Here is a 57671-nt window from a genome sequence, read left to right on the forward strand (position 1 = left end):
ATCGCGGTCGCCGTCCTCCCCCTGGCCGGCGTCATCGCCTCCCCCACCACCGCGCAGAACCAACTCCGGACCGAGAACTAGAAACCCAGCTCGCTCAGCCCCGGGTGGTCGTCGGGACGACGGCCGAGGGGCCAGTGGTACTCGCGTTCCTCCTCCTTGATCGGGAGGTCGTTGATACATGCCAGGCGGACCCGCATCAGGCCCTGCTCGTCGAATTCCCAGTTCTCGTTCCCGTACGAGCGGAACCAGTTGCCCGAGTCGTCGTGGCACTCGTAGGCGAAGCGTACGGCGATGCGGTTCCCCTCGAAGGCCCACAGTTCCTTGATGAGCCGGTACTCCTGCTCCCTGGTCCACTTCCTGGTGAGGAAGGCGACGATCTCCTCGCGCCCGTTGACGAATTCGGCACGGTTGCGCCAGCGACTGTCGACCGTGTAGGCGAGGGCCACGCGCTCGGGGTCCCGGGTGTTCCATGCGTCCTCGGCGAGGCGAACCTTCTCGATCGCACTCTCCCGGGTGAACGGGGGAACAGGGGGCTTCGAGGCCATGAACTCTCCCAGAGCGTCACGGTTTGAAGATCCGGCGCCCGCCTCCGGCTGTGCACCGGCCGGGCAGGCCAAGCAGTCGCAGGCAAGCAGGCGTTCGGCGATTCATTCCATACCGATCACCCGCGTGATCGCAACAGTGGCTCTGATGCGGCCGGGCTGCGCATCCAGGTCATTCGGCGGCCATTCTTGTGCTCTCAGCCGACGAGTTGCCCGTCCGGAGACAGGGGGTGGAGGGCCAGGCGCCACGAGAATGCGGCGTAACGCCCTCACCGCCATGCCGCCCACTCCTTCACCGCGAAACGGTCGCCGACACGTCGCACTTCGGCTGCGCCCGGCCCGGGGAAATGCGCGGGGAACAGCAGGGCGTCCCGGTCCGCGGCCTCCCCCAGCACCCGGCGTCGGCTGATCCGTGCGCGGTGTTCATCCTCGTCGAAGCTGGGGCAGTCGTCCGGCTCCGCGATCTGCAGTGGGCTGTGCAGCAGGTCCCCGGCGAACACCGCACGTTCCGTGCCCGACCGCAGCCATACGACGGAGGAGCCGGGCGTATGGCCGGGGGCGGGCTCGATACGGAGCTGAGTTTCGACGTCGTGGTGGTCGCCCTCCCACAGCACGGTCTGTCCCGCCTGGTGCACCGGAGCGACGCTGTCCTCGAAGACGTTGGCCATCTGGCGGCCGGAGCGGGTCCGGTGTCCGTTGACCGGGTTCCAGTAGTCGAAGTCGGCGCGCGAGATGACGTACTGGGCGTTGGGGAAGGTCGGTCGCCACTCTCCGTCGTCGGTCAGGCAGGTGTTCCAGCCGACGTGGTCGCTGTGGACATGGGTGCAGATCACCGTGTCCACGCCCTGCGGGCGGACGCCCGCTGCGGCCAGCTCTCCGAGGTAGTTGGTGTGCAGATGGTGGAAGGACGGCATGGCCGGGCGCTCCCGGTCGTTGCCGATACCGGTGTCGATCAGGATCGTCCGGCCCTCGCTGCGGATGAGCCAGGTCTGGATCGTCATGTGGACCTCGTCGGCGGCCGGGTCCAGGAAGGTGGGGGTGAGCCACCTCTCGTGCGCCTGCCAGTGCTCGACGGGCACGTCGGGGAAGACGTAGTCGCGGGAGCGGCCCCTGGCGGGCAGCTCCACCACACGGGTGATCTCCACGTGTCCGAGCGCGATGGTGTCCATGTCCCCAGCCTGCGTGCCGCCTGGCGCGGGCGCCATCGGTCACATGACCGCGCGTCGCAGGCCCCTGGTCACAGCCTCGGTCACTCACTCGGGCTCACGAGTAGTCACGGGATATCCGGCTACGGACGGTAATCCGTGACGTACCTTCCACGACGGTTCGGGAAGCGGAAGACGGTGTACGAGCGGCAGCGCGGGTCGTCGGCGGACGGCACATGGGAGAGCGGCCTGCGGTACGTCCAGGCAGACGCTGACGCTCAGGGCGTGGTCGACTGGAGCATGGCGCTCAAGGGCCCGCGGTGGCTGTGTGGGCGATCCACTGAACAGCCTCAGGGGGACCGTCCCGAGCGGATCGGGCGCCCCGGTCCGGAAGGCAGGAGGCGATTGCCGTGCACGTCCAACCCATTCTTGTCACTGGCGTTGGTGGCGGCGTCGGCGGAGTCGGGCGAACGGTCCTCGACCGCTTGCATGCGGAGGGCGTGCCCGTCCGGGCACTCGTGCACCACGACGACGAACGGGCCACGGCTCTGCGGGCCATGGCCGGCGTGGACGTGGTGGTCGGCGACCTCACCCGTGGCGCCGACGTGGTGGAGGCACTGGCGGGCTGCCACAGGGCCTATTTCGGGATGAGCGTGTCGCCCTCGTACCTGGAGGCCGCGACGACGGTCGCTGCCGCCGCTCGGGAGGACGACCGCCTGGACCTGCTGGTGAGCATCTCGCAGATGACGGTCTCGCAGATGGACCTCACCAGCGATACCGAGTCCCACCAGCAGCGGCTGCACTGGCTGAGCGAGCACGTCCTCAACTGGTCGGGGGTGCCGGTCGTCCACGTCCGGCCCACGGTGTTCATGGAGAATCCGCTCTTCGCCCAGGTCGCCGTCGCCTCGATCCTGCGGGACGGCACGATCCGCCTCCCGTTCGGCTCCGCCCGGACCTCCCCGGTCGCTTCAGCCGATGTGGCGGAGGTCATCGCACACCTCCTGCTCGACCCGGCTCCGCCGTCCCACCGGGTCTACGAGCTGACCGGGGCACGCTCCCGGGACATGGCCGCGATCGCGGCCGAGTTCTCCACTGCCCTGGGCCGTACCGTGACCTATGTCGACGTGCCGTACGAGGAGTGGCTGGAACACGACCTCAAGAAGCTGGACCTGCCACCCCACGTCTTCGAGCACGTCGCCACGATGGCTCGGCTGCACGGCGAGGGCCGGTACGACCGGGCCACGAACGACGTCACCGAACTCCTCGGACGCCCCCCGCTCGGGTTCGACAGCCTCATCAGGAACATCCCCGCGCTGCGGTCGTAGCCAGATTCGTCCTGGAAAGCCTGGTCAGGGCTGTGGTGCCGCGGTCCTCGCTGCACGCTTGTCCGTGTTCGAGGAGGCCGCGCGCGATGTGTGGGCGGAGACAGCGGCCACGGCGGCTTGGAGGACGAGGTCGGTGACCGCGTCGGGATGGGAGATCATGGCCACGTGGGAGGAGTCGATCTCCACCGTGTGAGAACCGGCGCGCCTCGCCTCGAAGCGTTCCAGATCCGGGTTGATGCTCTTGTCCTGCTTCGCGACGAGGGCCCAGGACGGAATGGACCGCCACGCTGCCACCTTGGCTTTCTCGGAGAACGCGGTTGCCGCGGCAGGCCGTTGGGTGGCTGCCATCAACTTCGTCATGCTTTGCGGCAGGTCGGCGGCGAAGACCTCGTGGAGCTTGTCCGGCCGGATGTACAGGTCGGTTCCGCTGACGCCGCCGGCTCGGTAGGGGACCGATCTGGTGGCGGTGGCGAGTGGAGAGGCGAATCGGGCGGACAGTGCGTCGCCACTCTCGCCCTTGTCGGGCATCAGCGCTGACACATACACCAGGGACTTGACCCTTGGGTTGCCGGCTGCCGCCGAGCTGATGACGGCGCCGCCGTACGAGTGACCCACCAGCACGATGGGGCCCTTTATGCTGTCGAGTACCGAGGCGATGTAGGTGGAGTCGTTGGACAGACTCCGCAGTGGGTTGGCGGGCGCCACGACCGTATAGCCGCGGCGTTCGAGTCGCGCGATGACACCGTTCCAACTGGAGGCGTCCGCGAACGCCCCGTGCACCAGGACCACGGTGGGTTTGCCGCCGCTCGTGTCGCCGCCGACAGCCGTCGGGGCTGCCGCGGACGTGCACAGAACCATCGCGCACCCAGCGACCATGAAGGGTGTCCGACTTGTGCGACGTATGAGGCCGAGCACCACAGATGCCGTCATGCAGGCCTTCCTTTCCATGAGGTCCCCCGCCTCCCGAGCATTGCTCCATCCGCGGCGTGAGGCCCGGCGGCAGGGGCCGCCAGGGTGAGACGGGCGGAGCATTCGGGTGAGAGAACGGGCCGCAGGTTTTCGAGGGGTCTCGCACGTCCACTTCATCAACAACCCGGCGTGGTCCGGCTCGTGGCCACGACGCTTCCCTGCTCGGACAGCCTGTCCGCGGCGGAAATGCGGTCACCAAGGCGCTGGCGATCGAGTACGCGGCCCGCGGCATCCGGGTCAACACCGTCGCGCTCGGCGTCATCAGCACCCCGATGCACCCGCCCGAGACGCACGAAGCCCTCGCCAAGCTCCACCCGCTTGGCCGGATGGGTGAGATTGGCGATGTCGTCCAAGCGGTCGTCTACCTCCAGAACGCTGCGTTCGTCATCGGGGAGATCCTGCACGTCGACGGCGGTCAGAGCGCTGGGCACTGAGCATGGGGCCGTTGCCGGCAGTCGACCACGGGGTGAGCGCCCCCTGTCATCCCCAAAGTGCGGCCGGCACCAAACCGCCGGCGGCTGACAGAGGCGTCATCATCTCCGCCGGAACCCGGTAGCGGCGTCCCAGCTAGTCACATCTCGGCGAGGCCGAGTTGACGCAGCATGCCGAGTTCGTCGCTGCTGCCCCAGCGTTCGACGAGCTTGCCGTCGCTGTCGAAGCGGCTGATCTGCATGCCTCGGTAGCGCACCTTCTTGCCGGTCGCCGGTTGCCCCATCAGCGGTCCCAGGTGCGTCCCGGTGATGGTGTAGGCGAAGGCCAACTCGTCGTCGGTAGCCACCAGATGCTCCACTTCGACGTGCAAGTCGGGAAAGGCCGCTCGCAACTCGCCGAACATGGCCTTGTACCCTTCGGGCCCCGGCACCTGTCCTGGGGTGGGATCATGGTCGACCGAGTCGGGTGCGACGATCTCGTCGAGGGCGTCGAGGTTGCCGGTGACGACGGCCTCTCCGAAGGCAGTCTGTGCGGCGATGTTTGTCTGCTGGGACATACGCGCTCCTCAGACGCGGCCGGCGACCAGCCTGTCCGTAGGCTGCGAAGTCCACGCACCTACGCCGTATGGGGACCGTACACCAGCCGTACGCCCCCAGCATGTCTACTCGACAGCACTGCGCACCGCCGGGCTTCTCGCCGCCCCACCGGTCACCCGACATGGTGCGGGCGGCATGCGCGGCGCTCGGCGCCGTAGCAACCTGGAGGCATGGCCGTGATCCGCACGCGATCACGCGCCCGTGGTTGGCGGCGTGGGTCGGGTCACTGTGCAGGTGACGTCCCGCGCCGGCGCGCGACGAAAGGTGACCCATGAGGTGCGCAGTGATCGGCGGTACCGGCCTGATCGGGTCGCAGGTCGTGAAGAAGCTCAACGCGGCGGGACATGAAGCCGTGCCTCTCTCACTCTCCACGGGCGTGGACGTGATCACCGGCCAGGGCCTGGAGGAGGCGGTGGCCGGCGCCGACGTCGTCGTCAACCTGACGAACTCCCCGACCTTCGACGAGGCTTCCCTGGCGTTCTTCCAGACCTCCATGGACAACATCCTGGCCGCCAGTCACAAGGGCGGGGTCGGGCACGTCGTCATCCTTTCGATCGTCGGCACCGACCAGGTGCCCGACCTCGTCTACTACCGGGCCAAGACCCTGCAGGAGAACATCCTCAAGGCCGGGCCGATCCCCTACTCGATCGTCCGCGCCACCCAGTTCATGGAGTTCATCGACGCCATCCTGTCCTCGACCACCGAGGGAGACACCGTCCGCCTGCCCAGCACACCGATCCAGCCGATCGCCGCCCAGGACGTCTCCGACACCGTCGCCGAGGTCGCCGTCGGCTCCCCTTTGAACAGCACCCGCAACATCGCCGGGCCCGACGTCTTCTCTCTCGACGAACTCGGCCGGATCACTCTGAACGCCCACCCCGACGGCCGTACGGTCGTCACCGATGACACCGCGGGCATGTTCGCCGCCGTCCCCGGTGACGCCATCATCGCCAAGGGCGACGCCCGTATCACCGGCACCCACTACAGCGACTGGCTCTCCTGAACCACCCCGGCCGGTGAGGGGCGGACCGATGTCCGGGGGCGGTTCACCTCGGCTCGCGCGGAGAGAACTGGGCGCTCGGAACGCTGTACGGTTGCTGTGTCCGCGCTTGATCAGGAACTGAGGACCACCGAGGAGGTGAGGTTGATGACCGCGCTCAAGGCCACCGTGCGCAGTGCCCGGGTCTCCCTCACGTCCCGGGCCGTGGCCTGACCTTCCTCTGCCCGCCCTTGCTGGGAGCGTGAGCTCGCGGGGCAACCACACGAACATCTCCTGAAACGGATCTTCCATCGTCATGGGCAACACCTGGATCACACGAGCCGAAACCAGCGCCGACATCGCCGCCATCCGCGACATCAACCTCGCCGCCTTCCCCACGCCCGCGGAGGCCGACCTCGTCGACGCTCTGCGCGCCGACCCGACCGCCTGGATCGAAGGCCTCTCCGTCATCGCAGCGGACGAGGCCGACCGCCCAGTGGGCCACGCTCTGCTGACCCGCTGCCACATCGACACCGCACCGGCCCTGTGCCTGGCCCCGTGCGCCGTCCACCCAGAGCAGCAGCGGACCGGTGCGGGCACCGCGGCCATCAGCGCGGCCCTGGCCGCAGCGAGGTCACTGGGTGAACACCATGTGGTCGTCCTCGGGCACCCGGCCTACTATCCCCGGTTCGGGTTCACCCGTGGCTCTGACCACGGCATCGGCCTGACCTCGACGTTCCGGACGACGCGCTGATGGCACTCAGCCTCGACGCCGACCACCCGCTACCCAGCGGAACCGTCCACTACAGGGCTCCTGACAGTGCGCCTGACCTGCGGTTTCCTTCCGACCTGCACGAATAGCCACCGGTTCGGTCCGTGTCGCCTCGTCCTGGCCCGCCTCAGGCCAGCTCCGCGCTACGCCGTCCGAGGATGCGCTGGCAGAAGCGGTGCGGACGCTGGGTCATCGAATGGGCGGGAGGTGCTCACGGTCGCAGCAGGGTTGATCGGTGTGGGTAACGGCGCCGTCCCCGCCTCTGACGATCGGCCAGATCATTCAGGGCACGGACCTGCAACGGCAGGCCGAGGAGGAAGCGCACAGTGACGACAGCACAGCAGGAGACGACCAGCAGCAGTGAGCGCCCGGCCGCCGTGTACCGACTGTGGGCCGCGGACGGCACGCTGCTCTACATCGGGTCGTCGTACACCCCGGAGGAGCGAGCCAAGGCGCACAGCCACACGGCCTGGGGGCACCTGGTCGCCCGGCGTACCGACGAGTGGCACCCGTCCCGGTGGCGCGCCTACGACGAGGAGGCCCGGGCCATCGCTGCGGAGGACCCGACACACAACGTGGTCGGGACGCCCCGGCACACCGGCCCGGCCGAGCGGGGCCACGTCCAGCGCGAGGCGAGTGAGGCCCGCTGGAGTGTCGCCCTCGCCGCCATCCGGGCTGGCGCGTCCGAGGGCGAAGCGCGCAACGCTGGCGGGTGGGCAGAGGTGGAGTACCTGGAGGCGTCCGGGCTCATGCCGGGGCTGGCCGCGAAGTGGCGGCACGCCATGGAACACGGGGGCACCTACAACTCACGGAACATGAGCCTGCCCAGGGCAGTGAACGGTCGGCTGACGTGGGAGATGAGCATGGGTGAATCCTCGCGGCGAGGAGGGCCGGACACCTCACTGACTGGGGCGGCTCGTTGCCGAACCCGGACCGTACGGAACGGCTGGGCCTGCGGTAGCCGAGCCCCTGGACGGCCCCCTCACCGCGCGACGAGGGGGCCGTCGCTTGTCCGGGCGCTGTCCGGGTGCGTGTCCGGGCGGGGCGGCGGACGCTGGGGGCATGTCCGAGATGCGCCTTGTGGTGGTGTCCGCTCCGTTGCCGAGCGGCGGCCGGCGAGTGCGCGCGGGCGGGGAGATCCTGGGCCTGGCTTTCGGGGCGCGTGACGTCGAGGAGTTCTTGCGGCGGGCGGGCCTGGAGGACGTGGACGTCGAGACGTCGGAGCTGATCGAGTGGCAGGGCGGCGGCCCGGACGTGTGGGCGCCAGGGCCCTGAGCGCACCGCGGCCCCCACGCGACGGAGTCCCCTGCCGCTGTGGACTTCGGCAGGGGACTCCGCGCTGCACGGCACCGTTGACTTCTTGCTCAGTTACCGGATGTGCGCTTCCCGAAGGCCGCCCACACCGAGAGTAGCAGCGTGCTCGCTCTGTGCGTTTATGGCTGGGTCGCGTCCCCTGAAGCGGTGTAGCCGATCACGGCGGCAAAGGCCCAGTTCACGACCGGAATTCGGGTCCCGCAGCCGCCCTCGGACTGACCGCGCGTCAGTCTACGGCTTCAGTGCAAGCACGCCAGCCAACTGGATGGCAGCCGAGCGACGGTGAAGATCACCGGCAAGATCGGCTACACCACATGGCGGCAACACCGTTGCTTTTAGCTGGTCGACCGTTGTCAAGTCCGTCGTCTTTGCGGACTTGCGATAGCGGGCTTTGACACGGCAGCGGTGGCATTCGGGCAGCAAGTTGCCCAGTGCTGCACGTCCGATGACCCCGATCAGAGACACGGGCTCTCCCCCGCGGAAGGCGTGTGCGGCGATGATCTGGTCGGCGGCGGCCTGGAAGAGCGCAACGAATCTCAGCCGCTCTGCGGGCAGGCCCGGGCGGGCAGTCGTGACATCTCCCGGCCATCCGGATCAGAGCTTGATATACCGTCAGCAGAGCGAAGATCTCCTGCTCGAGCCCCGGAACACTGCGCGAGCGCAGCACACGGCCATCCAGGATCGTCGATTTCAACGAGAAATAGCAGCTCTCCGCCTGCCACCGCCGATGATAGATCTCCAAGAGCTGCTCGGCCGGGTAGCGCTGGGCATCGAGCAGGTTGGTCAACAGCCGCCACAACTCGGTGCGCTGCGTCCCGTCGGCGAGGGTGACGGTGATCCATGCCTCGACCAGACGTACCTCCATCCGCCTGTAGCCCAGCAGACTGCGGGCGTAGGCGAGTTCGCCGACGTGATCGGGGCCGAAGGCCGCATCCAGCAGGGCCCGCGTCCCGCACTCCACGATGGCCACCAGCCGCACGAGTGGGTAGCCGAAGGAGCGGAGCGTGCCGATGTGCTTGCGGTAGTGCCAGGTCACCGTCTCCTCGTCCGGAGCGGACAAGGTGGTGCCGTCGATGGCCACCAGGCGTAACCCCTGGTAGAAGGTGCCGCACTGGCCCCGGTCGGCCACCGGCCCGGCCAGGACCGTGAACAAGCGGCGCAACGGGGCGCTGCCCAGGCGACGCCGGGCCCGCGCCAGTGAAGAGGCAGACGGACGCGCCACGGCGAGCGGGCCGAGCCCTGCCGTGAGCTTCTCCCACACCGCCAGGTAGGACGAACGCTCGAAGAAGGCGAGGGCAAGGACGAAATACACCACAACGCGCGTCGGCAGCAGGCGCCTTCTGCGTTCCCGTGCGCCGGTGTCCTCCACGTCCGCATCAACCAGCTCAGAGTCGATGATCTGCGTCAACTCACCAAGATGACCGGGCGCGTACACGTCCGGGACTACCGCACTGAACCGGACGCTGACAGACTTCCACGACAACGGGACCTCCGGTTGCTCGTCCCTGGCTCGACACCATGGGAACTACCAGAAGTCCCGCGCTCTTGACAGGGCGCACGGCCGGCAAACGCAACGGTGTTGCACCTGGCGGGACGCCATCCGCGTCCTTGGCGAAGACCGGCAGCCGCCGCTTCAGGGTGCGGTAGGCCGGTGGGTTGATGCCGGCTTCTTCCAGCACCCGCATCGAATCCAGCTTGCTGGTCGGCTCGATGATCCGTGCGAGCACCAACTGCCGGAACACGTCATCTCCGCGTGCGGCGTCGCGCAGGCCCAGTACGTCGTAGGCATCCGTCAAGGCGCCCCACAGTGATTCATCCTGGACGACATGATCGGCAGCGGCCCGCCAGCGGCGTCGCCGGCGGGCGCCAGATCGAGGTCCAGCTCACCCTGCCCGGCAGCCAGGCGCTGCCGGGCGACTGCCTTGAGCACCCCCAGTTCAGCGTCGTCGCGCCCCGAACCGATGTGCTCGATATCGCGCGAGCCGCGCCGCGACGAGTGCACGATCTGCACCGCCCGCGCGCCCGAGGCGGTCTTCGCTATGCGCAGGTACGGAGACACCGACTCACGCTACGGGCCCCGGATTTAGTGCGCAGATTTCGCACGTCTCGGACGCAGAACCGCAGGTCAACGCTACCCGCAACCTCCAAGATCCACGATCACGGCCCAAGTCGGGTCATACCCAAGCTGCTTCGCGGCCACGTGCTGCAGACCTCTATCGAGCACTACAACACCGGCCGAAGCCATCAAGACCATGGGATCGGTCTGCGAGCTCCGACCGACGACCGCAACGTCCCACTCCCCACCCCAACCGACCGCATACATCGCCGCAGACGCCTCGGAGGACTCCCCAACGAGCACCAACCAAGCCACCACATGAAACCCCAGCTCAACACCGACCGAGTTTCGACCAGGACCGTCACTCATCCGGCCCCGCAACGAGCCCATGGCCCGGTCCATCGCAGTTATGTGCATCCATGTTGACGGTCACTCAAACCGCTTCTGGTGGACAGATGTTGCCCTCTTGACGAGGGACTTCTGTCGCAGTCTAATTTGGTGACAATATGGGGAGGCCCACTCGTGGGAGAGTTCCGGTCCGCCGTTCTGACGTGGCAGGGTTTCCTTCTGATCGCGGCTGCCGCCGCAAAGGTGCGCGCACCGCGTCGGTTCGCAATGGCCGTTGCCGGTTACCGGCTTGCGCCGTCTGCCTTGGTCGAGCCACTGGCATGGAGCGTTCCCGGCGTCGAAGTCATCCTCGGCGCCGGCCTCATCAGCGGTTGGCACCCGACGATCATGCTTCGGCTCGCGGGTGCGCTCGTAGTCATCCGCCAAGCAACGTACGCGCCCTCGGGGGACTGGAGGTCGGCCAGGCCGCGCCCCTGTTGGGGTTCGCCGCGTCCGATGGGGGCGAACCCGTGCAGCTGAGCCGTTCGGTGATGGTCTTCACGTCTGAGGGTTGCTCCCCGTGCGAGTCTCTTGTCGCTGACCTGATCATCCACCCCTTTGATCCGGGCGAGTGGGGTCGGGTGCTGGTATGGGATGCCAAGGATCAGTCGCCGATTCCGCCTCCGCCTCTACCCGGTTGGGTGGTGGTTGGCGCGACCAGCGCCACCGCGCTCAAGAGCCGATTCCAGGTCCAAGGAACGCCGCATGGCGTCGTGATCGACGGCGATGGCCGAGTCGCCGCAGTCGGGATCCCGAACCAAGCCGTCGACATCCGCCCCCTGGTAGAAGCGGCAGAACGGCACATCATTTTGTCTCGACCAGCGCGTGTAGATCATGGGGCTGGGACGCAACAGGCCGCCCCGGTCCGTTAGAGATATCGACCCATCGGAAGGAGTCGGAGATGAGCAAGAGGTCCGTGAGTCGGCGGCAGTTCCTGCGGCCGCTGGGAGGCACCCTTGCTGCCGGAGTAGGCATCGCGTTGTTTCCGGCCGGGTTCGCCTCGGCATCGTCCAAGACCGGTCCGACATCGACCCCTGGTCATAAGGGCGGCGGGCCGGCGTACCCGAGAGACCCCGGCCAGTATTCGTACCCGGGAGACCCCGGCTTTGTCGCCACGAGTCCGGGGGAACTAGAGGCCGCTAAAGCCAGTTGGGAAACGCCGGAATATGGTTACTTTACCGGCCATAATCCTTCTACTCCCGGCACAGCGGTCGATTCCCCATGGCAGCTCGTCGCGGTAAACGCGTCCACCGCCTACGCCCTAGGGTACTTCGGGCAGGGCGTCACGCTGGGCATAATGGATTCGGGCTACAGGGCTACACACGAAGCATTTCAGACCGAGCTGATCAGTTCGGTGAGTGCGGAGGGTGTCTACGCCACGTCCGGCTTCTCGTATCGCACCTCGGCAACCCCGTCGAACCCGTTTACTGCGGGCGATCCGTTCACTGTGGCCGGTGATCAGGCGAGAACAAGTGACTACTCGCACGGGACCGGTATGCTTGGGGTTATCTCTGGCAAGCGCGATGGTATAGAACAGCACGGCATCGCCTTTAGATCGAAGATCTATGCTGCCAAGACCGGCGGCTCCGACAACATGTCCCACGGCCCCTTCCACGATTACGTGTACTTTCATACAGGCCATAAGGCCCTGGTCGACGCAGGCGCCCAGGTCATCAACGAAAGTTGGGGCCAATATGTCTACACTCTTGACAGAACCCGTTTTGATGGTCTCGGAAACGATCTTGGAGTCAACGGCAACCTCGCCAACGCTTATCAAGTGCGTGGCAAAGACAGCGCCAGCGCCACGGCAAACGCGGCTGCGATTCCCAACGAGTCCCTGAAGGATCTGGAGTACCAGTTCTTCATCTTCAAGAAATTCTATTCGATAGGCGGCGAACAATACAATCCGAAGCACCCCGGGCTTTCCTTTATGGACGCCATCTGGGACGCCATCAAGGACAGCGGTACCGTCGACGTAAGGTCGGCCGGCAACAACGACTGGAGCAACCCGTATTATCGCCCGGCGTATCCATTCTTCAATCCTTGGGCGGAAAATCAGTGGGTAGCCGTCGGCGGGGTGCAACCGCCCACTGCGGCCAATCCCGAATACGCAAAGCAGTTCGGGTTTAACGAGGCGGGGCTCGCAAAATGGTGGGTCGTGTCTACCCCTTCAAACAACGTTCGTACCACGAGCAGCGCTGGTGATACTAGCTATTCAAACTCAAGCGGCACGTCACCGGCAACGCCCGTTGCGACAGCTGTGATGGGGGTTCTGCTCTCCCGCTATCCGAACATGGACGCCAGGCAGGTGCGTCAGGTGATGTTTACCACGGCAAACAATAAGATGTCGGACGGCGTGAGATTCCTCGGCACCGGGCAAACCTCCCCCTCCGGGGCATCCATCGCCTGGACCGCTCCCGATGGTCTTCCGGACGATCGCTGGGGCTGGGGGATTCCCGATCTGGCCAAGGGCATGTACGGCCCCGGCCAGTTCCTGAGCCCGATGACCTACAACATGGATAAAGCGCCCCTTGACGTCTGGTCGAACGACATCAGCCAGATCGCGATCAAGGAAAGGGAAAAGGAAGATCTGCAGTGGCTGGCCGGCTACAAGCAGCAAGGCATTGCCTACGCCGGTGAATTCGGCCCCAACGTGCTGAATCCGGACGGCGCGCTTAACGAACACGCCTTCATACTTCAGGGCATTTTGGATGATCCTTACATCCAAGCTATTACTGACGGCCATCCCGAGGTGTACGACAAGATCACCTATGCGGACGCCGTCAAGTGGCGCAAGGAATGGATGGATGCGCGCGCGGCCCACATTCAGCACAAGATCGACAACGGCCTCTACACGGCTTCTCTGGTCAAGCAGGGCTCCGGGACGCTGTTCATGACGGGGAACAACACCTACGAGGGCGGCACGACGGTTGAAGGCGGTAAGCTTTCGATCACCGGCTCGCACGCAAGCTCGATCCACGTCAAGGGCGGCACGCTCGGCGGCAGCGGTTTCGTGGCAGGCAGCATCGACGCAGGCAGCGGCGTGCTGCAGCCCGGTCTGTCGTCCAGGGAAGCGGCGTCCGCGTTGTCCGTCACCCTCGTCGATGTTCCGCCCGGCGACGTCCTGAACGTCGGCGGCGACGTGACCGTCGGCCGAGCGGGTCGCGTCGCCATCACCATCTCCGGCGACCACGACTACACGAGCGTGCGGGCCGCGGGTGACCTGGTGCTGGACGGCGAACTCGACCTGGACATTCGCGCGACCCTCACTCCGGGCACGGTGTTGACGATCATGAGCGGCGACTCGATCAAGGGCAACTTCCGTTCCCTGCCGGAACGGCGGGTCCTGAACGCGGGCCACCACATGTTCAGGGTGTCCTACCAGGACGGCGATGTGACGCTGACCGTCGTGCGGACGCTGCCCTAGGCAGGGTCCGGCGGCGTCTAGTGCTGCGACCGGAAAGGTTCACCGGCTCGCGACGCCCGGCACGGCACTCCCCCAGCCTTCGGCCGGGGGTACCCCCACGCCGCGTTGTCGCATCACCCGAGTACATCCAGTACGAGGGCGATGCTCCGCCTTGCGATGCTCCCCCACAGCCTGAACGGCGTGGGAGGTACCCCCAGCACCGGACGCCGCGAGCTTCCCGGCAAACCTTTCCGGTCACAGCCCTAGCCGCACGTGGCCTGGCCAGCCAGGCTCAGGTTCGCCTGAGCCTGGCTGGCCAGGCCTTCGCCCAGGTTCAGTCGCCCTGACCGCCACGGTCGACAAACCTGCCGAACCAGCCCAGAACCCGGTCGTAGGCCTGCGCCGCGGCGTTGGCGTTGTGGTTCGGGCCGGTGTCGTTGAAGAACGCGTGGTTCACACCGGGGAATACGACGATCTCGTGTTCCAACCCGGCGGCCTCGACGTCCAGATGGCGACCGCACATCAGCCTCGCGTACGCCAACACCGACGGTGCCCCGGTCGGTTTGGCACGCCCCCCTTCAACGTTCCGCTGCGGCGCGGCGGCCCGAAGGGCCTCACGGCCCCGGCCCCAGAAGGAATTTCTCTTGGCTGCAACAGGCACCTCCCGCCGTCGCCTTCTCGGCGCGGCGGCTCTCGCCGGGTTCGCGGCGCTGCCCGCACTGCCCGGTACCGCAAACGCCTCACCGCCCACTGTAGACAAGCTCTCGGAGTCGACCCGCACGTACCTCGACGCGCAGCGCGAGGCCGGCTTGGCCGCGGTCAAGCGCGGCATGGACCTGCCGTTCCTGACCGGTACCCAGCTGGCCGCGATGCTGCTCGCCGGCGATGTCACGAGCGTGCAGGTCACCCAGCGGTTCCTGGCTCGCATCGAGGAGCTCAACGGCGACGGCATGTTCTCGGTACCGTCCAGGAATCCCGACATTCCCGTGTACGGCGACAACGGCAAGTTGAACGCGTACGTACGCGTCACCGCCGACCTCGCACTGTCCATCGCGCGCGACGCCGACAAGGCACTCGACGCCGCGGCCCGCGGCGGCACCCCTGTACCGTTCGGCTGCGGCGTACCGGTGGCGCTCAAGGACATCTACGCCGTCGAGGGCGTGGAGCTCACCATCGGCTGCCCGTTAGCGGTCGGCAACATCGCCAGCGGCGACTCGGCGGTGGCCGAGCGGGTACGCCAGGCACACATGCCGATCCTCGGCCTGACGCACACCGGTCCGTGGACGAATGACGACACCTGCCCGCAGACCGCGAACCCGTGGAACCGCACGCTGTGCGTCGGCGGCTCCTCGGGCGGCTCGGCGGCGGCCATCTCGGCGCGGCTCGCGGTACTGGCGACCGGTTCGGACACCGGCAACTCACTGCGAAACCCGGCGCAGAACGTCGGCGTCGGCTCGATCAAACCCAGTTACGGCCTGGTACCGAAGTTCGGCGTCACGGTCTCCAGCACCAGCCTGGACACCTGCGGCCCGATGGGCCGCTCGATGGCGGACGTGGCCATGCTGCTGGGCATCATCGCGGGCCCCGATCCGCGGGACCCACGCTCGGAGCAGGCGCCGGTGTTCCCCCACGGGTTCCCGCTCGCGCCGCGCCCGGGAAACAAGCCGTTCGCCGGGCTGCGCATCGGGTCCACTGTCGAGACCGAGACCTCGCCGGCACGAGACCGTTGGACACCCGGGATCCTGGCCCGGCTGCGCGCCGCAATGCAGCAGTTCGCCGACCTGGGCGCCGAGATCGTGCAGATCACGCCGCCCGCGTCGAACCTGGGCAACACGGCGTACTGGTCGGCCAGCAAGCCCGACCCAGTCAACGGCAGCGCGGTGTCGGCGAGCTCCGTGTACCAGAACGCCGAGAACGCGTGGACGCTCGGCGACACGTACGCGGTGACCGCCGAAGAGGACGCGGCGATCGAGGGGGCGGTACGCACCCGGTTCCGCACCTCGCTGGCCACGATAGAGGCACAGAAGCAGCAGCTGCAGCAGCGGGCCGCGGCCATCACTCCAGCCGACCTGCTCGGCGCGCACCGGGTACGCCGCGAGTACTCCGAGGCGTGGGCGCGGGTGTTCGCCGACAACGGCATCGTGGCGTGCCTGTGGCCGCAGAAGGTGCAGACCCAGCCGGTACGCGACAACGACAGCACCGGCGGCTTCTCCGGCGTCGAGTCCAGCCGGCCGAACACCACCGGGTGGCCGTGCGTCGCCGGTGTCGGTCTCGAAGTACAAGGTGGTCACGTCGTAGAGGACCAGTGTCGCCGGACCCAGCTGCGTGTGGCGGGCGCACGCCTTGGCCAACCTCTGGCGCCACGCGTCCTTGGCGAAGACCGGCAGCCGCCGCTTCAGGGTGCGGTAGGCCGGTGGGTTGATCTCAGGACGAGGAGTTCGGTCGTATCGCGGCCACGATGCGGGCCGGCATGGGGGCGCCTTCCGGCGTCCACAGCACGCCGGGGACCTGGTCGAGGGTGAAGAACTGTTCCGTGACGCCATCCGAGGCCGTCTCAAGCAGGGAGCCCCGATTCGTCACAGTGCTGATCGGTCTCACCTCCTCGTATGTGCAGTGGTGTACGGCGGCGCCGAAGCTCTCACTGGGGGCGCGGCCGGTGCAGCCGGCTCGGGGGTTCGGACCTCACTCCCGCGTCCGCGTCCCCGCGCCGGTGAGGCTTCCTTGGAAGATCCGGTCCAGGTGATGGTTCAGGACTGTGGCGGCCGACTCCGGGCTGCGCTGGCCGACGAGGATGCTGGTGCCGAGCCCTGCGGACATGGCGAGCAGGCTGACGGCTTCCAACTGCGCTTCGACACCGGGCTGAACGAGGTCACTCGCCTCTGCCTGCCGGAGGAGTTCGGCCAGGGCGCTCTCGGCGGCATCAGGGTTCTTGATGAAGGGCTGGTCGGCGAGTGCTCGGTCCGTGACGGACAGCACGGCGTATGAGGTGTAGACGAGGTGGAAGGTGCGACTCTCCTCGTCGGTCGGCAATGCTGCCATCAGCATCGCCTCGATCAGCGCGCGCGGTCCCGGATCGCGGCCGGCGGCCCGGACCCGGGTGGTGACCCGTTCCCCGAACCTCTCGGCCAGATGCTGCAGCCCGTAGAGCAGCAGCTTCTCCTTGGTCTCGAAGTAGTACTGCACCAGCCGCAGTGACACGCCCGCTTCCGCTGCCACATCCCGCATGCCCACGGCATGCAGCCCGCGTCGCACCGCCACCCGAAGGAGCGCCTCCGCGATCTCGGTACGCCGCAATGCGTGGTCCACGCGCTTGGGCATCGACCGCTCCTCCGCTTGTTGTCTCCAATGGTCGGCTCTCAGCCTTGATGATACAGGCGTACCAGCAACGTGATACATTCGTACCACAAAGATTCCGCACCCGGAGGTGGCCGCCGTGTCCCAGACCGCGACCCATACCCAGGCCGATGTCGGCCGCTTCGTAAGCGATGCCTGGCGAGACAGGTACTTCGCGGCCTGCGACGCGGTCTACGCACTGGGGGCGCCCGCTCACGAAGAGACGGACGTGGAGACTTCCTTCGGCACCACGCACGTCTACAGGTACGGCCCCACGGACCCGGCCGCCCAGTCCCGCACGCCCGTCGTCCTGGTGCACGGAGCGGGCTCCTGCTCTGCCATGTGGTACCCGAACACCCCTGCCCTCAGCTCCGACCGCCCGGTCTACGCGATCGACACCCCTGGCGATCCCGGGCGCAGCGTCCAGCGCGAGGCCATCCATCAACCCGAGCGCGCTGCACAGTGGCTGGACGAGACACTTGCCGGACTCGGCCTTGAACGCGTGCACTTGGTCGGCTCCTCCTACGGCGGATGGCTCGCCCTGAACCAAGCGCACCGTAGGCCCGACCGCCTCGCCTCGGTCACACTGCTCGACCCCGGCGGCCTGGAGAAAGTCGGTCTGCGTTTCTTCGTCTGGATCTTCGCCAGTCTCTTCGCGACCTTCGCACCCCGGGCGCTACGCCCACGCCTGGCAGCCTGGCTGGAACAGCCGGTCCTCGTCGTGCCGGAGCTACGGGCCATGATCAGACTGGGCGTTCGCACCTACCGTATACGCCGCCCCGCCCCACTGCCCCTGTCCGAGGACGAACTGTCCACCGTCCAAACCCCGCTCTACCTGGTGCTCGGCAAGCGAAGCCTCCTGGTGCACCCGCCGAGGCAAGTCGAGCGCGTGCCTCGGCTGGTACCGGGCGCACGAGCCGAAATCATCTCCAGCACCGGCCACGGACCGCAGATCGACCACGCGGACGAGGTCAACCGCCGGATGCTGAGCTTCATGAACGCCGTCGACTGACAGTCGCCTGGGCGGACCGCCAAGCAGCCGGCACCGGGCAGGACATGGCCCAAGTCAAGCCGTTGGCCGTGCAGGCACAGGTCAGTGCAGGATGAGCACGGCCAGGATCCCGATCACCGCGTTGGCGGTTACGTGCACCAGGTATGTGATCAGGATGCCGCCGCTGCGCACGCGCATGATGCCCAGGACGAGGCCCCAGGTTCCCGCCATGATCATGCCGATGATGCCGGAGGGGAAGCCCGCGGAGTGCGCGGCTCCGAACAGCACGGCTTGCAGCACGACAGCGGGCCTGGTGCCCCAGACCGCGGCGAGTTCGGTCAGCAGCACTCCCCGGAAGAGCATCTCCTCCCACACGGGGTTGACCAGGGCAAAGGCTACGATGCCCAGAATCGCGAGCCCGAGCGGGAGGCGCCGCAACTCCTGTAGGTACGCGCCCGGTTCGGGCCGCACGGCGAGTGCCCATGCCGTGAGTGCCGCTGCGCTGAACAGTACGGTGGCCAGCCCCAGCCAGGGAGCCTCGGGCGTCAGTGATCCGCGCGTCAGCCACGGAGTTGCCGGGCGCAGAGCAGGCCTGCGGCCGACCAGCAGCAGGCATCCCAGAGGGAGTACGCATGCCAGGACTGTGGTGACTGCGGGAGGCCAGCCGGAGAGGATCCCCGTAGCGAAGCACCCGAAGAGCGGGCCGATGAACACAGCCGCGCGGATCACCGCCGGCGAGCGCAGAAAGCAGGCGGTGACGATCAGTACGCCTGCGACTGCGCCGACGATCATCGTCCGTCCGGGAGCCTCCGTACTGATCGGCAAGACCGCGCAGATCACCAGAGCCACCATGCACGTGCCGGCGAGCGTTTCCGTGCGGGTGGAGGCAGTTCCTGTGGTGGTGGCCTGCCTCAACGGCGGCGACTCATCGGCTTCTGAGGCCATCACACGGCTCCGGTCGGCTTGTTGACGGGTGGACAGTCAGATCATCGCGCCTACGTGACGCGAAGGACGCCGAATTTCGGCCGCTGACGTGCCGTACTTCCAGTCATACGCAAGGTCCACTGCAAGCCCGGCCGGCCGCCTCGCTGCGTTCTCATCTCCAGGGCAGCAGCGCTGCGTTGGGCCGGGCCTGCCTCCCATGACACACCGCTGGCTGTCAGCTGAGTCCAGACGGCGCCCTCGCCGAGGTTCGCCGCTCGCTCGGTGTGCCAGGCGTGCGACATCGGCCTGCATCAGGTGGATCCGCATCTCCTGCGCCACTGTCAACGGTGCCCGAGGTGGTAATCAGCCGGGGAACCGGACCGACTCCAGCACCCGGGCTGTCTCCGCGTGCCCCGTGTAGTCCAGGAACAGCACCCGGGAGACAGGCAGGTGCCACGCCTGGGGTGAGAAGCGGTAGCCGCTCGCGCAGGCGGCCGTCCAGCGGTCGTAGGCCGCCTTGCGGCTGCCCACCGGACGCAAGCCCGACTCGACCGGCGGCGACGACGTGCCGCTGGTGATGCCGTTGAAGGAACCGTCCGCAAGGGTCGGGCGAACCGGGCAGGGCTGGACGTCGGTGGCCGCGTACCAGCCACCGGTCTGGCCGGCCTCGTAGGACTGTAGTTCGTTCCCGGCGATGGAGCCGGACTTGATGGCGATGCCGGCGCAGCCGAACATCGTGGGCAGCCCGGCCCGGTGCACGGGCTGCACGCAGGCGTCGCTGCCGTACGTCGTCAGCGTCCAGCCCGGGGGTATCTCGAACGTCAGCCGGGCGACCGTGACACGGGGCCAGGCGGCGCGAGTGCGGGGTGCGGCCGTGTTCTTGACGATGGCTTGCTTCGGTGTGGGCGCGGGCGTGGACGTGGTGCGGGCCGGGGTGGGACTCGGCGATGCGGTCGCCCGGGAACGCGTCGGCGAACTCGCTGATGCCTGCGGGGTCGTGGGCCTCCCGATCGACGGCTCCGCACCGGCGGCCGTGGGCTTCGCCGACGCGGCTCCCTCGTCGGCCGGGCCGCACGCGCTCGCGGCGACAGCCACGGTCAGGCTCACGGCCGTCAGCAGCAGGGGTCTGAGGCGGTTCTTCATTGAGGATCTCTTCATGACAGGCAGGAGTGTGCCATCCGTCTGCCGACTCGCGTCTCGGAATGTCGCTGCCCTCTGCCATGCTGCGTCCGTGGCATTTCCTGGCTCCCGCACGAAAACGACCGATGTGTGGTCGCTGCCCGGGGACGAGCAGCGCATCGGGCAGAGCATCCGCGAAGCCCTGCCGCGATCCGGCTGGCTGTGCAGTCACACCGGCCCGAAGGGCCTTCACCAGGTCCACCTGCATCCCTCGCTCGGGGAGGCCCTGAGCTGCGGTGGACGGCAAGCGTTCGTTCCTGCTCCTACCGGACGGGGCCCGGGCACCTGAGGATGTGCTGGTGGACAAGGCAGTCGCCCCCAGGTCCGGTATCGGACACTCGGCCGTCGTGCAGTTCCTTTGCTCGCGCCGCCTTCGGGACGGCGAGGGCGAGGTCTTCGAAGCCGGCCGTCTCGCAGTGCGCTGGTTCGAACAGGAGGCCGGGCCTGAGAGACATCAGGTCCTGCCCGCGGAGACACGCCTTGCCTGGAGGGCCCTCCGGTCCAGGACTGATCTGCCGATCATGCACCAGACCACTGACAGGGCGCCGTCGCCCATGTATGCCCCGCGGCACGAGCGCAGGGCACCTGCTGGCAGTCGGGATCGGACGCGGGCTTGACCGAGGGATGCCGCATATTCGAGTGAGCCCGCGGGATGGGTGTGCGTAGGGTGGCGGGCGTGGATCCAGCTGACTTCTACTCCGGCATCGTCGCGGAGCTCTACAGACCGCTGAGGTCCGTCTCCCAGGACCCTGAGCCGTACGCCGCCTTCCTTCGACAAGTCGGCGTGCCCGCATTGGAGTTGGGATGCGGGGACGGTGATCCCCTACTGGAACTGCGCCGACGCGGCCTGGAGGTCGAGGGCGTCGACTCCTCCGCGGACATGCTGGAGCGCCTCCGGCGCCGGGCGGACGAACAAGGCCTCCTCACCACCGTGTTTCACCAGCGCATGGAGGCCCTGAACCTGGCCCGCCGCTATCGGGCGATCTTCCTCGCCGGGCCGACCTTCACCCTGCTCCCGGACGACGCCACCGCTCTGGCCGCCCTGCGCGGCATCCGCGCTCACCTGGCGGACGACGGCGCCGCGCTGGTGCCCCTGTTCACCCCCGTACCGACCCCGGCCGAACAGATCGGCCGCGTGCGCACGGCCGCCGCACCCGACGGTGCCGAGCTTCGGGTGTCCGTCGTCGCCGAGCAACGTGATGAGACAGCTCGGACGCAGACGACGCTTCTGCGCTACGAACGCCACCACGGCTCCGACAGCAGCGTTGTGGAGCGCCCCTGGGTCTTGCACTGGTATTCCCGCGATGAGTTCGAGGAACTGGCTACGACCGCCGGCCTGGCCGTGACCGCGGTCACCGATCCGCACGGCAAACCTGCTCACGCCAACGCCACCGACCTCCATTTCCGGCTCCAAGTCGACGCCTGAGCATCCCTACTCCGGTCGCCCATAGCGTTTTGACGCCTGGTCAGCAACGGCCGGAAACAGGCCGAGGTCGAGCAGGCTCTGTCCGCCGGCGGGTGACGGCGTCCTCGGCGGAGCGCGGAGCCCAGCCCAGCCGGTGGCGGGCCCGGCCGGCGTCGGCGTTGCCTACGACACAGAGGTTGCCGCTCACCTCGCCCAGCGCCGGGACGACGAGGCCGCCCGCCCGCACGACGAGCCTGGGCAGGCGCCGCTCGGGTACCCGACTCGCCTTTTCGCCCAGGCGTGAGCGCAGCATGGCGGCGATGTAGGCGATGGACACGGTGTCGCCGGCCGCGGCGATGAACCCCTGTCCGGCGGCCTCGGGCGCGGTCATGGCGCACACGTGCAGGTCGGCGACGTCACGGACTTCGACCACGGCGGTGGACAGGTCGGGGATCCCGGGCATCCTGCCGTCCATCATGAGCTTGATCAACTGCAACGAGCCTGACACATGCCGGCCCAGCGGACTGTCAAGTGAGGCTCGTAGCCTGTTTCCCTCTGCTCTGGGGCGCGTTCTCACGGCGCGGGAGCAGCAGCGGAGTCGCCAGGAGGAGCACTCCGGCGGCGGCGATCGCGATGCGGGGGCTGGTGACGGCGGCAAGCAGACCCCACACGGCGGTCAGGACCGCGATGGCGGCGCTGCTGCTGACCGACCACGCGGCCAGGGTGCGGGCGACCCGGTCCGGGTCGGTGTGGTGGAGCCGGTAGGTGGCCAGCACCGGGTTGAACACCCCGCAACAGGTCACAAGGCCGAGTTGAACGGCCATGACGAGCACCATCCCGGAGACGCCGGGTTGGACGAACGCCAATCCGACAGGCCAGCACGCACGCAGTACCCCGAAGGTCAGCATCACCCTGCGCTGCCCGGACCGCGCCACGAGTCGGCGCGCCAGGCGTGAGCCGACGAGGCCACCGACACAAGGGACCGCGAACACCAGACCGTACTGCCAGGGTGCGAATCCGAGGCGGCCCAGGAGAAGTACGGCGAGCAGCGGTTCCGAGGCCATGATCAGGCCGTTGACCGCGATCGTGTTGAAGAACAGCGGGCGCAGCGCGGGGTGGGCAAGGATATGACGCCATCCTTCGAGCAGATCGCCGGCTCGCAGCCGCGGTGCACCGGTCCGCGTGGGGCGCGGTTCCGTCCCTCCGATGGCGCGGATGCCCAGCGCGGAGAGCAGGTAGCTGACCGCATCGGCCATCACGGTCGTCACCGGGCCGAACAGCCCGATCGCGGCGCCGCCGAGCGGTGGTCCGACCATGGTCGCGGTCCACGTCGTGGACTCGAACCGGCTGTTCGCGACGAGCAGGTCCTCCGGTGGCAGGAGCGCCTTCAGATACGCACCGCTGGCCGCGGTGAAGGCGATGTTGGCCGCGCCGACGACGACGGAGACCACGAGGAGCTGGGCGAAGCTGAGCCGGCCGAGCGCGAACGCCGCAGGGACGCTCATCAGAGCCGAGAACCGGATCACGTCCATCGCGATCATGACGGGCCGCTTACGGCGGAACTCCACCCACGGACCGAGCGGCACCGCCAACACCGCCCCCACGGCCCGCCCCGCGGCAGACAGCGCCGCCACCTGGGTCGGACCGGAGTGCAGCACGAGTACCGCGATCAAGGGAAACGCACCGAACCCGAGCCCGGTGCCGTACGAGCTGACCGTGTACGCCGCCCACAACCACCCGAACCGCCGCCCCAGCCCCCGCCTACCTGCCATACCTGAAGCGCCTCTCGCCGATCTGAACAACCACACGCTGACCATCGGCATCAAAGCGAGTAGCGGACGGCGAGATCAAACAACCGATTGGCGGGGAGACCACAACCATTCGTTGTACCTATTGCATGCCGGTGGGGACCTCGATGCTGTGCGTACCTTCGTGGCCGCCGTGGATCGGCGACGGCTCGCCCGGGGCTGTCTTGCTGCGCGACTTCCTGACGCCCCTCCCTAGGCGTCCCGGAGTTCTCCCAGAGCCAGCAGCTCGGCCCGGTACTCGATCCGGGCGGCCCACTGAGCGGGCCAGGCGTCCCCGCCCAACCAGGCGCCCGCGAAGGCGCCGGTGAGGCAGGCGATCGAGTCCGAGTCGCCGGAGGAGCAGGCGGCTCGGCGCAGGGCGGTGACAGGCTCGTCGGGGAGGAGTAGGAAGCACAACAGGCCAGTGGCGAAGGCCTCTTCGGCGATCCAGCCCGCACCGATGGCCAGGCACGGGTCGGTCTCCGGTGAGACGGTACGCACGGCCTCCTGGAGCCGGTCGAGGATCTCCAGGCACTCGTCCCAGCCGCGCGCGATGAAGTGCTCGGGGGCCGGATCCTGGGAGCGGGTCCACAGGTCACCGAGCCAGGCGTGGTCGTAGCGGGTGCGGTTGTCGTAGGAGTACGACCGCGGTCGGCCAACGAGTCCCACGGGGTCGGCGCCCTGGGCGAGCAGGTGCACTGCGCGGGCGGTGAGGTCCGAGGCTGCCAGGGCCGTCGGGTGGCCGTGGGTGAGCGCGGACTGCAACTGGGCGGCACCGGCGCGCTGTTCGTCGCTGAGCCCGGGCGCGAGCCCTATGGGGGCCACGCGCATGTTGGCGCCACAGCCCTTGGAGCCGATCTGGCTGGCCTCCTGCCAGGCCCGTCCGTCCACCTTCAGCCGATGGCAGGCGGTCATACAGGTCCTGCCCGGGGGCCCGGTTGTTCTCCGGCGACTGGTACCAGTCGACGAACTCCTCGCGCAGCGGCCGCTCCAGCCGCTTCGGGGTGAGCAGGCCGCGGTCCACGGCGGTCCTGAGCGCGTGTCCGAGGGCGAGGGTCATCTGCGTGTCGTCGGAGACGAACGCGCGCTTCGGCAGCTCCATCTCCCGCCAGGGACCGCACTTGGCGAGGATCGAGGGCACGTCGTTGAACTCGGTCGGGAAGCCGAGGGCGTCCCCGAGGGCGAGCCCGAATCAGCGCTCCGGTCGCGGCGAGGTAGTCAGGGACCTCGGAGTACTGGGACTCGTCGCTCTGGTGCCAACAGCCCCACCTACGACCAGCCCTACGCGTAGGCGCGCCGCCTCAACATGCGCTGCGGCCCGTCGATGAGCAAGGCGGAACTCAAGCGCAAGCTCGGGCACTGACACCGACGGGCAATCCCCCGGCCTCACTCGAACGTCCCAGCGGCTCGGCGCCAGCACGCACGTGGTCAGAGGGGCTGGAGCCTAGTGTGCAGGAGGCAGAATTCGTTGCCCTCCGGGTCGGCCAGGACGTGCCAGTTCTCGGCGCCGGTCTGGCCGACGTCGACGGGCCTGGCGCCGAGAGTGAGCAGCCGCTCCAGCTCGGCGTCCTGGTCGCGGTCGGTGGGGTTGACGTCGATGTGCAGTGGCAGCTTCCCGGTCCGCGCGTTGCTGCTGGGGCTGAGGACGAGGGTGGGCTGCGGGCCGCCGAAGCCGACGTCGGGCGGCCCGATCTCGATGCTTCCGTCGTCTTCCCGGCCGAGTTCGACGTAGCCGAGGACCTCGCTCCAGAATGCGGCCAGCCGCTCGGGGTCGGCGGCGTTGATGACCAACTCACTGATGCGGCATGCCATGCCCGTCAGTGTATGTAGAGGGCGACGCGCTATGCGATCGCGTTTTCTGGCTAGACGAGTTCACCTACGACGCCGAGCAATGAGCGAGTCCTCCTCGCCCCATGACAGGCAACTGCGCGATCAGACGGTGGCTTTGGCCGCGGCCCTGGTGAGCAGTTTGTCACACAAGGATGGCCACTCGTCCGCGAGCACGCTGTAGCAGAGCGAGTCACGGCGGGGGCCGTCCTGGCCCTCGCGCACGCTGCCCCCAGCGCGCCGCGCGAACTCGCCCATCTGCACAACCTCGCGCGCGACACGTGACCGCTTCGTTTGGAGCCGCGGCCCGTTCAGGCGTCCATGGGGAGGAGCTGGACCAAGCCGACCCAGTTCTCCTCATCCGCCTCGGTGTGGACGGCACGGACCTTCCAACGGCCGGCGGGCAGCGGGACCGGTGCCTGAGAGGGCATCCCGCCACCCGGATACTCGACACTCAATTCGGTACCCGCCTCGACGGAGTCCATGAGCACGGCCGGGCCGTCCGACCTCCATGTGCCGCACTCCTCCCACTCGGTGGCGGGATCCGCAAGGACAGCCTCGGCTGCGGCCTTCAGCCCAGTCTCGGAGCCGGCGGCGAGCCAGCGCAGGAAGGTCCGATACTCGGGCAGATAGCAGCTGGTGGCCGGTTCGTCAGCCAGTACCAGTGCCTGCGCGCCGCTGTCGCCGATGGCGATCACGCCGGCCAACTCGTTCACCGCGCAGGCGCGGTCGTAGTCATCTGGATCGGTGGAGTCCCCCACGACGGCCCCGGTCTGCGTGCACCCGCGCCATGCAGCCAGCGCGGAGACGGGGATGACGATCAATGGGCCGCCCATCGACTCCACCCAGGCATAGACATCGGACGCATCGGCTGAGGTGAACGAAGAGGCGCTCATGCCGTCAGTGTGCCCCCGCCCACTGACAGCCCTCTCAGCTGTTGGCGATGCGGTAGTGGTGCGGTCGTAAGTGGTGCTGTCGTATGACGAGGACCGGACGTTCGCCGCACTGAGGTCGAGCCGATTGGCTGTGGGCCGACCGAAAGTGATGGTTTGCTGGCGACGTCGCGGGCAGGATGCTCGCCATGACGGATGAAGGCGCCTCCATCGACTCCACCAAGCCCAGCATCGCCCGCGTCTACGACTACCTCCTCGGCGGCAAGGACAACTACGCCGTGGACCGGGAGATCGGCGACGTGTTCAAACGTGACCTTCCTGGCTCGGTGGCCATCGCCTTCGCCAACCGCGCGGCTCTGACCCGGGCGGTCGGGGAGATCGTGACGACCACCGGCGTACGGCAGTTCATCGACCTGGGCAGTGGTCTTCCGACCGCCGACAACGTCCACCAGGTCGCGCAACGCCACGCTCCGGAGTCCCGGGTCGTGTACGTCGACACCGACCCCCAAGTGCTGGTCCACGGTCGGGCGCTGCTGGAGGAGAACGACCGGACCCGCGTCGTCCCGGTCGACGTACGGAACCCCGAAGACGTCCGTACCCACCCGCACACCCTGGAGCTGATCGACTTCGATCGTCCCGTCGCCGTCGTGTTCAGCGCCATCCTCCACCACGTCAACGACGAGGAGGACCCGGCTGGAATCGTCCGCTACTGGCGCGACCAGGTGCCCTCGGGGAGCTACTTCTTCGTCAGCCACTTCCGTTCCGGCAACAACCCGGAGACAGCGGAGGCCGAGGGAGTCCTCCAGCAGACCTTCGGCCGCGGCCGGTGGCGCACCGACGAGGAGATCGAATCCCTGCTGGACGGCCTGGAGATCCTCGACCCCGGGATCGTCCCCGCACCCCTGTGGCGTCCCGACGTGACCGAAGGCCCGTGGAACGGCAGCGGCCAACGGGAACTCACCGTCTGGGAGCGCCTCATCGCCGCCGGGCTGGCCCGGAAGGCCTAGGTCCGGCCTCGAATGCGGTGCTCGGCCGTCCCTCTGTGAGGCGTTGGCGGCCCGGAGATGCCCGCCGAACGCCCATGGCAAAATCAGCGGGTGCAGATCGGGATGCTGGGTCCATTGGAGGTTCGCACGGACGACGGCCTCTTGGTCGACGTGCCGGGTGCGCGGTTGCGCGGACTGCTGGTCGCCCTCGCGCTCAAGCCGGGTCACGTGGTCCCGAAGGCGTCGCTCATCGACTGGATCTGGGGTGAGCACCCGCCCGCCGATGCGACGAACGCCCTGCAGCGCTTGGTTTCCCGGTTGCGGAAGGTGCTGCCGGACGGGGTGGTCGAGGGCCTGACGGACGGCTACCGGTTGACGGTGGAGCCCGACGCCGTCGACGCCGTACGGTTCGAACGCCTCGTCGGCGCGGGCCAGGGACGCGCCGAGGACGCCTCCCGGCGGGTGCGGCCGCTGCGCCAGGCCCTCGAGCTGTGGCGCGGTGCGGCCCTGCAGGACGTCGGTCTTCAGGACAGCGCCGCGTTCGACGCCGCGGTCGTACGGCTCGACGGGTTGCGCCTGACCGCCACCGAGGAGCGGGTCGACGCGGAGGTCACCCTCGGGCGCGGTGTGGAGATGATCACGGAGCTGACCGACCTGGTGGCCGCGCACCCGGTGCGGGAACGGCTCGTCGCCGCGCTGATGCGCGCCCTCGTCGCGGCCGGACGCGACAGCGAGGCGCTGCTGGTGTACCAGCGCGCGAGGGAGGCCTTGGCCGACACGCTGGGGGTCGACCCCTCGCCGGAGCTGTCCGCGTTGCATGTCGCACTGTTGCGGGGCGAATTGGGGCATAGAGAGCGGAGCGGCAAGACCAACCTGCGCGCCGAGCTGACCACCTTCGTCGGGAGGGGCGCCGATGTCGCGGCGGTGCGTGAGCTGATAGCCGGGCACCGGCTCACCACCGTGATCGGGCCGGGTGGCTCGGGGAAGACGAGGCTGGCCACGGAGACCGCGCGCACGCTGCTCGGCGACCTGCCGGACGGGGCCTGGCTGGTGGAGCTGGCCGCCATCGGGGCGGACGGTGACGTGGCGCAGTCGGCGCTCGCCGGGCTGGGCCTGCGGGACGCCCTGCTCGGCGGGGCCCCGAACGCGGAGCTGACGGACCGGCTCATCGCCGCCGTCCGCGAGCGGGAGGCGCTGCTGATCCTGGACAACTGCGAGCACGTGATCGAGTCGGCGGCGGTGTTCGCCCACCGGGTGCTCGGCGAGTGCCGGCGGCTGCGGATCCTGGCGACGAGCCGGGAACCGCTCGGCATCACCGGGGAGGCGCTGTGGCTGGTCGAGCCGCTGGCCCTGCCGGAGGGGGACGCGGACCCGGGTCGGATCGAGTCCTCGCCCGCCGTCCAGCTGCTGCGGGACCGGGCCGGGGCGGTGCGCCGGAATCTCGCGGTCGACGCCCCCACGCTGGCAACGGCGGTGCGCGTCTGCCGGGCGCTGGACGGGATGCCCCTGGCGATCGAACTGGCCGCGGCCCGGTTGCGCACCATGTCCATCGGACAGTTGGCCAACCGGCTCGACGACCGGTTCCGCCTGCTGACCAGCGGCAGCCGCACCGCGTTGCCGCGGCACAAGACGCTGCGCGCGGTGGTCGACTGGAGCTGGGAGCTGCTCACCGAGCCCGAGCGGATGGTCCTGCGCAGGCTTTCGGTGTTCGCCGGCGGGGCGAGTCTGGAGGCGGCCGAACGGGTCTGCGCGGGCGACGCGGTCGAGCGGGAGCAGGTGCTCGATCTGCTCACCGCGCTGACCGAGAAGTCGTTGCTGCTCACCGAGGGCGACAGCGCCCCGCGCTACCGCATGCTGGGCACGATCAAGGAGTACGCCGGGCACCGGCTCGCGGACGCGGGGGAATCGGACCGGGCGCGCCACGCACACCTGGCCTACTTCACCGAGCTCACCGAGACCGCGGAGCCGCACCTGCGCCGCGCCGAGCAACTGGAGTGGCTCGCCACGCTCCGGGCCGAGCACGACAACATCGGTGCCGCGATGCGCGGTGCGCTCGCGGCGGGCGAGGCGCAGTCGGCGATGCGGCTGGCGGCGGGCGCCGGCTGGTACTGGTGGCTCGGCGGGCACAGGACCGAGGGCATCGAGCTGATCACCGCGGCCGCCAGGACGCCCGGTGAGGTGTCCGACGAGGTGCGGGCCACGGTGTACGCGCTGATCGTGCTGTTCGTGACCTCCGGGCGCAACGACGAGCGCCAGGCGGCGGAGTGGATCCACGAGGCGCACCGGCTCAGCCGGATCGGCGGGCGCCGCCATCCGCACATGGGGCTTGTCGACGCGTTGGAGCGCATACTGCGGGCGCCCGACGCGTCCCTGTCCGCGTTCGAACCACTGCTGGACGACGAGGACCCCTGGGTGCGCGCGCTGGCCCGGTGGCACCTGGGCAAGATGCGGATCGTGCTCGGTCAGGACACGGGAAACGCGGACGCGTACCTGGAGACGGCGCTCGCCGAGTTCCGGGCGCTCGGCGAGCGGTTCGGGATCTCGCTCGCCCTGACCGAGCTGGCGGAGCGGACCGCCGTGCGCGGCGGGTTCGCCGGTGCGTGCGAGCACTACGAGCAGGCGATCGCGGTCGTCACCGAGGTCGGCGCCGTCGAGGACGTCATCCGCATGCGGTCGCGGCAGGCGCAGCTGTACTGGCTGCTGGGCGACGAGGCCGCCGGTGCGGCCGCCATCGCCGAGGCCGAGCGGTGCGCGGAGCGGGTCACCTGGCCGGACGCGCTGGCCGAGCTGGCCCTCGCGAGGGCGGCACTCGCCCGGTGGGGCGGCGACGCCGCGGAGGCGCGCGGGCAACTCGGCGTCGCGACGGCCATGCTGGGCGACGAAGCGGAAAGGGCGAACATCCGCGCGGGGACGCACGACCTGCTCGGCTACCTCGCCGACGACCTCGGCGAGGCCCGCGCGCACCGCGCGGCGGCCTGTGAGGCGGCGGCCGAGGCGGGGTACGCGCCGCTGCTCGCGCAGGTGCTCGTCGGGGTCGCGGACCTGGCCCTGCGTCGCGGTGAGCACGAGCAGGCCGCGCGGCTGCTCGGGGCGAGCCTCGGCGTGCGCGGGCTCGAGGACCGCTCTCAGCCGGACACCGCCCGGATCGAGCAGGCCGCGCGGAACCGCCTCGGTGACGCGAAGTTCGCCGAGGCGGCTCGGGAGGGGACGCGGACCGGCTGGTCTCAGCTGGTCGAGGTCACGCTCGCTTCCTGAACGCGGAGACCGCCCACACGTATCCGAGGAGGGCGAGCCCGACGCACCAGGCGAGGGCCGCGATCGCGTCGCCGCTCGACGGGTTGCCCGCCAGCAGCCCGCGCAGCGTCTCGATGATCGGGGTGAAGGGCTGGTACTCCGCGAACTGCCGCACGCCGGTCCCCATCGTGTCGGCGGGCACGAACGCGCTGCTCAGGAACGGCAGCATGATCAGCGGCACGGTGGCCAGACCCGCCGACTCCGCGGTCTTCGCGCCCAGGCCCATGGCGACCGTGAGCCAGCTGGTCGCGAAGGCGAGCAGCAGCATGATGCCGATCGCGGCGAGCCACTGGAGGAAGCTCGCATGGGGACGGAATCCCATCGCGAAGCCGACGCCGATGATGGCCGCGTCGGCGATCAGACTGCGCACCGTCGTGGAGACGACGTGACCGGCCAGCACGGCGCCGTGAGAGACGTCCATGGCCTTGAACCGGTTGATGATGCCCTTCGTCATGTCGCCGTTCACGGCCGCCGCGGTCGGCCCCAACCCGTAGGTGATGGCCATCACCATCAGGCCCGGCACCGCGTAATCGACGTATTTTCCCTCGACCTTGAAGGCGCCACCGAACACGTAGACGAACATGAGCATCATCACGATGGGAAACAGGACCGCCTGGAACACCGTGACCGGATTCCGGGCCGTGTGCTTGAAGTTGCGGCGCAGCATGATCGCCGCGTCGCCGAACGACGTCGAGACACTGCTCATTTCGCGATCGCCTCCGTGCTCGTGCGCGTGCGCCCGGTCAGGGCGAGGAATACGTCATCGAGGTCCGGCGTGTGCACCGAGAACTCCGCTGCGTTGATGGTGTGTTCGTCGAGCTTGTCCAGCAGGGCCCGCAGCGACTTGGACCCGCCGTCGCTGGGAACGCGCAGGGTCAGTTCCTGGTCGTCCCGTGTGGAGCCGGTCAGGACCCGTGCCGCCGCGCCGAGTTCGTAGAGGTCGGTGAACCGGAGCCGGACGTGGCTCCCGGGGGCCTGGCGCTTGAGCTCCTCGGGGGTGCCCTGGGCGACCAGGTGGCCCTGGTCGAGCACCGCGATCCGGTCGGCGAGCTGGTCGGCTTCCTCGAGGTACTGGGTGGTGAGGAAGATGGTGGTGCCGTCGGCCACCAACTCGCGGACGATCCCCCACATCGTGCGCCGGCTGCGCGGGTCGAGACCCGTCGTCGGCTCGTCCAGGAAGATGATCCGCGGGTTGCCGACCAGCGTCATCGCCAGGTCCAGCTTCCGGCGCATACCGCCGGAGTAGGTCGACGCCGGCTTGTCCGCCGACTCCATCAGATCGAACCGTTCCAGCAGCCCCGCGACCACGCGGTCACCGGAGCGCACCCGCTTCAGGTCCGCCATCATCTGAAGGTTCTCTCGGCCCGACAGCAGTTCGTCCACCGCTGCGAACTGACCGGTCACGCCGATGACCGCGCGCACCTCCTTGGTCGCGGTCACCACGTCGTGCCCGGCGACGCGCACCGTCCCGGCGTCGGCTTGCATCAACGTCGCCAGGACGTTCACCGTCGTCGTCTTGCCCGCCCCGTTCGGGCCGAGCAGGGAAAACACCGATCCTGCGGCGACATCGAAGTCGATGCCGTCCAGCACGACTTTGTCGCCATAAGCCTTCCGCAGCCCTGAAACCGCGATCGCCGAATTGTTCATGCCCCCACCGTCCCCGCCGGGCCTGACACCCACCTGTCACGCCCCTGACACGACCACTGACACGGCGTTCCACCGCACCGCCCGCGCCGGACGGCGTATCCTCCGGGCAGGCTTCCGGACGAACCTCGTGTGCGATCGCTTCCCCCATGGCCCCCGCCCCTGATAGATGAAGGGGGCATGACACGTCTGATTCGCGCCGCACGTGGCTTGCTCGCCGCCGCTGCCGCCCTGCTCACCGTGACCGCCGCCCCTGCCACCGCCCGGGCGGCCCCCGAGCCCAAGGCGCCCGAGGACTTCGTCGCGCTGAGCACCGTGGATCCGACGATCATCCAGGAGATCCGCTACTTCACCCCCCACAACTTCGTCGGTCAGCGCATCGACGGCTACCGACAGCCGCTCTGCATCCTCACCCGCCCCGCCGCCCAGGCACTTCACACGGCCCAGCAGCAGCTGCTGCGAAAGGGCTACAGCCTCAAGGTCTACGACTGCTACCGGCCCCAGCGCGCCGTCGACCACTTCGTCCGCTGGGCCCAGGACCTCGACGACCATGCCATGAAGGGCGAGTTCTACCCTCAGGTCGACAAGACCCGGTTGTTCGAGGACGGCTACATCGCCGCGAAGTCCGGCCACAGTCGCGGCTCGACGATGGACCTGACCATCGTCAGGCTCCCGGTCGGCCCTACCCGCCCCTACGTCCCCCACAAGCCGCTGGTCCCCTGCTACGCGCCCCAGGCCGAACGCTTCCCGGACAACTCCCTGGACATGGGCACCGGCTTCGACTGCTTCGACACCCTCGCCCACACGCTCGACCCCAGGATCCAGGGGCAACAGCGCGCCAACCGGATGCTCTTGAAGAGCACGCTGGAGAACCTGGGGTTCGTGAACCTCGCCGAGGAGTGGTGGCACTACACCTACAAGCCCGAGCCCTACCCGGACACCTACTTCGACTTCCCCGTCGGCCGGCAGTCCCTCACGGCGGGGCGCTGAACCGCCGGAATCCGACGCTTCCGTACCGTCGGCCACGGCCATGCCCTCAACGCCCTTGCGAGCGGCTCGGGTTCGATGCGGGTGGCTGAGGCCGTCGGATCGGACGACGGACGGAGACGTCAGGGTGGCGGACGAGGGTCTCGTCCGCCGGGTCCTGCTACCAGCCGGCCTGCCTCATTACCTCAGCGGTAATCGATCTTCCGTGCGGAACCGGTCAAGGTGGGAGTCACCGGGGCCTGGGCGGCCCGCTCCACACCGGCCACGGCCCCCTTGACCAGCGTTTTCGACCTCGACGGAGGCTGATCGGCATGTCCGCCACCACCCTGCTCGGCACCCTCTCCCGCACCGACCGCCCGCAGACCATGCTGCGCCGCTTCCTCGCGCTCGACGCCGTCGTCACCGGCGTCAACGGACTGGTCTACGTGATCGACTCGAAGCCGGTCGGCAACCTGCTCGGCATCGGATCGGGTCTGCTGTTCGAGCTCGGCATCTTCCTGGTGCTGTACGCAGCGGGGGTCGGCTACCTCGCCACGCGGAAGCAGCCGTCGGCCGTCGCGGTGAAGGCGGTCATCGACGCGAATGTGCTGTGGGCCGTGCTCAGCATCGTCGCGATGCTCGCCTGGTTCTCGCCGACGACCGCGGGTGCCGTCTGGATCCCCATGCAGGCCATGACCGTCGCCGGTTTCGGTGTGCTCCAGTACCTCTCGCTGCGTGCCACGACCGCCTGAGGGACCGCAGAGATGTCCGGCTGTCGCCTTGCTTCCTTCCTCACGGGCCCTGTCCCGCCGTCGGCAGCAGGACGACCAGCCGGGCGCCAGGGCGGTTGTCCTCGATGCGGGTGCTGCCGTGGTGGGCCGTGACGGTGTCGCGGACGATGGCGAGGCCGAGACCGCTGCCGCCGGTGTCCCGGGCCCGGGCGTCGTCGAGCCGGGTGAAGCGCCCGAAGACGCGCTCACGGTCGGCCTCGGGGATGCCCGGCCCGTCGTCGGCGACGGTCAGCTGTGCGGTGTCGCCGAGTGTGCGGAGGCTGACGTCGATCCGGGTGCCGGCATGGCGCAGCGCGTTGTCCAGCAGGTTGCGTACGACACGGGCGAGGGCGTCCTCGTCGCCCGCCACCCGTGCCGCGCCGACGGCGTGCTGGTCGATGACGAGCCGGGTGCGCCGACGGGCTTCGCGCACTTCGGTGAAGACGATTTCATCCAGGTCGACGGGACGGGCCCGCAGCCGCGGGCGGGCGTCGAGCCGCGCGAGCTGGAGCAGGTCGTCGACGAGCCGCGTGAGCCGTTCGGTCTGCGGCAGGAGTCCGGTGGCGAGGGACTGCCCGTCGGCCAGGCCGGGGTGGTGGGCCGCGACGGACAGGCGGGTGTGCAGGGTGCTCAGGGGGTTGCGCAGTTCGTGAGCCGCGTCCGCGACGAACCGCCGCTGCCGCCCGGTCGATGTGTCCAGACGGGCCAGCAGGTCGTTGAGGGTCGTGGCCAGCCGGCCGAGCGCGTCGTCGGCGGGCGGCACGTCGAGGCGGCGGCTCAGGTCGGAGGCGGTGATCTCCGTGGTCTGGGCGCGCATGCCGTCCACGGGGCGCAGCGCGCGCCCGGTGAGCAGCCACACGACTCCGGTGAGGGCGGCGACGACCGCCGGAACTCCGGTGGCCAGACCGACGGTGAGCTGGGCCAGTCCGTGGTCGACGCTCTCGGTGGGTACGGCCACGTAGACGGTCACCGGGTCACGGTCGGTGCCCGCGGGGATGCCGACGGCGCGCCATGTCCCGCCCGTCCCTACGGGAATGTCGTCGACGGTGTGGGCGTGCGGGGTGTCGGACCGGCTCGCCGGGAAGGTGAAAGCGGGCGGCCGGCCGCGCAGGTTGGCGGAGCTGGCCAGCACTTTCCCCTTGCCCCCGATCACCTGTACGGCGACTCCCCCGTGGCCGGTGGTGGGCAGCACTTCCGCCCTGATCTGGTTGGTGTCCTCGTCCGCCGCCACGACCTGGGCTCGTTGCAGGGCGGTCTGGTCGAGTCCGCTGATCAGGCTGGCGTGCAGCCAGACGACGAGCAGCACGGCGGCTCCGACCAACCCGGCGGCGATGACCGCGGCCGCGGCGGCGGTCAGGCGCAGCCGCAGCGATCGGCGGGCCCACCAGTACCGGATGCTCGCGGTCATCGGTCACCCCGCACCGCCGCGCAGCCGGTAACCGGCACCGCGGACGGTCTCAATGGTCCGGCGGCCGAAGGGGGCGTCGATCTTGCGGCGGAGGTAGCCGACGTAGACCTCGACGACGTTGGTGTCGCCGTCGAAGTGCTCGTCCCATACATGGGTGAGGATGTCCGTCTTGCTGATCACCTCGTCGGGGTGCCTGAGCAGATATTCCAGAAGGGTGAACTCCCGTGCGGTCAGGTCGATTTCGCGGTGTCCACGGCGGCAGCGGCGGCGCGCGGGGTCGAGTGCGAGGTCTCCGGCGGTGAGGACGGCGGGGCGTGCGGGTGCTCCTCGCCGCAGAAGGGCCCGGAGGTGGGCAACGAGCACGACGTAGGAGAAGGGCTTGCTCAGGTAGTCGTCGGCGCCGAGGTCGAGGGCGTCGGCCTCGTCGTACTCCCCGTCCTTCGCGGTGAGCATCAGCACCGGTGTCCAGGCTCTGGCCGCCCGCAGGCGCTTGAGGACCTCGTACCCGGACAGGCCCGGCAGCATGATGTCGAGCACGATGACGTCGTACGGCTCGTGGAGGGCCCGCCACAGCCCGTCCGGGCCGTCGTGTGCCACGTCCGAGACGAAGCCCTCGGTGGCAAGTCCGTCGGCGATCGCCTCGGCGAGTGCGTGCTCGTCCTCGATGATCAGCGTCCGCATGGCAGCCTCTCGGAATCAACGATAGCTCCGGAGCGGAGCGGCCGTTTCCCGGGAGGGAGCCGGGGATTGTGTGCGGCACGGCGGTGGGGTCAGCTCTCCATCACCGATTCCACCAGGTCCATGGCCAGGTCCAGGGTGTGGTGCACCGGCAGGCCGTGGTCGGTGTACCAGTCGGTCGTGGCCTCGGGGTGGGGACCGGTGACCGCGACCCGCCCGCTGCCGAAGCGGGTCACGAGGGCGGCGGGGGCGCCATTGTCGTAGGTGGCGAGGACCATGGCGTCGGCGTGCTCGTCGAGGACGAAGAGGGGGCCGTCCTGGAAGAACACCGTGCGGGGCCGGCCTCGCCAGGTCACCGTGATCAGTGTGTCGTTCTCCTCGTGGATGGTGGCCCCTGGGGAGGAGATGTACTGGTCGGTGTCACCGGGGAGCAGGCCGAAGCCCGGTGTGGCCCCGGCGAGGTAGCCGCCGAGGCAGAAGCCCAGGTAGCGCCCGCCGTCGCGGACGAAGTCGCGGATCGCCCGGCGCCGCCGCCGCAGTCGCCGGTAGGCGGAGTCGAGCGTGCCGCCACCGGGCTGGGCGTACAGCAGGGCCTGGGAGAGGAGTTCGGCCGAGAGCGGAAGCGCCTCGTCCGGGCCGGTGAAGCGGACGTCCAGGTTCCACGGCCCGGAGGAGAGCAGTCCGGCGACCGCCTCGGGGCAGCCGGGCGACGAGGCCGGGCCGCGGTAGACGAGAGCGAGGGGGCGGCGCCCGGCGGCGGCCCCGGAATGCCTCAGGTGTGTCATGGCTGCCTCACAGCTGCCTCACAGCTGCCTCACCGAGGGTACGCCGTGGCCCGGCCGGCCGCGGGTGCGCTGTCGTCTCCTTCGGCGGGCAGCCCGTGCCAGCTCGTGCCCGGCGTCAGACGCTCGCCCTTCATCACCAGGGACAGCGCACCGAGCCGGACACCGGCGCCCACCTGCGTGTCGTAGAGCACGACGGTCCGCGTACCGACGCTCGCGGCGGGACCGACGGTCACCGTGGACATCTTCATCACACGGTCCTCGAACAGGTGGGTCTGGAGGGAGACGAACATGCCGATCGAGGCGTCGTCGCCCACCTCGACGAGGTCGAACTCGGTGAGATACGTGGTGCCGATCCAGGTGCGCCGTCCGATGCGGGCACCGAGCCGGCGCAGCACCGGCGGCAGGAAGGGCGTCCCCACCAGGGCGCCCACGCCCGCGGGTACCGCCGCCGCTTCGAAGAGGCCGGTGACGAACTCCGTACGGCGCACGAACAGGCTCCACAGGGGTTCCACACGCGGCCGGTACCGTCCGGCGACGACCCACTTCGCCAGCACGCAGCAGCCGATGACGGCCAGCACCGCGCCGGCGGCGAACAGCGGCGACACGAGCGGCGGCACCCACGGCCCGGTGCGGCGGGCGGTGTCCGACAGGGCGAGCAGGTACAGCAAGGCCGCGGCCGCGAGCACCGACATGGGCAGGGTGGCGCGGAAGAACTCGATGGCCAGGCGGCCGAGTACGGCTTTGCGGGTGGGCCGGAACGTCTTCTCCTCCGGATAGGACCCGCTGTCCTGGCGCACCGGCAGCCGCAGGGCCGGTGAACCCAGCCAGGTGCTGCCGGCGGGCACGCGCTCCGGGGGTGGCACCGTGCCCACGCCGACGAGCGAGCCCGGGCCGAGCCGTGTCCCGGCCGGGACGAGCGCCGCGTTGCCCACGAAGGCGCGTTCGCCGATGTCGGTGGGTTCGAAGGCCATGCGCCCGGCGGCGAAGGTAGCGACGCCGACGCCGGCCATGTCGGCGACGAAGCTGCCGTCGCCGAGGGTGAGCAGGTCGGGATCGATGTGCGCCGCGGTGGAGATCTCGGCGCGCCGGCCGACACGGGCGCCGAGCAGCCGCAGCCACGGGACGGTGTAGAGGGTGGCGTAGAGCGAGTTGGTGAGGGTGAGGCTCTGCTCCAGCAGTTTGTCGGCGATCCACTTGCGCACGCCCAGCGCCGAGTGCGCCGGATGGATTCCGGGGGGTGTCCTCGGCAGGACCGCCCGCTTCCCGGCGGCGACGACCAGGCACACCGTGGCCACGAAGACCGGGCCGGACAGCATGATCGCAGCGAGACCGGCGAGCGTGCCACCGCTCGACCAGGCCCACCAGAGCAGGGCGGCACTCGGCACGGCCGCGGCGACCACGATGGACTCCAGCAGGACCAGACCGAGCACGACGGCGGCCAGTTGGCGGGGCCGCCAGCGATCCGCCTCGGTCCGGTCGCGCAGCATCGTCTCGACGAGCGGGGCGAGTGCCTCGACCGGGCGTGCGGGCGATCCGGCGCGGCGCGCTCCGGCCGGGACGGCCTTGCCCGGGCCCGACACGGACTGCTCACCGAGCGCGGACCCGGGGCCCAGGTAGGCGCCTGGTTCGAGGACCGCGTTGGCGCCGACGTACGCCCTCTCGCCGACGGTGATCGGGGCGATGGTGACCCATCCGTCGGCGACGTGCCAGGGGCGCAGCGTGGCACCGTAGCCGATCGTGGCGTCCCGGTCGACGCCCAGCAGCGTGGGCAGGCCGACGAAGCCGGTGGCGATGGTGGTGCGGGGGCCGACGCGGGCACCGAGGAGCCGCAGGTACGGGCCCATGAGCGGGGATCCGCTGAGTATCCGCAGCGGGCTGATCCCCAGCAGCAGCACGTCCAACAGCCACAGCCGCAGGTACGTCGCCCCCCAGAGTGGGTACCGGCCGGGCCGGATGCCCGCCGCCAGCGGCCGCGCGAGAAGGACGGGAACCAGCCAGCGTACGGCGAACCAGCCGGCCAGTACCGAGACGGCCGGCCCGACGGCCGCGCTGCCCGACACCCGTCCGTGAGTCAGCACGAAGGACGCGGCCACCGGACCGGTGAGCAGGAAGAGCAGTGCGTAGAAGGCCGTTGCCTGGAGGAGTCCGGCCCGCGCGATGCGGGCGCGGCCGTGCCGCAAGGGGGCGGGGCGGGGCTGCCGCGGCGCGCGGGAGGCGTCGGCCGCGGCGCGCAGCCGTGCCGCGAAGCCGGTCACGGTCGGGTTCTCGTACAGGTCACGCAGGGTGGGGCCGGGTCCGCCTGCCGGGTCGCGCAGCAGCGACACCGCGCGGGCGGCAAGCAGTGAGTGACCGCCGAGGTCGGTGAAGAAGTCGGCCTCCGCGGAGAGTTCGCCGGGGTCCATGCCGAGCGTCCGTGCCCAGGCGTCGCGCACTCTGGCCTCGAGCCGGTCTCGGACCGGCGCCACAGGGCCGGTGCCGGCGAGGCGGCGGCCGGTGGGTGCGGGCAGTTTCGTACGGTCCGTCTTGCCGCTGGGCATGACGGGCAGCCGATCGAGGAAGTCCAGCGTCGCGGGCACCATGTAGGCGGGCAGCGACCGGCGCAGGCGCCGGTGCAGCCGGGCGGCGAGATCGTCGTCGGGGACCGCGCCGTCCCCGACGGGTACGACGTAGGCGGCGAGAACACGGTCACCGTCGGGTCCGTCGCGCGGCGACACGGGGGTGGTGGCCGCCTGGGCCACGCCGGGGTCCTCCAGCAGTACGTTGTCGATCTCCTCCAGGGACACCCGGTAGCCGCGGATCTTCACCTCGGCGTCGGCCCGGCCGAGGTATTCGATCTCCCCGTCGTCGGTCATCCTGCCGAGGTCTCCGGTGCGGTACAGGCGGCCCGAGCCGGGCGCCAAGGGGTGCTGGACGAAGCGCTCCGCGGTCAGGTCGGGCCGTCCCGTGTAGCCGCGTGCGAGGCCCGGACCGCCCAGGCAGATCTCACCGACGGCGCCGTGCGGCACGGGCCGCAGCCGCTCGTCCAGGAGGACGGCGAAGCAGGTCGGCAGCGGGCGGCCGATGGTCACCGGACGCCCCGGCCGGAGTTCCTGCCAGGTGGCGGTGACGGTTGCCTCGGTCGGCCCGTAGGTGTTGAGGATGCGCCGTCCCGGCGTGCTCCACCGCTCGACGAGTGAGGCGGGGCACGCCTCGCCGCCGACGACGACCTCGCGGAGCCGCGGGAGGTCACGGGACATCGTCGCCAGCAGTGTCGGGACGCAGTACAGAGCGGTGACCTGGTGCTCATGAAGGAAGTCGGCGAGATCGTCGCCCAACTGTCCGGGGCCGACCGGTCCGGCGACGAGTGTGGCGCCGGCCGCCCAGGTGGGCCAGATCTCCTCGATGGAGAAGTCGAACGAGAGGGTCATGCCCTGGTACACGCGATCGTGCGACCGGATGCCGTAGACCGGTGCCACCACGCGCAGAAAGTTGCAGATGCTCGACTGCGCGATCTCCACGCCCTTCGGCCTGCCACTGGACCCCGAGGTGTACATCACGTATGCCAGCGGATCGTCCGCGCCCCCGGCCGCGACGGCGGGCCGTTCGGGCGGCAGGGCGGCGAGATCCGCGGCGCATGTGTCGACCTCGATCACCGGGCACGTCCGGCACCGCTCCGCCCAGGCGGCGCCGGACGCGAGCGCCGACGTGGTCAGCACCACGGCCGCGCCCGCATCGCCCAGGATGAAGGCGACCCGGTCCGGCGGCGCGGCCGGGTCGATCGGCACGAACGCCGCGCCCGCCTTGCACACGCCCAGCAGGCACACGTACATGTCCACGGACCGGGGCAGCACCAGGGCCGCGCGACTGCCCGGACCGATGCCGGCACGGTGCAGATGCCGGGCCACCCGATTGGCCCGCGTGTCGAGATCGGCGTAGGTCAGGAGCCGCGACCCGCATTCGAGGGCCGGGGCTGACGGAGTGCGGTCGCAGGCGTCGTCGAAGAAGCGGTTCAGCCGGTCACCGGTGCCCCCGGTCGCCGGGGCCGCACGGGCCCGGTGAGGAGAGACGGGTGGCGCTGCGGTGCGGGAAACCATGGGCTCCCCCTCTTCGATGCGAGAAGGACTCGCTTGCCCGGTGTCGAAAAGGACCCGGTCGTCCTCAGGACACCTCCAGCCTCGGTGACGCCTGCTGAGAAGACACTGAGAAGCCGGCCGGGGCCCGGCCCCGCGTGCCGTCCTGGTCATGTCCCGGGCGAGCCGGAAGTGGTGGTGACGGTGACGACCGCCGCCACCCCGTCGACACGAAGGGTGCCGGCGTCGCGGTCCGGGAACAGGACCGCGTCGAACCGGTCGAGGGTGACGCCGGACTCCTCGACGGCCACCGTGCCCGCCAAGGCGATCACGAGGAGGACCCCGGTCCGCGGGACGACGGAGAACCCCTGACGGGCCATGCGGACGTGCGCCGTCGCGCGGGTGCGCCGTGTCATCACGTTGAGATCGACGATGGGGCCGGAGAGCAGCCGGCAGTCGGTGACCGCGTCACCCGGAAAGGAGAAGGGCTCGTACGCGTCGGCGATGGTGTGCGAGGTACCGTCGACGTTCAGCTCCATCCCCGCCCCGTCCACGACGGTGATGATCCTGTCCACGCCCGCGAAGGAGGAGAACGGACCGCCGCGAGCGACGTCGGCGAGACTCACCCGCCAGACGAAGTCCTCCAGACCCGCGCCGGAGCCGTCGGCGGCGACCTCCCGGGTCAGACCGCCGCCGTTCTTCCAGCGCGTCGCCGGCCGGTCCTGTGCCCGGAGCACGCGTCCGCCCGTCGCGCCGCCCGCTCCTTCCGCCACGGTTTCCGCTCCTGTCGTCATGCCGTCCGCTCCTTGTCTCATGCCGTCCGGTCCTTCAGCGCGGCCTCGGTGAACACCCGGTACCCCGTGTCGGGCCGGTATCCGTGAATCTCACGCGTGTCGAGCGCGCCCATGTACCGCAGCACCGCCTCGTTGACGACTTGACCCGGCACGAGCACCGGGAAACCCGGAGGATACGGCGTGACGAAGGTGGCCGAGACGACCTCCCGCCCGCTCTCCATGGCCATGGCGACCTCGTCGGCCGTCAGGTACTCGACCTTGCTGTCGTCGTACGCCAGGAAGAACGCCTCGCGAAGGTCGCCCTCCGGCGTGTGGGCGCCCGGACGGAACGCGGTGTGGAACGCGCTGAAGTCCGGCAGCGCGGCGGACCCGGCCTGGAGGGCGGCGCGCCTGCGATCGTGGAGGGCACGCTCGCGGGGGCTCATCTCCTCGATGCTCTCCTCGAGTTCCTCGACGATCTTGACGAGGACCTCGATGAGGTAGGCGACGGCGCTGCGCGTGGTGCCGATGGTGGTCATGAACAGCAGCGTGTTGAGCGTGGTCTTGTTGACCTGGACGCCGTAACGGTCCATGAGCTGTTCGTGCTTGAAGGTGTCGCCGTCGATGCCCGTACGGCCGATGTGCAGGGTGGCCCGGGTCGGGTCGAGGACGAACTCGTCGTCCTCCCAGGCGGCCGCCATCTTCGCCAGTCCGGTGCGCAGCGGCTGGTCCGTGCCGGAGGAGCGGAACCGGCTCGGGATGAGTTCGGGGGTGGTGAGGAAGTGCAGGTAGCGGCTGAGCACCGGGTGCTGGTCGATCGCGTCCCGCAGGACGCCCGCCTGCTCCAGCTGCTTCTGCACCAGTTCGAAGCCCTCCAGCTCGGCCTGTCTGCGGCCGAGGTCGAGCGAGGCGAGGATCTGGTAGTTCGGCGACGTCGAGGTGTGCGTCATGTACGCCTCGTGGAACGTCTCGGCCGCCTTGTGCCGGAAGTCCTGGTCGAAGATGTGGATCATCGAGCCCTGGCGCAGTGACGTCAGGGTCTTGTGCGTCGACTGGGTGGCGTACACCCGGACGCGGACGGCGTCCGGGTCCGGCATCAGACGGGTGCCCAGCAGAGTCTCGTCGTCCGGGTCCTCGCCGAGGCTCTCCCGGTGCTCGGCGTACCGCTCGGCGTAGTCCGCGTCGCGGTAGCGGTCGGTCAGCTCGCGGGCGGCTGCCATGGCGGTGCGGCGGCGGTAGACGGGGTGGAAGCGGGCGAACGCGAACCAGGCCTCGTCCCAGAGGAAGGCGAGGTCCGGCTTGAGCGCCAGGCACTCCTCCATCACGCGGGAGGGGTTGTAGACGATCCCGTCGAAGGTGCAGTTGGTGAGCAGGAGGAGCTTGACGCGGTCCAGCAGGCCCTCGCGCCGCAGCATGAGCAGCTTCCGCTTGATCTCCTCGACGGGCACGGCGCCGTACATGCCGTACTGGTCCATCGGATAGGCGTCGAGGTAGACGACGTGGGCGCCGGCGAGCATCAGCCCGTAGTGGTGGGACTTGTGGCAGTTGCGGTCCACCAGCACGATGTCGCCCGGCCGGACCAGGGCCTGCACGACGACCTTGTTGGCGGTGGACGTGCCGTTGGTGACGAAGTACGTCTGCCGGGCGCCGAACGCACGGGCCGCGAGGTCCTGCGCCTCCCGCAGCGGTCCCGTGGGCTCCAGCAGCGAGTCCAGGCCGCCGGAGGTGGCGGAGGTCTCGGCGAGGAAGATGTTGAGCCCGTAGAAGCGGGCCATCTCCGGGATCCAGTGGGAGGAGACCACCGAGGTGCCGCGGGAGATGGGCAGGGCGTGGAAGACGCCCGTCGGGCGCCGGCTGTGCGCTCGGATGGCGGTGAAGAACGGTGCCGTGTAGCGCTCGCCGATGCCGTGCAGGATCGACAGGTGGAGCTCCAGAAGCCCTTCCCGGGCGTGGAAGACCCGCGCGAAGCCCCGGCCGAGCGTGCCGGCGGTCCGCTCGACGGCGCCTTCCGTCATCAGGTAGAGGTCCAGTTCCGGCCGCAGTTCCAGCAGCCGGGCGCCGAGGGCCTGGGCCCGGTGCTCGAACAGGTCCTCCTCCGGGAGGGCCTCGGCGGCGGTTCCCTCGAAGAACCGCCGCACCACGTGCAGGTCGTGCCGGGACCGGTTGGCGAACCGGTGGCGGATGACGACGGCCTGGAGGCTGGAGTTCACCAGCGACGCGATCACCGCGTCCTCGAAGCTGGGGGCGACGACGAGGTCGTAGACGAACTCGTCCTCGTCGCGGCGCAGGTGGCGCAGTTCCTCCCGCAGCGCCTGCTCCTCCGTCTCGTCGAGGTCTCCGACGACGAGTACCTCGAAGTACGGCTTGGCCGCGGGGTCGTGCACCGCGGGCGGCTCCTCGGCGGCCGGGTCCTCGGGGTGCGCCGGCGCCTGCGCGGCGTCTCGGTAGGTGTCCGTGCCAAGGGCCAGGTTCAGGTCGTCCGCGCGCTCCGCCAGCCGGTGCCGGTCTCCGGCCTCGTGGAGCCGGCGCAGCTCGTCGAGGCCCGCCCTGCCCGGAAAGGCCCAGCAGTTCTCGATCGGTGCCAGCAGCCGGAACATGTCCTCCAACTGCTCGGTCAGCTCCTTCGCACAGGTGCCGGCGCTCGGGTCGAGGCTCAGTCGACGCGTCAGTGCCGCCAGCGCGCTCCAGGCGTCGGCGCGCAGCTGCCGGACGCTGTTGTAGACACCTGCGGTCAGCAAATCGGTGGACCGGGTTGCCGCCTCGGTGGCGGAGTCACCCATCTCTGTTCCCTTCATACGGGGTTGGCGCGGACGGTTCGGACGGACAGTGAGGGGCGCCGGACGGGGCACCGCGTCTCCTTCGGCCCCCTGCTCAGGCAGGTCCGGGTGGGCGGCCGCCTGCCCGCCGGACGGCGGCGACGAGGCGGACGTCGGAGGCGCGGTGCACCTCGGCGACCGCGTCGGCGGGTGCCCCAGGGCGTCGACCGGTATCGCGGGCCGGTTCGGCAGTTCTGCCATGGGTTCCATAAAGCACCAGGTCAAGGCACCGGTGCTACGCCCATGGCGCGCAATTCGTCTCGTATCCCAGACGCCCTGCGGCGAGGCGGGATCAGGGTTTCGGGGCGGACGTACGCTCGCGATATGTCCACGGTCCCCGCCGCCGCACAAGTGCTCGCCGTCCTGCGCTACCTCGCCGCCCAGGCCGGTCCGGTGCCGGCCGCGGCCATCAGCCGCGACGTGGGGCTGCCCCGCTCGACGACCTATCACCTGCTCGACACCCTGGCCCGGGACGGCTTCGTCGTGCACCTGCCCGAGGAGCGGCGCTACGGGCTGGGGGTCAGCGCCTTCGAGCTCGGCTCCGGGTACAGCCGCCAGGCCCCGTTCCAGCGACTGGCGCGGGTCCCGCTGGCGCAGCTCGTGGACCGCACCGGCTACAACGCGCACCTGGCCGTCCTGCACGGCCGTGAGGTGATCTACGTCATCGAGGAGCGGCCGTCGGGACGCGCACCGCTGGTCACCGAGGTCGGCGTCCGGCTGCCCGCGCACCTCACCGCCAGCGGCCGGGCCGTGCTGGCGCGCCTCGCGCAGGCGCAGGTGCGCGCCCTGTTCCCCGACCCCTCGGCGTTCGTCCTGCGCCACGGGCTCGGGCCCACCTCGCTGTCCGCGCTCCGCAACCTCCTCGTGGAGGTACGGCGGCGCGGGTACGCGACGGAGGAGGGAGAGGTGACGCCGGGCTTCTCGTCCGTCGCCGCCCCCGTTCTCGATCACAGCGCCCACCCGATCGCGGGCGTGGCGGTCACCTTCCCGGCCGAGGAGGTGGATCCGGAGCAGCAGCAGCGGATCGCCGCGGAAGTGGCCAGGACCGCACGGGAACTGAGCCGTCGTATCGGCGGAGTTGCCGACGCACCGCGCCGCCCGGGGGACCACGCCCCGTCGTCGTGAGGCCTGGCCCGCGGGGCCGTGCAGGGTGGCGTGGAGCCTCGCGGGTCGGGCGGTGGAACCACTCCGGTCGGGGCGCAGAGGCTCATCGGTGGGAGAACGGCCGCGGCCCCGGCGCACCGCGAGCGGTGTGCCGGGGCCGTTGCCGGTTCCCTGTTCAGGCGGCCTCCGAGAGGCCGGCCCTTACTGCAGCCGGCCGGCCTGGGACTCGGCGGCGGCCAGGGCACGGCCGGAGGCCACGTACTGCACGGCCTCCTCGATCTCGGGGGCGAGCCAGCGGTCCGTGCCGGGGCCCTCGACGACCTCGCGCAGCCCGTCACGCACCGCGGCGGTGGCCGGAGCCGGCGTCAGCGGGGCGCGCAGGTCCAGGGCACGGGCGGCGGTGTAGAGCTCCACGGCGAGGACGCGGGTGAGCCCGTCGATGGCGCGGCGCAGCTTGCGGGCGGCGGACCAGCCCATCGAGACGTGGTCCTCCTGCATGGCGCTGGAGGGGATGGAGTCGACGGAGGCCGGTCCGGCCAGGCGCTTGAGCTCGGAGACGATCGCGGCCTGGGTGTACTGGGCGATCATGTGGCCGGAGTCGACGCCCGGGTCGTCGGCGAGGAACGCGTTCAGGCCGTGGTTGCGGGCCACGTCCAGGAACCGGTCCGTACGACGCTCGGCGACGGAGGCGATGTCGGCGACCGAGATGGCCAGGAAGTCCAGGACGCAGGCCACGGGCGCGCCGTGGAAGTTGCCGTTGGACTCCACCCGTCCGTCGAGCGTGACGACCGGGTTGTCCACCGCACTGGCCAGCTCGCGGGAGGCGACCAGCTCGGCGTGGGCGAGGGTGTCGCGGGCGGCCCCGTGGACCTGCGGGGAGCAGCGCAGCGAGTACGCGTCCTGGACGCGGGTGCACTCGGGGCCGCGGTGGCTGGCGACGATGCCCGAACCGGCGAGCAGCGCGGTCAGGTTGGCGGCGCTGCTGGCCTGGCCCGGGTGCGGGCGCAGCGCCTGGAGGTCGGCGGCGAAGACGGCGTCGGTGCCCAGCTGGCCCTCGACGCTCATGGCCGCGGAGATGTCGGCGGTGCGCAGCAGCATCCGCAGGTCGTGGCAGGCCAGGACGAGCATGCCGAGCATGCCGTCGGTGCCGTTGATGAGGGCCAGGCCCTCCTTCTCCTGCAGGACGACCGGGGTGATGCCGGCGGCGGCGAGCGCCTCGGCGGCCGGCTTGAGCTCGCCCTGGGCGTCGCGGACCCGGCCCTCGCCCATGATCGCGAGGGCGCAGTGGGCGAGGGGGGCCAGGTCGCCGGAGCAGCCGAGGGAGCCGTACTCGTGCACGACGGGGGTGATCCCGGCGTTGAGGAGGTCGGCGTAGGCCTGGGCGGTCTCGACGCGGACGCCGGTGCGGCCGGTGGCGAGGGTGGACAGGCGCAGCAGCATCAGCGCGCGGATGACCTCGCGCTCGACCTCGGGGCCGGAGCCGGCGGCGTGCGAACGCACCAGGCTGCGCTGGAGCTGGGTGCGCAGCTCGGTGGGGATGTGGCGCGTGGCCAGGGCGCCGAAACCGGTGGACACACCGTAGTGCGGCACCACGTCGTCGGCCAGACCCTCGATCACTTCGCGACTGCGAGCGATCTCCTTGAGGGCCTCCTCCGCGAGGACCACGGGCGCGCCGTGACGGGCGACGAGAACAACGTCGTCGGCGGAAAGGGGGCCGACATTCACAACAACAGTCATAAATCTATGAAGTCCCATGTCAGAGCGGCTTCGCGAGGCGCTGACGGCACTCATTGTCTGGTATCCCAGACGTTGCGCTCCGGGCGGTACGAAAACACCGATGGGGTCCGCCCGGCCGGACGGACCCCATCGGTGTTCGAGGGTGGCGCGCGGTTACCCCTCTGCAACTATCCCTGAGCTGCCGGGACGGGTTCCTCCGCCGCCTGGTCGGAGGCCTCGGCGAGGTCCGCACGGCCACCGCGCGGGCGGCCCCACAGGAAGTACACGCCCGACAGGAGTGCCAGCCAGACGGCGCCGACGATCAGCGCGACACGGGTGCTGTCCGAGAAGGCGAGGAGCCCGAGCACGCCGACCATGAAGGCGATCGCGATGAACTGGCCGTAGGGCCAGAACGGAGCCGGGTACTTGAGGGCGGCCTGCTCCTCGGGAGACATCTTGCGGCGGGCGGCGACCTGCGCCAGCAGGATCATCATCCAGACCCAGACCGTCGCGAAGGTCGCGATCGAGGCGATGATGACGAAGACGTTCTCCGGCATCAGGTAGTTCAGCACGACGCCGAGGAGCAGCGCGCCCATCATGATGACCACGGTCATCCACGGCGCACCGTTGCGGGAGAGCCGGCGCAGGGTCGCGGGAGCCTGGCCGCGCTCGGCCATGCCGTACATGATGCGGCCGGCGGCGAAGATGTCGCTGTTGATCGCGGACAGGGCCGCGGTGATGACCACCAGGTTCAGCACGGTCGCCGCGGACTTGATGCCGAGGCCGACGAAGATCTGGACGAACGGGCTGCCCGCGGAGTCGACGTTCTGCCAGGGATTGAGCGACATGATCACCGCGATGGTCAGCACGTAGAACAGCACGATGCGCAGGGGGATCGTGTTGACCGCGCTCGGGATCGTCTTCTCCGGGTCCTGGGCCTCTCCGGCGGTGACGCCGATGATCTCGGTGCCGCCGAAGGCGAACATCACCACGGCCAGGGACATGATGACGCCGTGGGCTCCGTGCGGGAAGAACCCGCCGTTGTTCCAGAGGTTCGACACCCCGACGTGGGCGCTGCCGGTGTGGATGCCGAAGACGAGGATCGCCACACCGGCGATGATCATCGCGATGATGGCGACGATCTTCACGAGGGAGAGCCAGAACTCCAGCTCACCGAAGACCTTGACGCTGAACAGGTTCATCACGCCGACGACGCCCACGACCGCCAGCACCCAGATCCAGCGCGGTACGTCGGGGAACCAGAAGCCCATGTACACGCCGAACGCGGTGACATCGGCCAGACAGACGATGACCAGCTCGAAGGCGTAGGTCCATCCGGTCGCGAACCCGGCCAGCGGGCCGAGATACTTGGTGGCGTACTCACCGAACGATCCCGCGCACGGGTCGCTCACGGCCATCTCGCCGAGGGACCGCAGGACCAGGAAGACGGCCGCTCCGCCGATCAGATAGGCCAGGAGGACCGCGGGACCGGCAGCCTTGATGGATTCGGATGATCCATAGAAGAGCCCTGTCCCGATCGCTGAGCCCAGCGCAAGGAAGCGGATGTGCCGGGACTTGAGTCCCCTGGTCAAGGTCATCGCCGTGTCCTTGGTCAACGTAGTGCTCCTTGGGGACGGGAGGTGTCCCGGACGGGTGAGAAGTGGGTTAGGGGTGCCCCCAGCGGCGACGGCCGCCGCGCCCACAGAACGATCGAAGGCCTTGTATATTCCTGTATATACAGGCGCGTCAATAGGTGGACCCATGAGCGAACACGAGACGACATCGAGCAGCACATCTCCCGCGGTCGGGCGCGCGCTGGACATCCTGCTGCACCTCGCCAGCCGTTCGGGCCCGGTACAGGCGGGCGCGCTGGCCCGGGATCTCGGCATCCCGCGATCGTCCGCGTACCACATCCTCTCGGTGCTGGCCGACCGGGGATTCGTCACCTACGTCCCGAAGGAGCAGGCGTACGGACTCGGGGTCTCGTCCTTCGAGATCGGCTCGGCCTACCTGCGGCACGAACCGCTGGAGCGGCTCGCACGCCCGATCCTGCGCGGCGTGACCCATCGGCTCGGCCAGACGGTCCACCTGGGCATCCTGTACGGTGCGGAGACGGTCTACCTGCTCAAGGAGCGTCCGCCCACCGGTCAGGGATCCGACGTCGACGTGGCCCTCGTCACCGACATCGGCGTCCGGCTGCCGGCGCACCTGACGGCCAGCGGCCGTTCGATCCTCGCCCATGCCGGCGAGGCGCAGCTGCGGGCCCTCTTCCCGCGGCCGGGCTCCCTTGTCACCCGCACCGGCAAGGGGCCGCGCTCACTGTCCGAGCTGCGCACCCTGCTGGAGCGGGACCGCGAGCGCGGCTGGTCGGAGGAGATCGAGCTGGTCTCCGAGGGGCTGCGCTCGATCGGCGTGGCCGCGTTCGACCACAACGAGCGCCCCGTGGCGGCGTTCAGCAGCACGTGGAGCCGGCACTACAGCCGGCACGACGCCGACCATGTGCGGGAGGTCCTGCAGCAGGAGGCGGCACGCCTGACGGCCGCGGTCTCCGGCCGCGCCCCCTCGGGTCCGTCGGGCGGCCGAGGGGCGCAGGGCCAAGTTCTCGGGGACGGATCCTCCGCGCACGCGGCATGACCCGTCGCCGCAGTGGCAAGCCCTTTGCCGTATCGGCATGACCCGTCGCCGCAGTGGCAGGCCCTTTGCCGTATCGGCATGACCCGTCGCCGCAGCGGCGTGCCTCTTTGCGGTACGTGAGCCGTGCGGCTCGCGGTCAGTGCGTGCCGAACGTGCCCTCGAGGCGGTAGCGGGAACCGGGGTGCAGCAGCCGCGCGATGCTCACGAGTGCGTCCTGCGACCAGGTGCGGCGCTGGATGAGCAGGCACGGCTCCGACGCCTCGATGCCGAGGATCGCGCACTCCTCCACTGACGGAAGCACCGCCTCCACGATGTGCTCCCCCTTACCGAGCGGCGCGACCTCGGAGAGGAACGTGAACGGCGTGCGCAGAGTGAAGTCCTGCTCCAGGTAGCCGGGGGCGAAGTCCGGGTTGACGTACCTGTCCTCCAGTTGGATCGCCACGTCGTCCTCGAAGTGCACCACCCGCGACCGGAAGACGGCCTGCCGCTCGCCGAGGCCGAGTTGGCCGCGCACCTTCGGCCCCGCCTCCTCCTCGCAGAGCGCCAGCACCCGTGCGTGATAGCGGTGCCCGCGCCGGCGGACCTCGTCGGCGATGTTGTGCACCTCGACCAGGCCGGAACTGCCCTTGTTCAGGGCCACGAACGTACCCACACCCATGACGCGCCGCAGCAGGCCCCGCGCGGTCAGCTCGCGCAGCGCGCGGTTGATGGTCATGCGGGACAGGCCGAGCGACTCGACAAACTGGTTCTCCGACGGCAGGGCGTCGCCCTGGCGCCAGCGACCGCTGGTGATCTGCTCGGTCACGAGGTCCTTCACCCGCTGGTATGCGGGAGCCGACGTCGCGGTCCGCTCCTCGTACAGACGGGCAAGGTCCGCACCGCTCACGACCACGCCGTTCACCATCCTCGTCACCCTCGCTCCCCCCATGCCCGTCGGGCGGGCTCTCGTCGAAAAAATTCTAGGGGGTGTCGTTCGGCCGGGATGATCCGAACGACACCCCCTGCGGGAGACGCCTTCCCCAGGGTCTGCCCGGCCGGTTCCGGACCGATGTCCCGCGGTCCGCGCATCCGGTTTCGCACGTCCGGTTTCTCGGATCCGAGAAATCCGGTCGACGCCACTCGCCACCCTTGCGCCCGTCACGTGTCATGGGCGCACGGAACAAGGTTCGACATCCCCATTCATTCGACATCCCCATTCAGGAGGCATCAGCATGGCCGGCGTTTCCCCAGAGGCCCGTAGCATCCGCGCCCCCCGCGGCACCGAACTGAACTGCCTCGGCTGGCAGCAGGAAGGCGCCCTGCGGATGCTCATGAACAACCTCGACGCCGAGGTTGCCGAGCACCCGGAGGAGCTGGTCGTCTACGGCGGGACCGGCAAGGCCGCCCGTAACTGGGCCTCCTACGACGCCATCGTGCGCACCCTCAAGACGCTCAAGAACGACGAGACGCTCCTCGTCCAGTCCGGCAAGCCGGTCGGCGTCATGCGCACCCACGAGTGGGCGCCGCGTGTGCTCCTCGCCAACTCCAACCTGGTCGGCGACTGGGCGAACTGGGAGGAGTTCCGGTCCCTGGAGGAGCAGGGCCTGACCATGTACGGCCAGATGACCGCCGGTTCCTGGATCTACATCGGCAGCCAGGGCATCCTCCAGGGCACCTACGAGACCTTCGGCGCCGTCGCCCGCAAGAAGTTCAACGGCACGCTCGCCGGCACCATCACCCTCACCGCCGGCGTCGGCGGCATGGGCGGCGCCCAGCCGCTCGCCGTGACGATGAACGACGGCGTCGCCATCTGCGTCGACGTCGACCCCACCCGCATCGAGCGCCGTATCGCCCACCGCTACCTCGACGTCGCGGCGGACAACCTGGACCACGCGCTCCAACTCGCCATCGAGGCCCGGGACGCCCGCAAGCCGCTGTCCATCGGCCTCACCGGCAACGCCGCGGAGATCTTCCCGAAGCTGCTGGAGATGGGCGCGCCCATCGACATCGTGACCGACCAGACCTCGGCGCACGACCCGCTGTCCTACCTCCCTGTCGGCGTGAGCGTCGAGGAGTGGCACGAGCAGGCCCGCAAGGACCCGGCCGACTTCACCGAGCGCTCCCGCAAGTCCATGGCCAAGCACGTCGAGGCGATGGTCGGCTTCCTCGACAAGGGTGCCGAGGTCTTCGACTACGGCAACTCCATCCGCGACGAGGCCCGCAAGGCCGGCTACCAGCGCGCGTTCGACTTCCCCGGCTTCGTCCCGGCGCACATCCGCCCGCTGTTCGAGGAGGGCCTCGGCCCGTTCCGCTGGGCCGCCCTGTCCGGCGACCCCAAGGACATCGCGGCCACGGACAAGGCCATCATGGAGCTGTTCCCGGAGAACGAGCACCTGCACCGCTGGATCAAGATGGCCGGCGAGCGCGTGGCCTTCGAGGGTCTGCCCGCCCGCATCTGCTGGCTCGGCTACGGCGAGCGCCACCGCGCCGGCCTGAAGTTCAACGAGATGGTCGCCTCCGGCGAGCTGTCCGCTCCGATCGCCATCGGCCGTGACCACCTGGACTCCGGCTCCGTCGCCTCGCCGTACCGCGAGACCGAGTCGATGCTCGACGGTTCGGACGCCATCGCCGACTGGCCGCTGCTCAACGCCCTGGTGAACACCTCCTCCGGCGCGTCCTGGGTCTCCATCCACCACGGTGGCGGCGTCGGCATGGGCCGCTCGATCCACGCCGGCCAGGTCTGCATCGCCGACGGCACCGAACTCGCCGCCGAGAAGCTCTCCCGCGTGCTGACCAACGACCCCGGCATGGGCGTCATCCGCCACGTGGACGCGGGCTACGAGTACGCCACCTCGGTGGCTCAGCAGCGCGGAGTGCGCGTCCCGATGGCCGAGGGCGACACGGAATGAGCACGGACAACCCTGTGCTGCCTGCCGGCACCGGGACGGTGACGGCAGATGTGGCGCCCGAGCCCTGGACGGGCCGGGACGACGGGCCGGGGGCCGACAACCTGCGCTGGCACCACGTGGTCGGCCTCGAACCCCAGGACACCGGACCGGGGGACGTCGCGTTCGTCGGCTTCCGCAGCGACGAGGGAGTCCGGCGGAACAAGGGCCGTCAGGGTGCGGCCGACGGCCCGCGCGCGCTGCGCGCCGCCCTCGCGTCCATGGCGCTGCCGACGCCGGTGCGGGCGCTGGACGCCGGCGACATCGAGGTGGCCGACGGGGACCTGGAGAACGGGCAGCACCGCCTGGGCCGGGCACTCACCTCGCTCGTCGACCGCGGCCACCCCGTGGTGGTGCTCGGCGGCGGCCACGAGGTCGCCTACGGCAGCTACCTGGGGCTGGCCGGGACCCGCGCCCTGCGCGAGGGCGCTCGTCTCGGGGTGCTGAACCTCGACGCGCACTTCGACCTGCGCGACGACGTCCGGCCCAGCTCCGGCACACCGTTCCTCCAGATGGCACACGGCGAGGAGCAGCGCGGACAGCGGCTGAACTACTGGGTGCTCGGAGTGAGCCAGCCGAGCAACACCACCCGTCTCTTCCAGACCGCGGACAGGCTCGGGGTGCGGTACCTGCTCGACACCGAGTGCGGCCTGCCCGACCTGCAGCGCGTCGACGCGTTCATCGAGGAGTTCCTCGCGAGCTGCGACGTCGTGCACCTCAGCATCGACCTCGACGTGCTCCCCGCCAGCGCGGCTCCGGGGGTGAGTGCCCCCGCCGCGTACGGGGTGCGGATGGAGGTCGTCGAGCACGTCTGCGCCGCGGTGGCGGCAAGCGGGAAGCTGGCCGTCTGCGACGTCGCCGAGCTGAATCCGGACCTCGACGCCGACAACCGTACGGCGCGGGCCGGCGCCCGGCTGGTCCACCGCATCCTGACCACCAGGAGCGCGACGGCCCGCCGGGCGGCGTGACCGGGAACGGATGGCAGACAACGGGCCGGGAGCGGGGCAGCACGCCGGATTTCCCGCGCCCGTTGCCACCCACCGAGCTGGTCGCCAGGCTGTGAGAGCAAGGACAGCCGCAGCCTGGCGGCCTCCCATCGACGCACAGGTGGTCGTCGCACACCACCACGTACCCAGATGTCGGCAGGAAAGGGTCACCAGGCGCACAGGCACAGAATGCTGACATGACTCGTTTTTTCAGTCGATCAGGGGATGGAGCCGGGAAAGATACTCGGATCCGGCTCGACGCCCCGCATCCGTCGGCGGGAAGGCGTCCCGGCTCCCTGCTGCGTTGGCGCAGTGTCGCCGGTCAGGTCCTGGTACTGCAGCTGGCGCTCGTAGTGCTGCTGATCGCTGCGGCATTGGTGACGCTGGTGCTGCAGGCCCGAAGTCAAAGCACAGCCGACGCTCGCCAACGGTCGCTCGCCCTCGCCGAGGCGTTCGCGAACTCCCCGGGAATGGTGACCGCGCTGAAGAGTCATGATCCGACCGCGGTGCTGCAGCCACGTGCGGAAGAGGTCCGTAAGAGGTCCAGTGTGGACGCCGTCGTGGTGTACAACGCGAAAGGGATCCGCTACACCCACCCCGACCCGAGCCTCATCGGGAAGCACATCATCGGCCCTGAAGGCTTTGTGAAGGCGGAGTTGGCCGGAAGGAGCCAAACGGCGAGCTTCACCGCGACCCAGGGGCCTTCCGTCCTCTCGGACGCCCCCGTTTTCGACACCGATGGCTCCTTCCTCGGCGGGGTGTCGGTCGCGATCACGGTCCAGAACGTGAATGCCGTGGTGGAGCGCCAGCTGCCCGTCCTGTTCAGCTCCGCGGGTGCTGCGCTGGCCCTGTCCGCGGGTGGAGCGACGCTGGTGAGCAGGCGGCTGCGGCGGCAGACTCATGGCCTGGGTCCTGCCGAGATGACGCGCATGTACGAGCACCACGATGCGGTGCTCCACGCCATCCGGGAGGGCGTCGTCATCATCGGGGGCGACGGGCGACTTCTGCTGGCGAATGACGAGGCCCGCCACCTGCTCGAGCTGTCCGCCGACGCGGAGGGGCGCCACGTCACGGAGCTCGGCCTGGACCCGGGGACCGCCGAACTGCTGGCCTCGGATCGCCTGGTCAGCGACGAGGTCCATCTGGCCGCGGACCGCCTGCTGGCTGTCAGTACTCGGCCCACGGCACCTTATGGAGGCCGGACCGGGAGCGTCGCGACGCTTCGCGACACCACCGAGTTGCGCGCGCTCGTCGGCAAGGCCGAGGTGGCACGGGAGCGTCTGAAGCTCCTGTACGACGCCAGCGTGCGGATCGGCACCACCCTGGACGTGACACGGACCGCCGAGGAACTGACAGAGCTGGCGGCTCCGCGCTTCGCCGACACGGTCACCGTCGATCTGGCAGAGCCCGTCCTCCGAGGCGACGAACCAGTGAGCGGCGAACTCGAGCTGCGCCGTACGGCCGTCGGCGGAGCGCACCGGGACGAGTCGGTCTTCGCGCTGGGCGAGCTGATCCGTTGTCCCGGGTCCACACCACACGCCCGGGCCCTCGAGACGGGGAAGGGGGGCCTCGAGCCAGACCTGCGCAACTCCCCCACGTGGCGGACGCAGGAGCCGGATCTGCTCCGGCGCTTGCTCGACCACGGGATACACGGTCTCGTCACCGTCCCGCTGCACGCCCGCGGCGTCGCCCTGGGCCTGGCCACCTTCTACCGCTCAGAGCATCCCGAGCCGTTCGAGGAGGACGATCTGGCCGTCGCCGAGGAACTGGTCGCCCGCGCGGCGGTGTGCATCGACAACGCCCGCCGCTACACCCGCGAGCACACCATGGCCGTCACCCTGCAGCGCAGCCTGCTGCCCCGCGATCTGCCCGAGCAGGAGGCGGTGGAGGTGGCGCATCGCTATCTGCCCGCGCAGGCTGGGGTCCGCGGCGACTGGTTCGACGTCATCCCGCTGCCAGGAGCCCGGGTGGCTTTGGTGGTCGGGGACGTCGTCGGGCACGGGCTGCACGCCGCCGCCACTATGGGACGGCTGCGCACCGCGGTCCACAACTTCTCCGCCCTGGACCTGCCTCCCGACGAGCTCTTGGCACACCTGGATGATCTGGTCACCCGGACCGACCTCGCCCAGGCGGCCGAGGACGAGGGTGAATCCGTCACCGGAGCCACCTGCCTGTACGCCGTCTACGACCCGGTCTCCGGCCACTGCACCCTGGCTCGGGCCGGCCATCCCGGCCCTGCCCTCGTCCGCCCCGACGGCACGGTGGTCTTCCCCGACGTGCCTGCTTCGCCACCTCTGGGCGTGGGCCGTCTGCCCATCGAGACCTCCGAACTGGAACTGGCCGAGGGAAGCCGACTCGTGCTCTACACCAACGGACTGGTCGAAAGCCGCGACCTCGATATCGGCACCGGTCTGGATCTTCTGCGCACAGCCCTGTCCGAGGCGGCGGCGACCTCACCGGAGGAAACCTGCCAGGCGATGTTGGCCACCATGCTGCCGGCGCACCCCAGCGATGACATCGCGTTGCTGGTGGCCCGTACCCGTCTGCTGGATCCCGCGCAGGTCGCTGACTGGGAGGTACCGCTCGACCCCGCTGCCGTGGCCCACCTCCGGGCGGCATGCACCCGGCAACTGGAGGAGTGGGGGCTGGACGAGGTCAGCTTCACCACAGAGCTGATCCTCAGCGAACTGGTCACCAACGCCATCCGCTACGGTGCCGAGCCGGTCCGGGTGCGGCTGTTGCACGACCGAGCCCTGATCTGCGAGGTCTCCGACGGCAGTAGCACCTCCCCGCACCTCCGCCGGGCGGCCACGACGGACGAGGGCGGGCGCGGACTCTTCCTGGTCTCCCGGTTCGCCCAGCGCTGGGGCACGAGGCACACGCCCCGCGGCAAGGTCATCTGGGCCGAGCAGTCGCTGGCCGACGAGCAGCGGGAGGTACCTGTGCCGCTACTGGACGACCTGCCCTGGTGACAGACCCCGGCCGCCGGGGCGTACCGCGTCCGTCGTGCGGTGACGGTCGTGTCGTACGGCAGGGATCGGTTGATGATCACAGCCTCAGCCGTGCGGGATCTGAGTACCGGCCTGAGTACGCGCGCCCATGTTCCGCGGCATGGCGCGCGCCACACTCCACGGCATGACCCACCTACCGCCACCGGCCGAGGAGTTGCGGATCCTCGACGCGGAGTTGTGGCAACTCGACGCCCGCCGGGCCCAGTTGCTGGCCCGCCGTGCCCACCTGATCGGTCTCCTCCAGCCGGCCTTCCCGCCCGCTTCCCCCGGGGCGCGGCGGCCCGAGACCACCGCGCCCCGGGTGCAGAACGTGCTCCTCGCCCTCGGTGGCGTTCTGCTGACCGTCGCCGCGATCGCGTTCACCCTGGTCAGCTGGGGGCACCTGGGGATCGCCGGGCGGTCTGTGGTGCTCGCCACGGTGACCGTGGCGGCGCTCGGCGCTCCCGTGCTCCTGCTGAAGCGCGGGCTGCGCTCGACGGCGGAGGCGCTGGCGGGCCTCGGTCTGGCGCTGACGGTGCTCGACGCGTACGCGCTGCACGAGGTCGCGCTGACGGCCACCGACGGCACCGGGTACGCGGCCGTCGCGGCGGCGTTCCTGGCCGGGGCGTGGTGGGGGTACGGCAAGGGACTCGGTTCCCTGCGCGTCCCCTTCCCCGCGGCACTGGCCGCCGCCCAGTTCCCCCTGCTGCTGTGGGCAGTGGCGGCCGGCGCGGGCCCGTACGCGCTCACGGCCGCGCTGTTGCCGGCGGCCGCGTTCGACACGGTCGTCGCGCTCCGGACGTCCGCGAGGTCCCTGCGCGTCTCCGCCGCCATCGCCTCGTACGGGATGGGCGGTTGGGGCGTGGCGGCGGCCGGCGTGCTCTCC

45 protein-coding genes and 6 pseudogenes (2 of these 51 cut by a window edge) are annotated in these 57671 nt (G+C 69.8%); 23 read left to right on the forward strand and 28 right to left on the reverse strand.

The genetic code is table 11. The features are described 5' to 3' along the window. Positions 1-81, forward strand: the 3' portion of a protein-coding gene (locus ACWEK3_RS07230) for a hypothetical protein (RefSeq protein ID WP_450544612.1). The gene continues 69 nt to the left of window position 1, outside the view; the window shows 81 of its 150 coding nt (coding positions 70-150); its start codon lies off the left edge, out of view; its stop codon occupies positions 79-81. On the opposite strand, the gene ACWEK3_RS07235 is transcribed toward ACWEK3_RS07230, so the two are convergent. Continuing rightward, positions 78-545: a nuclear transport factor 2 family protein gene (locus tag ACWEK3_RS07235; RefSeq protein ID WP_450544614.1), complete on the reverse strand. Its 468-nt coding sequence runs from the start codon at positions 543-545 to the stop codon at positions 78-80. The genes ACWEK3_RS07230 and ACWEK3_RS07235 overlap by 4 nt on opposite strands. Before the next feature lie 266 nt (positions 546-811). Then, positions 812-1711 (reverse strand): MBL fold metallo-hydrolase, encoded by a 900-nt coding sequence (locus ACWEK3_RS07240; RefSeq protein ID WP_453249135.1) that lies wholly within the window; start codon positions 1709-1711, stop codon positions 812-814. 386 nt (positions 1712-2097) lie between these two features. On the opposite strand from ACWEK3_RS07240, the gene ACWEK3_RS07245 reads away from it, so the two are divergent. Continuing rightward, positions 2098-3012, forward strand: coding sequence for an NAD(P)H-binding protein (locus tag ACWEK3_RS07245; RefSeq protein WP_450544617.1), 915 nt, complete (start codon positions 2098-2100; stop codon positions 3010-3012). Positions 3013-3036: 24 nt separating this feature from the next. Here the strand turns inward: ACWEK3_RS07245 and ACWEK3_RS07250 are convergent, their stop codons facing one another. Continuing rightward, positions 3037-3942 (reverse strand): alpha/beta fold hydrolase, encoded by a 906-nt coding sequence (locus ACWEK3_RS07250; protein ID WP_453249136.1) that lies wholly within the window; start codon positions 3940-3942, stop codon positions 3037-3039. Positions 3943-4175: 233 nt separating this feature from the next. Between ACWEK3_RS07250 and ACWEK3_RS07255 the strand changes: the two are divergent. Next, positions 4176-4415 (forward strand): annotated as a pseudogene (locus ACWEK3_RS07255) (SDR family oxidoreductase); the annotation flags it as partial. Between the two features lie 137 nt (positions 4416-4552). Here the strand turns inward: ACWEK3_RS07255 and ACWEK3_RS07260 are convergent. Further along, the gene (locus ACWEK3_RS07260; RefSeq protein WP_450544619.1) at positions 4553-4969 is read right to left on the reverse strand and encodes an ester cyclase; all 417 of its coding nucleotides are present in this window, start codon (positions 4967-4969) and stop codon (positions 4553-4555) included. Positions 4970-5280: 311 nt separating this feature from the next. Between ACWEK3_RS07260 and ACWEK3_RS07265 the strand changes: the two genes are divergently transcribed. From ACWEK3_RS07265 to ACWEK3_RS07280, 4 genes and pseudogenes are all read left to right on the forward strand, one after another. Further along, on the forward strand, positions 5281-6012 hold the full coding sequence (locus tag ACWEK3_RS07265; RefSeq protein WP_453249137.1) for an SDR family oxidoreductase: 732 nt from the start codon (positions 5281-5283) through the stop codon (positions 6010-6012). 292 nt (positions 6013-6304) lie between these two features. After that, positions 6305-6849: pseudogene (locus tag ACWEK3_RS07270) on the forward strand (GNAT family N-acetyltransferase). Between the two features lie 288 nt (positions 6850-7137). Next, entirely contained in the window at positions 7138-7926 is a 789-nt protein-coding gene (locus tag ACWEK3_RS07275) for a hypothetical protein (RefSeq protein WP_450543628.1), read from the forward strand. Beyond that, a complete protein-coding gene (locus ACWEK3_RS07280) occupies positions 7823-8035 on the forward strand; it encodes a hypothetical protein (protein WP_450543569.1) in 213 nt (70 codons plus the stop codon). Before ACWEK3_RS07275 ends, ACWEK3_RS07280 begins: the two co-directional genes overlap by 104 nt. Positions 8036-8363: 328 nt before the next feature. On the opposite strand, the gene ACWEK3_RS07285 is transcribed toward ACWEK3_RS07280, so the two are convergent. Both ACWEK3_RS07285 and ACWEK3_RS07290 read right to left on the reverse strand, forming a co-directional pair. Beyond that, positions 8364-9482 carry a transposase domain-containing protein gene (locus ACWEK3_RS07285; protein WP_453249138.1) on the reverse strand — a complete coding sequence of 373 codons (1119 nt, stop codon included), beginning with the start codon at positions 9480-9482 and terminating at the stop codon, positions 8364-8366. A 199-nt stretch (positions 9483-9681) separates the two neighbouring features. Beyond that, positions 9682-10133, reverse strand: a pseudogene (locus tag ACWEK3_RS07290) (IS1634 family transposase); the annotation flags it as partial. A gap of 519 nt (positions 10134-10652) precedes the next feature. On the opposite strand from ACWEK3_RS07290, the gene ACWEK3_RS07295 reads away from it, so the two are divergent. Then, positions 10653-10997: a MauE/DoxX family redox-associated membrane protein gene (locus tag ACWEK3_RS07295; protein ID WP_453249139.1), complete on the forward strand. Its 345-nt coding sequence runs from the start codon at positions 10653-10655 to the stop codon at positions 10995-10997. 149 nt (positions 10998-11146) lie between these two features. Here ACWEK3_RS07295 and ACWEK3_RS07300 read toward each other — a convergent pair whose 3' ends face one another. Beyond that, a complete protein-coding gene (locus tag ACWEK3_RS07300) occupies positions 11147-11353 on the reverse strand; it encodes a hypothetical protein (protein WP_453249140.1) in 207 nt (68 codons plus the stop codon). Between the two features lie 65 nt (positions 11354-11418). Between ACWEK3_RS07300 and ACWEK3_RS07305 the strand changes: the two genes are divergently transcribed. After that, positions 11419-13944: a S8 family serine peptidase gene (locus ACWEK3_RS07305; protein ID WP_453249141.1), complete on the forward strand. Its 2526-nt coding sequence runs from the start codon at positions 11419-11421 to the stop codon at positions 13942-13944. A 313-nt stretch (positions 13945-14257) separates the two neighbouring features. On the opposite strand, the gene ACWEK3_RS07310 is transcribed toward ACWEK3_RS07305, so the two are convergent. Then, entirely contained in the window at positions 14258-14446 is a 189-nt protein-coding gene (locus ACWEK3_RS07310) for a dienelactone hydrolase family protein (RefSeq protein ID WP_453249142.1), read from the reverse strand. A gap of 427 nt (positions 14447-14873) precedes the next feature. On the opposite strand from ACWEK3_RS07310, the pseudogene ACWEK3_RS07315 reads away from it, so the two are divergent. After that, positions 14874-16043: pseudogene (locus ACWEK3_RS07315) on the forward strand (amidase family protein); the annotation flags it as partial. 120 nt (positions 16044-16163) lie between these two features. On the opposite strand, the pseudogene ACWEK3_RS07320 reads toward ACWEK3_RS07315, so the two are convergent. Beyond that, a pseudogene (locus tag ACWEK3_RS07320) lies at positions 16164-16334 on the reverse strand (IS1634 family transposase); the annotation flags it as partial. Between the two features lie 271 nt (positions 16335-16605). Continuing rightward, positions 16606-17241, reverse strand: coding sequence for a TetR/AcrR family transcriptional regulator (locus tag ACWEK3_RS07325; RefSeq protein ID WP_450547727.1), 636 nt, complete (start codon positions 17239-17241; stop codon positions 16606-16608). A gap of 115 nt (positions 17242-17356) precedes the next feature. On the opposite strand from ACWEK3_RS07325, the gene ACWEK3_RS07330 reads away from it, so the two are divergent. Continuing rightward, positions 17357-18268, forward strand: coding sequence for an alpha/beta fold hydrolase (locus tag ACWEK3_RS07330; RefSeq protein WP_453249143.1), 912 nt, complete (start codon positions 17357-17359; stop codon positions 18266-18268). Between the two features lie 81 nt (positions 18269-18349). On the opposite strand, the gene ACWEK3_RS07335 is transcribed toward ACWEK3_RS07330, so the two are convergent. Beyond that, positions 18350-18718, reverse strand: coding sequence for a CPBP family intramembrane glutamic endopeptidase (locus tag ACWEK3_RS07335; protein WP_453249144.1), 369 nt, complete (start codon positions 18716-18718; stop codon positions 18350-18352). 235 nt (positions 18719-18953) lie between these two features. Between ACWEK3_RS07335 and ACWEK3_RS07340 the strand changes: the two genes are divergently transcribed. Next, positions 18954-19217 (forward strand): hypothetical protein, encoded by a 264-nt coding sequence (locus ACWEK3_RS07340; RefSeq protein ID WP_453249145.1) that lies wholly within the window; start codon positions 18954-18956, stop codon positions 19215-19217. Between the two features lie 317 nt (positions 19218-19534). On the opposite strand, the gene ACWEK3_RS07345 is transcribed toward ACWEK3_RS07340, so the two are convergent. Beyond that, a complete protein-coding gene (locus ACWEK3_RS07345; RefSeq protein ID WP_453249146.1) occupies positions 19535-20329 on the reverse strand; it encodes a hypothetical protein in 795 nt (264 codons plus the stop codon). 697 nt (positions 20330-21026) lie between these two features. Here ACWEK3_RS07345 and ACWEK3_RS07350 point away from each other — a divergent pair. Then, positions 21027-21776, forward strand: coding sequence for a class I SAM-dependent methyltransferase (locus ACWEK3_RS07350; RefSeq protein ID WP_453249147.1), 750 nt, complete (start codon positions 21027-21029; stop codon positions 21774-21776). A 40-nt stretch (positions 21777-21816) separates the two neighbouring features. Here the strand turns inward: ACWEK3_RS07350 and ACWEK3_RS07355 are convergent, their stop codons facing one another. The 5 genes and pseudogenes from ACWEK3_RS07355 to ACWEK3_RS07375 all read right to left on the reverse strand — a co-directional run bounded on the left by ACWEK3_RS07355 (position 21817) and on the right by ACWEK3_RS07375 (position 26265). Beyond that, positions 21817-22245, reverse strand: coding sequence for a hypothetical protein (locus tag ACWEK3_RS07355; RefSeq protein ID WP_453249148.1), 429 nt, complete (start codon positions 22243-22245; stop codon positions 21817-21819). A 37-nt stretch (positions 22246-22282) separates the two neighbouring features. Continuing rightward, on the reverse strand, positions 22283-23527 hold the full coding sequence (locus ACWEK3_RS07360; RefSeq protein WP_450545688.1) for an MFS transporter: 1245 nt from the start codon (positions 23525-23527) through the stop codon (positions 22283-22285). A 228-nt stretch (positions 23528-23755) separates the two neighbouring features. Then, a pseudogene (locus ACWEK3_RS07365) lies at positions 23756-24738 on the reverse strand (ADP-ribosylglycohydrolase family protein). 232 nt (positions 24739-24970) lie between these two features. After that, on the reverse strand, positions 24971-25354 hold the full coding sequence (locus tag ACWEK3_RS07370; protein ID WP_453249149.1) for a VOC family protein: 384 nt from the start codon (positions 25352-25354) through the stop codon (positions 24971-24973). Between the two features lie 326 nt (positions 25355-25680). Beyond that, positions 25681-26265, reverse strand: a complete 585-nt coding sequence (locus ACWEK3_RS07375; RefSeq protein ID WP_450545692.1) for an immunity 21 family protein — start codon at positions 26263-26265, stop codon at positions 25681-25683. 185 nt (positions 26266-26450) lie between these two features. On the opposite strand from ACWEK3_RS07375, the gene ACWEK3_RS07380 reads away from it, so the two are divergent. After that, entirely contained in the window at positions 26451-27269 is an 819-nt protein-coding gene (locus ACWEK3_RS07380) for an SAM-dependent methyltransferase (RefSeq protein WP_453249150.1), read from the forward strand. A gap of 90 nt (positions 27270-27359) precedes the next feature. Further along, a complete protein-coding gene (locus ACWEK3_RS07385; protein WP_450545696.1) occupies positions 27360-30503 on the forward strand; it encodes a BTAD domain-containing putative transcriptional regulator in 3144 nt (1047 codons plus the stop codon). On the opposite strand, the gene ACWEK3_RS07390 is transcribed toward ACWEK3_RS07385, so the two are convergent. Continuing rightward, entirely contained in the window at positions 30487-31248 is a 762-nt protein-coding gene (locus ACWEK3_RS07390) for an ABC transporter permease (RefSeq protein WP_141367568.1), read from the reverse strand. The two genes, ACWEK3_RS07385 and ACWEK3_RS07390, sit on opposite strands and share 17 nt — an antisense overlap. Next, complete coding sequence (locus ACWEK3_RS07395) at positions 31245-32189, reverse strand: ATP-binding cassette domain-containing protein (protein ID WP_450545699.1); 945 nt, start codon at positions 32187-32189, stop codon at positions 31245-31247. The genes ACWEK3_RS07390 and ACWEK3_RS07395 overlap by 4 nt, the downstream gene beginning before the upstream one ends. 177 nt (positions 32190-32366) lie before the next feature. Between ACWEK3_RS07395 and ACWEK3_RS07400 the strand changes: the two genes are divergently transcribed. Continuing rightward, on the forward strand, positions 32367-33176 hold the full coding sequence (locus tag ACWEK3_RS07400; RefSeq protein ID WP_450545701.1) for a M15 family metallopeptidase: 810 nt from the start codon (positions 32367-32369) through the stop codon (positions 33174-33176). Positions 33177-33484: 308 nt separating this feature from the next. Then, positions 33485-33904, forward strand: a complete 420-nt coding sequence (locus ACWEK3_RS07405; protein ID WP_450545703.1) for a hypothetical protein — start codon at positions 33485-33487, stop codon at positions 33902-33904. Between the two features lie 40 nt (positions 33905-33944). Here the strand turns inward: ACWEK3_RS07405 and ACWEK3_RS07410 are convergent, their stop codons facing one another. The 6 genes from ACWEK3_RS07410 to ACWEK3_RS07435 all read right to left on the reverse strand — a co-directional run bounded on the left by ACWEK3_RS07410 (position 33945) and on the right by ACWEK3_RS07435 (position 44395). Further along, positions 33945-35330 (reverse strand): HAMP domain-containing sensor histidine kinase, encoded by a 1386-nt coding sequence (locus tag ACWEK3_RS07410; protein ID WP_450545705.1) that lies wholly within the window; start codon positions 35328-35330, stop codon positions 33945-33947. A gap of 3 nt (positions 35331-35333) precedes the next feature. After that, positions 35334-36011: a response regulator transcription factor gene (locus ACWEK3_RS07415; RefSeq protein ID WP_450545707.1), complete on the reverse strand. Its 678-nt coding sequence runs from the start codon at positions 36009-36011 to the stop codon at positions 35334-35336. An 89-nt stretch (positions 36012-36100) separates the two neighbouring features. After that, a complete protein-coding gene (locus ACWEK3_RS07420; protein WP_450545709.1) occupies positions 36101-36793 on the reverse strand; it encodes a BPL-N domain-containing protein in 693 nt (230 codons plus the stop codon). A 29-nt stretch (positions 36794-36822) separates the two neighbouring features. Then, positions 36823-40866, reverse strand: a complete 4044-nt coding sequence (locus ACWEK3_RS07425; RefSeq protein WP_453249151.1) for a Pls/PosA family non-ribosomal peptide synthetase — start codon at positions 40864-40866, stop codon at positions 36823-36825. Between the two features lie 146 nt (positions 40867-41012). Further along, positions 41013-41636 carry a HutD/Ves family protein gene (locus tag ACWEK3_RS07430; protein WP_450545713.1) on the reverse strand — a complete coding sequence of 208 codons (624 nt, stop codon included), beginning with the start codon at positions 41634-41636 and terminating at the stop codon, positions 41013-41015. Between the two features lie 17 nt (positions 41637-41653). Further along, on the reverse strand, positions 41654-44395 hold the full coding sequence (locus tag ACWEK3_RS07435; RefSeq protein ID WP_450545715.1) for an aminotransferase class I/II-fold pyridoxal phosphate-dependent enzyme: 2742 nt from the start codon (positions 44393-44395) through the stop codon (positions 41654-41656). A 360-nt stretch (positions 44396-44755) separates the two neighbouring features. Between ACWEK3_RS07435 and ACWEK3_RS07440 the strand changes: the two genes are divergently transcribed. After that, complete coding sequence (locus ACWEK3_RS07440; protein WP_450545717.1) at positions 44756-45556, forward strand: IclR family transcriptional regulator; 801 nt, start codon at positions 44756-44758, stop codon at positions 45554-45556. 180 nt (positions 45557-45736) lie between these two features. Here ACWEK3_RS07440 and hutH read toward each other — a convergent pair whose 3' ends face one another. Together hutH and ACWEK3_RS07450 are read right to left on the reverse strand one after the other, a co-directional pair. Then, entirely contained in the window at positions 45737-47272 is a 1536-nt protein-coding gene (gene hutH, locus ACWEK3_RS07445) for a histidine ammonia-lyase (RefSeq protein WP_453249152.1), read from the reverse strand. A gap of 167 nt (positions 47273-47439) precedes the next feature. Beyond that, positions 47440-48849, reverse strand: coding sequence for an amino acid permease (locus ACWEK3_RS07450; RefSeq protein ID WP_453249153.1), 1410 nt, complete (start codon positions 48847-48849; stop codon positions 47440-47442). 163 nt (positions 48850-49012) lie between these two features. On the opposite strand from ACWEK3_RS07450, the gene ACWEK3_RS07455 reads away from it, so the two are divergent. Beyond that, positions 49013-49885 (forward strand): IclR family transcriptional regulator, encoded by an 873-nt coding sequence (locus ACWEK3_RS07455; RefSeq protein WP_453249154.1) that lies wholly within the window; start codon positions 49013-49015, stop codon positions 49883-49885. Positions 49886-50021: 136 nt separating this feature from the next. Here the strand turns inward: ACWEK3_RS07455 and hutC are convergent, their stop codons facing one another. Beyond that, entirely contained in the window at positions 50022-50789 is a 768-nt protein-coding gene (gene hutC, locus ACWEK3_RS07460) for a histidine utilization repressor (protein ID WP_453249185.1), read from the reverse strand. A gap of 307 nt (positions 50790-51096) precedes the next feature. Here hutC and hutU point away from each other — a divergent pair, with 307 nt between their 5' ends. From hutU to ACWEK3_RS07480, 4 genes are all read left to right on the forward strand, one after another. Then, complete coding sequence (gene hutU, locus ACWEK3_RS07465) at positions 51097-52773, forward strand: urocanate hydratase (RefSeq protein ID WP_453249155.1); 1677 nt, start codon at positions 51097-51099, stop codon at positions 52771-52773. After that, positions 52770-53777, forward strand: coding sequence for a formimidoylglutamase (gene hutG / locus ACWEK3_RS07470; RefSeq protein WP_450546822.1), 1008 nt, complete (start codon positions 52770-52772; stop codon positions 53775-53777). Before hutU ends, hutG begins: the two co-directional genes overlap by 4 nt. A gap of 215 nt (positions 53778-53992) precedes the next feature. Then, the gene (locus tag ACWEK3_RS07475) at positions 53993-56767 is read left to right on the forward strand and encodes a SpoIIE family protein phosphatase (RefSeq protein WP_453249156.1); all 2775 of its coding nucleotides are present in this window, start codon (positions 53993-53995) and stop codon (positions 56765-56767) included. Between the two features lie 163 nt (positions 56768-56930). Then, positions 56931-57671: the 5' end (the start) of an SCO7613 C-terminal domain-containing membrane protein gene (locus ACWEK3_RS07480; protein ID WP_453249157.1), read on the forward strand. 1608 nt of this gene lie beyond the right edge of the window; the window shows 741 of its 2349 coding nt (coding positions 1-741); it begins with the start codon at positions 56931-56933; the stop codon falls past the right edge of the window.

The organism is Streptomyces sp. NPDC004721, from assembly GCF_053601495.1.

Excerpts from the sequence above, each read along its gene's own strand:
- ACWEK3_RS07265 (WP_453249137.1), top strand. The coding sequence starts at position 5,281 with ATGAGGTGCGCAGTGATCGGCGGTACCGGCCTGATCGGGTCGCAGGTC.
- ACWEK3_RS07235 (WP_450544614.1), bottom strand. The coding sequence starts at position 545 with ATGGCCTCGAAGCCCCCTGTTCCCCCGTTCACCCGGGAGAGTGCGATC.
- ACWEK3_RS07430 (WP_450545713.1), bottom strand. The coding sequence starts at position 41,636 with ATGACGACAGGAGCGGAAACCGTGGCGGAAGGAGCGGGCGGCGCGACG.
- hutH (WP_453249152.1), bottom strand. The coding sequence starts at position 47,272 with ATGACTGTTGTTGTGAATGTCGGCCCCCTTTCCGCCGACGACGTTGTT.
- ACWEK3_RS07455 (WP_453249154.1), top strand. The coding sequence starts at position 49,013 with ATGAGCGAACACGAGACGACATCGAGCAGCACATCTCCCGCGGTCGGG.
- ACWEK3_RS07345 (WP_453249146.1), bottom strand. The coding sequence starts at position 20,329 with ATGAAGAGATCCTCAATGAAGAACCGCCTCAGACCCCTGCTGCTGACG.
- hutG (WP_450546822.1), top strand. The coding sequence starts at position 52,770 with ATGAGCACGGACAACCCTGTGCTGCCTGCCGGCACCGGGACGGTGACG.
- ACWEK3_RS07280 (WP_450543569.1), top strand. The coding sequence starts at position 7,823 with ATGTCCGAGATGCGCCTTGTGGTGGTGTCCGCTCCGTTGCCGAGCGGC.
- ACWEK3_RS07400 (WP_450545701.1), top strand. The coding sequence starts at position 32,367 with ATGACACGTCTGATTCGCGCCGCACGTGGCTTGCTCGCCGCCGCTGCC.
- ACWEK3_RS07360 (WP_450545688.1), bottom strand. The coding sequence starts at position 23,527 with ATGGCAGGTAGGCGGGGGCTGGGGCGGCGGTTCGGGTGGTTGTGGGCG.
- ACWEK3_RS07340 (WP_453249145.1), top strand. The coding sequence starts at position 18,954 with ATGAACACAGCCGCGCGGATCACCGCCGGCGAGCGCAGAAAGCAGGCG.
- ACWEK3_RS07425 (WP_453249151.1), bottom strand. The coding sequence starts at position 40,866 with ATGGTTTCCCGCACCGCAGCGCCACCCGTCTCTCCTCACCGGGCCCGT.
- hutU (WP_453249155.1), top strand. The coding sequence starts at position 51,097 with ATGGCCGGCGTTTCCCCAGAGGCCCGTAGCATCCGCGCCCCCCGCGGC.
- ACWEK3_RS07450 (WP_453249153.1), bottom strand. The coding sequence starts at position 48,849 with ATGACCTTGACCAGGGGACTCAAGTCCCGGCACATCCGCTTCCTTGCG.
- ACWEK3_RS07240 (WP_453249135.1), bottom strand. The coding sequence starts at position 1,711 with ATGGACACCATCGCGCTCGGACACGTGGAGATCACCCGTGTGGTGGAG.
- ACWEK3_RS07435 (WP_450545715.1), bottom strand. The coding sequence starts at position 44,395 with ATGGGTGACTCCGCCACCGAGGCGGCAACCCGGTCCACCGATTTGCTG.
- ACWEK3_RS07375 (WP_450545692.1), bottom strand. The coding sequence starts at position 26,265 with ATGAGCGCCTCTTCGTTCACCTCAGCCGATGCGTCCGATGTCTATGCC.
- ACWEK3_RS07420 (WP_450545709.1), bottom strand. The coding sequence starts at position 36,793 with ATGACACACCTGAGGCATTCCGGGGCCGCCGCCGGGCGCCGCCCCCTC.
- ACWEK3_RS07440 (WP_450545717.1), top strand. The coding sequence starts at position 44,756 with ATGTCCACGGTCCCCGCCGCCGCACAAGTGCTCGCCGTCCTGCGCTAC.
- ACWEK3_RS07395 (WP_450545699.1), bottom strand. The coding sequence starts at position 32,189 with ATGAACAATTCGGCGATCGCGGTTTCAGGGCTGCGGAAGGCTTATGGC.
- ACWEK3_RS07410 (WP_450545705.1), bottom strand. The coding sequence starts at position 35,330 with ATGACCGCGAGCATCCGGTACTGGTGGGCCCGCCGATCGCTGCGGCTG.
- ACWEK3_RS07405 (WP_450545703.1), top strand. The coding sequence starts at position 33,485 with ATGTCCGCCACCACCCTGCTCGGCACCCTCTCCCGCACCGACCGCCCG.
- ACWEK3_RS07370 (WP_453249149.1), bottom strand. The coding sequence starts at position 25,354 with ATGGCATGCCGCATCAGTGAGTTGGTCATCAACGCCGCCGACCCCGAG.
- hutC (WP_453249185.1), bottom strand. The coding sequence starts at position 50,789 with ATGGTGAACGGCGTGGTCGTGAGCGGTGCGGACCTTGCCCGTCTGTAC.
- ACWEK3_RS07310 (WP_453249142.1), bottom strand. The coding sequence starts at position 14,446 with ATGTGCGGTCGCCATCTGGACGTCGAGGCCGCCGGGTTGGAACACGAG.
- ACWEK3_RS07300 (WP_453249140.1), bottom strand. The coding sequence starts at position 11,353 with ATGATCTACACGCGCTGGTCGAGACAAAATGATGTGCCGTTCTGCCGC.
- ACWEK3_RS07380 (WP_453249150.1), top strand. The coding sequence starts at position 26,451 with ATGACGGATGAAGGCGCCTCCATCGACTCCACCAAGCCCAGCATCGCC.
- ACWEK3_RS07250 (WP_453249136.1), bottom strand. The coding sequence starts at position 3,942 with ATGACGGCATCTGTGGTGCTCGGCCTCATACGTCGCACAAGTCGGACA.
- ACWEK3_RS07305 (WP_453249141.1), top strand. The coding sequence starts at position 11,419 with ATGAGCAAGAGGTCCGTGAGTCGGCGGCAGTTCCTGCGGCCGCTGGGA.
- ACWEK3_RS07325 (WP_450547727.1), bottom strand. The coding sequence starts at position 17,241 with ATGCCCAAGCGCGTGGACCACGCATTGCGGCGTACCGAGATCGCGGAG.
- ACWEK3_RS07390 (WP_141367568.1), bottom strand. The coding sequence starts at position 31,248 with ATGAGCAGTGTCTCGACGTCGTTCGGCGACGCGGCGATCATGCTGCGC.
- ACWEK3_RS07415 (WP_450545707.1), bottom strand. The coding sequence starts at position 36,011 with ATGCGGACGCTGATCATCGAGGACGAGCACGCACTCGCCGAGGCGATC.
- ACWEK3_RS07260 (WP_450544619.1), bottom strand. The coding sequence starts at position 4,969 with ATGTCCCAGCAGACAAACATCGCCGCACAGACTGCCTTCGGAGAGGCC.
- ACWEK3_RS07475 (WP_453249156.1), top strand. The coding sequence starts at position 53,993 with ATGACTCGTTTTTTCAGTCGATCAGGGGATGGAGCCGGGAAAGATACT.